Annotated in this window: 58 protein-coding genes and 2 tRNA genes (2 of these 60 running past the window's edge); 38 read left to right on the top strand and 22 right to left on the bottom strand. The window is 49.0% G+C overall.

Features of this window, described 5'->3' with window-relative positions; genetic code table 11:
• Positions 1-202 carry the 3' end of a MarR family winged helix-turn-helix transcriptional regulator gene (locus ACSHWX_RS04995; protein WP_435667088.1) on the top strand. The gene continues 254 nt to the left of window position 1, outside the view, so the window shows 202 of its 456 coding nt (coding positions 255-456); the start codon falls outside the window, past its left edge; the stop codon is at positions 200-202.
• The gene (locus tag ACSHWX_RS04990; RefSeq protein WP_435667087.1) at positions 199-714 is read left to right on the top strand and encodes a flagellar protein FlaR; all 516 of its coding nucleotides are present in this window, start codon (positions 199-201) and stop codon (positions 712-714) included. The genes ACSHWX_RS04995 and ACSHWX_RS04990 overlap by 4 nt, the downstream gene beginning before the upstream one ends.
• A gap of 45 nt (positions 715-759) precedes the next feature.
• Here ACSHWX_RS04990 and ACSHWX_RS04985 read toward each other — a convergent pair whose 3' ends face one another.
• Entirely contained in the window at positions 760-1,947 is a 1,188-nt protein-coding gene (locus ACSHWX_RS04985; protein WP_435667086.1) for an aromatic amino acid transaminase, read from the bottom strand.
• Between the two features lie 148 nt (positions 1,948-2,095).
• Here ACSHWX_RS04985 and ACSHWX_RS04980 point away from each other — a divergent pair, with 148 nt between their 5' ends.
• Both ACSHWX_RS04980 and ACSHWX_RS04975 read left to right on the top strand, forming a co-directional pair.
• Positions 2,096-2,929: an FG-GAP repeat domain-containing protein gene (locus ACSHWX_RS04980; RefSeq protein ID WP_435667085.1), complete on the top strand. Its 834-nt coding sequence runs from the start codon at positions 2,096-2,098 to the stop codon at positions 2,927-2,929.
• Positions 2,930-3,054: 125 nt separating this feature from the next.
• Positions 3,055-4,224 (top strand): M20 aminoacylase family protein, encoded by a 1,170-nt coding sequence (locus ACSHWX_RS04975; RefSeq protein WP_435667084.1) that lies wholly within the window; start codon positions 3,055-3,057, stop codon positions 4,222-4,224.
• Between the two features lie 75 nt (positions 4,225-4,299).
• On the opposite strand, the gene ACSHWX_RS04970 is transcribed toward ACSHWX_RS04975, so the two are convergent.
• From ACSHWX_RS04970 to ACSHWX_RS04940, 7 genes are all read right to left on the bottom strand, one after another.
• A complete protein-coding gene (locus ACSHWX_RS04970; RefSeq protein ID WP_435667083.1) occupies positions 4,300-5,229 on the bottom strand; it encodes a 2-hydroxyacid dehydrogenase in 930 nt (309 codons plus the stop codon).
• Positions 5,226-6,158 carry an AEC family transporter gene (locus ACSHWX_RS04965; RefSeq protein WP_435667082.1) on the bottom strand — a complete coding sequence of 311 codons (933 nt, stop codon included), beginning with the start codon at positions 6,156-6,158 and terminating at the stop codon, positions 5,226-5,228. Before ACSHWX_RS04965 ends, ACSHWX_RS04970 begins: the two co-directional genes overlap by 4 nt.
• A 101-nt stretch (positions 6,159-6,259) precedes the next feature.
• Complete coding sequence (locus ACSHWX_RS04960; protein ID WP_435667081.1) at positions 6,260-7,708, bottom strand: M81 family metallopeptidase; 1,449 nt, start codon at positions 7,706-7,708, stop codon at positions 6,260-6,262.
• A gap of 11 nt (positions 7,709-7,719) precedes the next feature.
• The gene (locus tag ACSHWX_RS04955) at positions 7,720-9,636 is read right to left on the bottom strand and encodes a beta-N-acetylhexosaminidase (RefSeq protein WP_435667080.1); all 1,917 of its coding nucleotides are present in this window, start codon (positions 9,634-9,636) and stop codon (positions 7,720-7,722) included.
• Positions 9,637-9,695: 59 nt separating this feature from the next.
• Positions 9,696-10,475, bottom strand: a complete 780-nt coding sequence (locus ACSHWX_RS04950) for an SDR family oxidoreductase (protein WP_435667079.1) — start codon at positions 10,473-10,475, stop codon at positions 9,696-9,698.
• A 23-nt stretch (positions 10,476-10,498) separates the two neighbouring features.
• Entirely contained in the window at positions 10,499-11,365 is an 867-nt protein-coding gene (locus tag ACSHWX_RS04945; protein ID WP_435667078.1) for a MurR/RpiR family transcriptional regulator, read from the bottom strand.
• A gap of 10 nt (positions 11,366-11,375) precedes the next feature.
• Positions 11,376-11,774 carry a RidA family protein gene (locus ACSHWX_RS04940; protein ID WP_435667077.1) on the bottom strand — a complete coding sequence of 133 codons (399 nt, stop codon included), beginning with the start codon at positions 11,772-11,774 and terminating at the stop codon, positions 11,376-11,378.
• A gap of 109 nt (positions 11,775-11,883) precedes the next feature.
• On the opposite strand from ACSHWX_RS04940, the gene ACSHWX_RS04935 reads away from it, so the two are divergent.
• The 5 genes from ACSHWX_RS04935 to ACSHWX_RS04915 all read left to right on the top strand — a co-directional run bounded on the left by ACSHWX_RS04935 (position 11,884) and on the right by ACSHWX_RS04915 (position 16,053).
• Positions 11,884-12,369: a hypothetical protein gene (locus ACSHWX_RS04935; protein WP_435667076.1), complete on the top strand. Its 486-nt coding sequence runs from the start codon at positions 11,884-11,886 to the stop codon at positions 12,367-12,369.
• 12 nt (positions 12,370-12,381) lie between these two features.
• Positions 12,382-13,869, top strand: coding sequence for a M81 family metallopeptidase (locus ACSHWX_RS04930; protein ID WP_435667075.1), 1,488 nt, complete (start codon positions 12,382-12,384; stop codon positions 13,867-13,869).
• Between the two features lie 46 nt (positions 13,870-13,915).
• The gene (locus ACSHWX_RS04925; protein ID WP_435667074.1) at positions 13,916-14,983 is read left to right on the top strand and encodes a D-TA family PLP-dependent enzyme; all 1,068 of its coding nucleotides are present in this window, start codon (positions 13,916-13,918) and stop codon (positions 14,981-14,983) included.
• 144 nt (positions 14,984-15,127) lie between these two features.
• Complete coding sequence (locus tag ACSHWX_RS04920; protein ID WP_435667073.1) at positions 15,128-15,514, top strand: nuclear transport factor 2 family protein; 387 nt, start codon at positions 15,128-15,130, stop codon at positions 15,512-15,514.
• A 113-nt stretch (positions 15,515-15,627) separates the two neighbouring features.
• Positions 15,628-16,053, top strand: coding sequence for a hypothetical protein (locus tag ACSHWX_RS04915; protein ID WP_435667072.1), 426 nt, complete (start codon positions 15,628-15,630; stop codon positions 16,051-16,053).
• A gap of 125 nt (positions 16,054-16,178) precedes the next feature.
• Here ACSHWX_RS04915 and ACSHWX_RS04910 read toward each other — a convergent pair whose 3' ends face one another.
• The 10 genes from ACSHWX_RS04910 to ACSHWX_RS04865 form a co-directional block, all read right to left on the bottom strand.
• The gene (locus tag ACSHWX_RS04910) at positions 16,179-17,303 is read right to left on the bottom strand and encodes an ABC transporter ATP-binding protein (RefSeq protein WP_435667071.1); all 1,125 of its coding nucleotides are present in this window, start codon (positions 17,301-17,303) and stop codon (positions 16,179-16,181) included.
• A gap of 74 nt (positions 17,304-17,377) precedes the next feature.
• Positions 17,378-18,586, bottom strand: a complete 1,209-nt coding sequence (locus ACSHWX_RS04905) for an ABC transporter substrate-binding protein (protein ID WP_435667070.1) — start codon at positions 18,584-18,586, stop codon at positions 17,378-17,380.
• Positions 18,587-18,626: 40 nt separating this feature from the next.
• Positions 18,627-19,469, bottom strand: coding sequence for a carbohydrate ABC transporter permease (locus tag ACSHWX_RS04900; protein WP_435667069.1), 843 nt, complete (start codon positions 19,467-19,469; stop codon positions 18,627-18,629).
• A complete protein-coding gene (locus ACSHWX_RS04895; RefSeq protein WP_435667068.1) occupies positions 19,459-20,355 on the bottom strand; it encodes a carbohydrate ABC transporter permease in 897 nt (298 codons plus the stop codon). The genes ACSHWX_RS04900 and ACSHWX_RS04895 overlap by 11 nt, the downstream gene beginning before the upstream one ends.
• The gene (locus ACSHWX_RS04890; protein ID WP_435667131.1) at positions 20,356-21,552 is read right to left on the bottom strand and encodes a Gfo/Idh/MocA family protein; all 1,197 of its coding nucleotides are present in this window, start codon (positions 21,550-21,552) and stop codon (positions 20,356-20,358) included.
• 177 nt (positions 21,553-21,729) lie between these two features.
• Positions 21,730-22,479 carry a copper homeostasis protein CutC gene (locus ACSHWX_RS04885; protein ID WP_435667067.1) on the bottom strand — a complete coding sequence of 250 codons (750 nt, stop codon included), beginning with the start codon at positions 22,477-22,479 and terminating at the stop codon, positions 21,730-21,732.
• On the bottom strand, positions 22,479-23,399 hold the full coding sequence (locus ACSHWX_RS04880; RefSeq protein WP_435667066.1) for an ROK family protein: 921 nt from the start codon (positions 23,397-23,399) through the stop codon (positions 22,479-22,481). The genes ACSHWX_RS04885 and ACSHWX_RS04880 overlap by 1 nt, the downstream gene beginning before the upstream one ends.
• A complete protein-coding gene (gene nagA, locus ACSHWX_RS04875; protein ID WP_435667065.1) occupies positions 23,399-24,595 on the bottom strand; it encodes an N-acetylglucosamine-6-phosphate deacetylase in 1,197 nt (398 codons plus the stop codon). The genes ACSHWX_RS04880 and nagA overlap by 1 nt, the downstream gene beginning before the upstream one ends.
• Positions 24,595-25,386, bottom strand: coding sequence for a GntR family transcriptional regulator (locus tag ACSHWX_RS04870; protein ID WP_435667064.1), 792 nt, complete (start codon positions 25,384-25,386; stop codon positions 24,595-24,597). The genes nagA and ACSHWX_RS04870 overlap by 1 nt, the downstream gene beginning before the upstream one ends.
• Before the next feature lie 261 nt (positions 25,387-25,647).
• Positions 25,648-26,559 (bottom strand): carbohydrate kinase family protein, encoded by a 912-nt coding sequence (locus ACSHWX_RS04865; protein WP_435667063.1) that lies wholly within the window; start codon positions 26,557-26,559, stop codon positions 25,648-25,650.
• 206 nt (positions 26,560-26,765) lie between these two features.
• On the opposite strand from ACSHWX_RS04865, the gene ACSHWX_RS04860 reads away from it, so the two are divergent.
• The 10 genes from ACSHWX_RS04860 to ACSHWX_RS04815 all read left to right on the top strand — a co-directional run bounded on the left by ACSHWX_RS04860 (position 26,766) and on the right by ACSHWX_RS04815 (position 36,611).
• Positions 26,766-29,195 (top strand): tetratricopeptide repeat protein, encoded by a 2,430-nt coding sequence (locus tag ACSHWX_RS04860; protein ID WP_435667062.1) that lies wholly within the window; start codon positions 26,766-26,768, stop codon positions 29,193-29,195.
• Positions 29,192-29,965 (top strand): glucose-1-phosphate cytidylyltransferase, encoded by a 774-nt coding sequence (rfbF, locus tag ACSHWX_RS04855; RefSeq protein ID WP_435667061.1) that lies wholly within the window; start codon positions 29,192-29,194, stop codon positions 29,963-29,965. The genes ACSHWX_RS04860 and rfbF overlap by 4 nt, the downstream gene beginning before the upstream one ends.
• 2 nt (positions 29,966-29,967) lie before the next feature.
• Positions 29,968-31,035 carry a CDP-glucose 4,6-dehydratase gene (gene rfbG, locus ACSHWX_RS04850; RefSeq protein ID WP_435667060.1) on the top strand — a complete coding sequence of 356 codons (1,068 nt, stop codon included), beginning with the start codon at positions 29,968-29,970 and terminating at the stop codon, positions 31,033-31,035.
• Positions 31,032-31,589 (top strand): dTDP-4-dehydrorhamnose 3,5-epimerase, encoded by a 558-nt coding sequence (gene rfbC / locus ACSHWX_RS04845; RefSeq protein ID WP_435667059.1) that lies wholly within the window; start codon positions 31,032-31,034, stop codon positions 31,587-31,589. The genes rfbG and rfbC overlap by 4 nt, the downstream gene beginning before the upstream one ends.
• Positions 31,586-32,806, top strand: a complete 1,221-nt coding sequence (locus tag ACSHWX_RS04840) for a methyltransferase domain-containing protein (RefSeq protein WP_435667058.1) — start codon at positions 31,586-31,588, stop codon at positions 32,804-32,806. The genes rfbC and ACSHWX_RS04840 overlap by 4 nt, the downstream gene beginning before the upstream one ends.
• A 60-nt stretch (positions 32,807-32,866) precedes the next feature.
• Entirely contained in the window at positions 32,867-34,000 is a 1,134-nt protein-coding gene (locus tag ACSHWX_RS04835; RefSeq protein WP_435667057.1) for a DegT/DnrJ/EryC1/StrS family aminotransferase, read from the top strand.
• A 3-nt stretch (positions 34,001-34,003) separates the two neighbouring features.
• On the top strand, positions 34,004-34,645 hold the full coding sequence (locus ACSHWX_RS04830; protein ID WP_435667056.1) for a GNAT family N-acetyltransferase: 642 nt from the start codon (positions 34,004-34,006) through the stop codon (positions 34,643-34,645).
• A complete protein-coding gene (locus ACSHWX_RS04825) occupies positions 34,642-35,286 on the top strand; it encodes a hypothetical protein (protein ID WP_435667055.1) in 645 nt (214 codons plus the stop codon). The genes ACSHWX_RS04830 and ACSHWX_RS04825 overlap by 4 nt, the downstream gene beginning before the upstream one ends.
• Before the next feature lie 246 nt (positions 35,287-35,532).
• Positions 35,533-36,264 carry a L,D-transpeptidase gene (locus ACSHWX_RS04820; protein WP_435667054.1) on the top strand — a complete coding sequence of 244 codons (732 nt, stop codon included), beginning with the start codon at positions 35,533-35,535 and terminating at the stop codon, positions 36,262-36,264.
• Positions 36,264-36,611, top strand: a complete 348-nt coding sequence (locus ACSHWX_RS04815; protein ID WP_435667053.1) for a hypothetical protein — start codon at positions 36,264-36,266, stop codon at positions 36,609-36,611. The genes ACSHWX_RS04820 and ACSHWX_RS04815 overlap by 1 nt, the downstream gene beginning before the upstream one ends.
• Positions 36,612-36,872: 261 nt before the next feature.
• Here ACSHWX_RS04815 and ACSHWX_RS04810 read toward each other — a convergent pair.
• Positions 36,873-36,947: transfer RNA gene (locus ACSHWX_RS04810), tRNA-Thr, on the bottom strand.
• A 144-nt stretch (positions 36,948-37,091) separates the two neighbouring features.
• Between ACSHWX_RS04810 and ACSHWX_RS04805 the strand changes: the two genes are divergently transcribed.
• The 9 genes from ACSHWX_RS04805 to ACSHWX_RS04765 all read left to right on the top strand — a co-directional run bounded on the left by ACSHWX_RS04805 (position 37,092) and on the right by ACSHWX_RS04765 (position 42,943).
• On the top strand, positions 37,092-37,241 hold the full coding sequence (locus tag ACSHWX_RS04805; protein WP_435667052.1) for a hypothetical protein: 150 nt from the start codon (positions 37,092-37,094) through the stop codon (positions 37,239-37,241).
• A gap of 150 nt (positions 37,242-37,391) precedes the next feature.
• A complete protein-coding gene (gene murA / locus ACSHWX_RS04800; protein WP_435667051.1) occupies positions 37,392-38,684 on the top strand; it encodes a UDP-N-acetylglucosamine 1-carboxyvinyltransferase in 1,293 nt (430 codons plus the stop codon).
• Between the two features lie 109 nt (positions 38,685-38,793).
• On the top strand, positions 38,794-39,228 hold the full coding sequence (locus ACSHWX_RS04795) for a DUF2948 family protein (RefSeq protein WP_435667050.1): 435 nt from the start codon (positions 38,794-38,796) through the stop codon (positions 39,226-39,228).
• A 15-nt stretch (positions 39,229-39,243) separates the two neighbouring features.
• The gene (hisD, locus tag ACSHWX_RS04790) at positions 39,244-40,536 is read left to right on the top strand and encodes a histidinol dehydrogenase (protein ID WP_435667049.1); all 1,293 of its coding nucleotides are present in this window, start codon (positions 39,244-39,246) and stop codon (positions 40,534-40,536) included.
• A 31-nt stretch (positions 40,537-40,567) separates the two neighbouring features.
• Complete coding sequence (locus tag ACSHWX_RS04785; RefSeq protein ID WP_435667048.1) at positions 40,568-41,527, top strand: UPF0262 family protein; 960 nt, start codon at positions 40,568-40,570, stop codon at positions 41,525-41,527.
• Positions 41,528-41,588: 61 nt separating this feature from the next.
• Entirely contained in the window at positions 41,589-41,807 is a 219-nt protein-coding gene (gene infA / locus ACSHWX_RS04780; RefSeq protein WP_269392687.1) for a translation initiation factor IF-1, read from the top strand.
• Between the two features lie 33 nt (positions 41,808-41,840).
• Positions 41,841-42,473 carry a Maf family nucleotide pyrophosphatase gene (locus ACSHWX_RS04775; protein WP_435667047.1) on the top strand — a complete coding sequence of 211 codons (633 nt, stop codon included), beginning with the start codon at positions 41,841-41,843 and terminating at the stop codon, positions 42,471-42,473.
• A 2-nt stretch (positions 42,474-42,475) separates the two neighbouring features.
• Positions 42,476-42,682 (top strand): DNA gyrase inhibitor YacG, encoded by a 207-nt coding sequence (gene yacG / locus ACSHWX_RS04770; protein ID WP_435667046.1) that lies wholly within the window; start codon positions 42,476-42,478, stop codon positions 42,680-42,682.
• Positions 42,683-42,868: 186 nt separating this feature from the next.
• A tRNA-Phe gene (locus tag ACSHWX_RS04765) sits at positions 42,869-42,943 on the top strand.
• A 98-nt stretch (positions 42,944-43,041) separates the two neighbouring features.
• On the opposite strand, the gene ACSHWX_RS04760 is transcribed toward ACSHWX_RS04765, so the two are convergent.
• Complete coding sequence (locus ACSHWX_RS04760) at positions 43,042-44,070, bottom strand: LacI family DNA-binding transcriptional regulator (protein ID WP_435667045.1); 1,029 nt, start codon at positions 44,068-44,070, stop codon at positions 43,042-43,044.
• Between the two features lie 201 nt (positions 44,071-44,271).
• Between ACSHWX_RS04760 and ACSHWX_RS04755 the strand changes: the two genes are divergently transcribed.
• The 10 genes from ACSHWX_RS04755 to ACSHWX_RS04710 all read left to right on the top strand — a co-directional run bounded on the left by ACSHWX_RS04755 (position 44,272) and on the right by ACSHWX_RS04710 (position 55,524).
• The gene (locus tag ACSHWX_RS04755; protein ID WP_435667044.1) at positions 44,272-45,507 is read left to right on the top strand and encodes an ABC transporter substrate-binding protein; all 1,236 of its coding nucleotides are present in this window, start codon (positions 44,272-44,274) and stop codon (positions 45,505-45,507) included.
• A gap of 129 nt (positions 45,508-45,636) precedes the next feature.
• Positions 45,637-46,551: a carbohydrate ABC transporter permease gene (locus tag ACSHWX_RS04750; protein WP_435667043.1), complete on the top strand. Its 915-nt coding sequence runs from the start codon at positions 45,637-45,639 to the stop codon at positions 46,549-46,551.
• Entirely contained in the window at positions 46,544-47,443 is a 900-nt protein-coding gene (locus ACSHWX_RS04745; protein WP_435667042.1) for a carbohydrate ABC transporter permease, read from the top strand. Before ACSHWX_RS04750 ends, ACSHWX_RS04745 begins: the two co-directional genes overlap by 8 nt.
• A gap of 2 nt (positions 47,444-47,445) precedes the next feature.
• Complete coding sequence (locus ACSHWX_RS04740; RefSeq protein ID WP_435667041.1) at positions 47,446-48,522, top strand: ABC transporter ATP-binding protein; 1,077 nt, start codon at positions 47,446-47,448, stop codon at positions 48,520-48,522.
• A 22-nt stretch (positions 48,523-48,544) separates the two neighbouring features.
• On the top strand, positions 48,545-49,291 hold the full coding sequence (locus ACSHWX_RS04735) for a sugar phosphate isomerase/epimerase family protein (protein WP_435667040.1): 747 nt from the start codon (positions 48,545-48,547) through the stop codon (positions 49,289-49,291).
• A gap of 10 nt (positions 49,292-49,301) precedes the next feature.
• On the top strand, positions 49,302-50,423 hold the full coding sequence (locus ACSHWX_RS04730; RefSeq protein ID WP_435667039.1) for a Gfo/Idh/MocA family protein: 1,122 nt from the start codon (positions 49,302-49,304) through the stop codon (positions 50,421-50,423).
• Between the two features lie 35 nt (positions 50,424-50,458).
• Positions 50,459-51,517 carry a sugar phosphate isomerase/epimerase family protein gene (locus ACSHWX_RS04725; RefSeq protein ID WP_435667038.1) on the top strand — a complete coding sequence of 353 codons (1,059 nt, stop codon included), beginning with the start codon at positions 50,459-50,461 and terminating at the stop codon, positions 51,515-51,517.
• 33 nt (positions 51,518-51,550) lie between these two features.
• Positions 51,551-52,660 carry a Gfo/Idh/MocA family protein gene (locus ACSHWX_RS04720; RefSeq protein ID WP_435667130.1) on the top strand — a complete coding sequence of 370 codons (1,110 nt, stop codon included), beginning with the start codon at positions 51,551-51,553 and terminating at the stop codon, positions 52,658-52,660.
• A gap of 70 nt (positions 52,661-52,730) precedes the next feature.
• Complete coding sequence (locus ACSHWX_RS04715; RefSeq protein WP_435667037.1) at positions 52,731-54,005, top strand: NAD(P)/FAD-dependent oxidoreductase; 1,275 nt, start codon at positions 52,731-52,733, stop codon at positions 54,003-54,005.
• A 130-nt stretch (positions 54,006-54,135) separates the two neighbouring features.
• Entirely contained in the window at positions 54,136-55,524 is a 1,389-nt protein-coding gene (locus ACSHWX_RS04710; protein WP_435667036.1) for a serine hydrolase domain-containing protein, read from the top strand.
• Here the strand turns inward: ACSHWX_RS04710 and pcp are convergent, their stop codons facing one another.
• A complete protein-coding gene (gene pcp / locus ACSHWX_RS04705; RefSeq protein ID WP_435667035.1) occupies positions 55,525-56,175 on the bottom strand; it encodes a pyroglutamyl-peptidase I in 651 nt (216 codons plus the stop codon).
• On the bottom strand, positions 56,172-56,940 hold the 3' portion of the coding sequence (locus ACSHWX_RS04700) for a mechanosensitive ion channel family protein (RefSeq protein ID WP_435667034.1). 590 nt of this gene lie beyond the right edge of the window; 769 of the gene's 1,359 nt are visible here — the last part of the coding sequence; its start codon lies beyond the right edge, outside the window; it ends in the stop codon at positions 56,172-56,174. Before ACSHWX_RS04700 ends, pcp begins: the two co-directional genes overlap by 4 nt.

Raw genomic sequence — 56,940 nt, 5'->3', positions numbered from 1 at the left:
CCGGCAAGACTGTGCTGAAGATGGACGAGGACAGATTGTGAGCATCACCCAGAAAGGGCTCGATTTGCGCAAAAAGATGTGGAGCGTTTATGGTCCTGCCATTGAAAATGCGATGGGTGCAAAATTGTCGGATGAAGAAACCAAGCAATTGGCAACTCTACTGGGAAAGCTAACAAGCTCGGGCACCGGACGTGAAAAATGACAAAAGTTAGCGTAATCGGCAATGCAGGTGGCGGCAAATCGACAATCTGCCAAGCGATCGCAAAAGCACATCACCTGCCCTTTTATTCCGTCGATAAATTACAATGGCAACCGGGATGGGTGCCAACACCAGCCCAAGAGTTTAATGCCCAGCATCAAGAGATTATAAGTTCTGAGCGGTGGTTGCTTGACGGCTATGGGCCATGGGCAACAGTAGTCGAGCGTTTAGATGCAGCAGATACAATTGTGTTAATCGACCATCCGATTTGGGTGCATTATTGGTGGGCAACTAAACGGCAGATCAAGTCGATATTTGTTGGTCGAGCCGACGGGCCAGATGGCTGCCCCATGTTGCCGGTAACGTTTAAATTGTTTGCCATGATGTGGGAACTACATAAAGAAATGCGACCCAAGCTCATCAGCGAAATTCAAAAACACGCCTCGACTAAGCGGATTATTCATATCCGCTCGCCACGCGAGCTAAATGCGTTTGCGCAAAGTCTTGCAAACTAAAACGGGGCCCGAAGGCCCCGCAAATTTCGTGTAATTTAGTTTCGCTTAGTCGCGAGCAAGTTCTGCCAAAGCGTCGGCGAAGATGTCGATTTTATCAACACCCAAACCAGCAATATTCATGCGTGAATTGCCAACCATATAAACACCATGGTCTTTTTTCAGTTTGGCAACTTGTTCAGGTGAAATACCAATAAGCGAGAACATACCGCGGTGCTGAGCGATGAAATCATAATCAGCACTGTTTGAACGTTTACGCATGGCTTCCGCCAGGTTTTCGCGAATGGTCACCATGTGGTTGCGCACGTCGGTTAGTTCAGCTTCCCATTCTGCGCGTAAGGATTTGTCGTTCAAAATGATGCGAACGATTTCAGCGCCATGATCTGGTGGCATGGAGTAGTTTGCACGGGCCGCGCCCAACAGTTGGGAAAATGTAATTTTTGCTGTTTGTTCATCGCGTCCGATGATCATCGCACAACCAACGCGTTCGCGATAAAGGCCAAAGTTCTTCGAGCAAGAAGCCGCGACTGCCATTTCAGGTAATATCGCTGTTAGTTTGCGCAAGCCATATGCGTCTTCTTCAAGCCCGTCGCCAAACCCGAGATAAGCGATATCGACAAGCACAAAAACGCCAGCCTTTTGGATGATATCCGTCAAGATATCCCACTGATCGTTGGTTAGGTTTGCGCCTGTTGGATTATGGCAACAGCCATGGAGCAACAGGATGTCGTCGCTGGTCATGTTTTTGACCGCAGCGCACATATCGTCAAAACGAACATTGCGCTTTTCAGCATCAAAATAGGGGTAGCTTGCTGTTTTAAGACCAGCCGCTTCCATTAAAGGAATATGGTTTGGCCAAGTTGGGTCTGAAATGTAAACGGTTGCGCCGGGTTTAGCGATGTTGAGCAAGTCAGCGATTAGACGCAACGCGCCGGTGCCACCGGGCGCTTGAGCCGCACGTACGCGGTCCCGTGAAATACTGTCACCTAACAGCAAATCAACCATCGCTTCGTTAAAACCAACATTGCCGGCCATGCCAACATAGGTCTTGGTCGTTTGGTCTTTCACCCGTTTGGCTTCCGCCTTTTGCACTGCTGTCATGATCGGCGTGTTGCCGGTTGCGTCTTTATAAACGCCGACGCCAAGATCGATCTTATTGTCGCGCTCGTCTGCTGCAAATTCTGCGATCAGCGCGATGATTTTATCTTCAGGTGCGGGTGATAGTTTTTCAAACATGACCTAATTCCGAGTTTTAAGAAGTTGTGCCAAGATTAGCACAACATTGGTGTTAACCAGCGCATCTGTAACAAGCAAGTGATTTGCATGCGATTTTAGTTCAATAAAGACTGGAAATGTTCGACCAATTGATCAGGAAATCCACCACATGTTTCATCTAAAGCTCATCGCGATTTTGTTTTTAGCGGTTTTTCACGTCAGCGCGTCCCTCGCCCAGTCTCCCGCGCCGTTGCAAAATAGTTTTGTGGCAAAGGGTGAAAAACAAATTGCCAAAGCATGGCTCGCCAACCCCACCACCCGCTACCAACATTTTGTTTTGGGTAACCGGTTTGAAGCATCAAGCATTGTTGTTGAATTGAAGGGCGGACAAAAACATCAATACGATTTACCGACGGATCTGGTGTTTGAGGACAGGCATCTTCGGTTGGCGGATCTTGATCAAGATGGGACCGATGAAATTGTTGTGGTGATGAGCTCCAGCAGAAAAGGGGCGGCTCTTGCGGTTTTTAGCGCAGACGCAAATGGTGTTAAACTAAAAGCCCAAACGCCACATATAGGACTTGCCTTTCGTTGGTTGAACCCTGCGGGAATTGCAGACTTTGATGGCGACGGGCAGTTGGAAATTGCCTTGGTGCAAAAACCTCACTTGACGAAACGGCTAGAGTTTTGGCGGTTGACTTCAAACGGCTTGAAGCAAGTTGCTGCCATGCCGGGTTTTTCCAACCACCGAAACGGTTCGCGCAATCAATTGATGAGCGCAATATATGACGTCAACAAGGATGGTGTTGATGATTTGATTATCCCAAGCGGCGACCGACGTTCAATTGTTGCCCTCACTTTGTCACCTAAATCAACTGTGCTCAAAAGCTGGGAAGCTGGCGGTCCGGTTGATGGGGATTTTGATTTACGCGTTTCCGGTCCTACCCCACAACTGATTGTAACACTGGCAAATGGGGTGAAGCGGACAATTGAGCTAGACTAAGTCGTCTATTGTCAGACATTTTCTCTTTCCAAGAGAATTTAGATGGTGCACAATAATGGTCCAACCATTTTTGATGACCGAGCCAAACCGATCACAAACCATAATAATAATTCAGGGAGAATATTGTGCCAATTATCAACCGTATTGCCGAATTTCATGACGAGATTACAGCGTGGCGGCGCGATCTGCACGAGAACCCAGAAATTCTTTATGAAGTTCACCGCACAGCGGGCAAAGTTGAAGAACTTTTGAAAAGCTTTGGTTGTGACGAAGTTGTTCCCGGCATCGGCCAAACTGGTGTGGTCGGCATTATCAAAGGCAACAATACCGGTTCTGGACGTGTTATTGGGCTACGCGCCGATATGGATGCATTGCCGATTTTGGAAAAAACCGACCTGCCCCACGCTTCAAAGACTGCAGGCGCAATGCATGCTTGTGGCCACGACGGCCACACAGCCATGTTGTTGGGCGCGGCAAAGTATTTGGCTGAAACGCGCAATTTTGATGGCACCGTGGCTGTTATCTTCCAGCCAGCCGAAGAAGGCGGCGCAGGCGGCAAAGCCATGGTTGACGATGGGATGATGGAACGTTTCGGCATTGAAGAAGTGTTCGGTATGCACAATTTCCCCGGCATTCCCGTTGGCCAGTTTGCTATTCGTGAAGGCGGCATTATGGCGGCGGCAGACCAATGGACAGTGACGGTAACGGGCGTTGATTCACACGCAGCGATGCCTCATCTTTCAGTTGACCCAATTGTAATTTCTGCCCATATCATCACCGCGTTCCAAACCATTGTTGCGCGAAATGTTGACCCGATCCAATCGGCGGTGCTTTCAACCACTAAGATCAATGGCGGCTCAGCGTTCAATATTATTCCGATGAATGTTGAAATTTGCGGTACGGTGCGCGCGCTTGATCCTGATGTTCGCCAACTTGTGAAGTCACGTTTGATTTCAACGGCGGAAAGCATTGCGGCAAGTTTTGGTGGATCGGCGAAAGTTAATTATCACGATGGCTATCCGGTGACCATGAATGCGCCAAAACAAACAGCCTTTGCTGCAGGCATTGCGCAAAACTTGGTTGGTGAAGATCGTGTTGAAACAAATGTTGCGCCAACAATGGGCGGCGAAGACTTTTCGTTCATGGCAAACGCGCGCCCGGGTGCTTTCATTATGATTGGCAATGGTGACACCGCCGGATTGCATCAAGACACTTATGACTTTAACGACGATGTTATTCCATACGGCTCGTCATATTGGGCACAATTGGTCGAAACGGCCATGCCTGCGAGCTAATCTAAGAATCGAATTTCCTGACCTATATACGGTCACTTGCCCCGCCTTTGTGCGGGGCCTTTTTTTTGCGATATTTTATTGCACCGGGTCGAGCAGTTCGCCGCGTTCAAAAAACGCTTCAAGATTTTCTACAACTTGCGAACTCATTTGTGCGCGGGTTTTGCGGGTGGCACTACCATTGTGAGGCGACAAGATTACATTGTCCAAATCGCGCAAAGCTTGAGGCACTTCTGGTTCACCGTCAAACACATCAAGGGCCGCGCCACGCAGCCCGTTGTTGGCAAGTAGTTCGATGAGCGCTTGCTGGTCGACCATGTTCCCACGAGCGATATTGACCAGACAACCTTTGGCGCCCAAAGCTTCCAACACGTCTCGCGTGATGATCTTATTGGTTTCGTTTCCGCCGGGCGCGATAATGACCAACCAATCGACATTTTTGGCCATCTCGATCAGGCTGTCGAAATAGCGGTAGGGCTGATCTGTCTGATGCGTACGACCATGATAGGAAACGTCCATATCAAATGCGACACAACGTTTGGCAATTTCCTTGCCGATCCGCCCCAACCCCAAAATGCCAACCGAAGCTTCTGCCAATTGGGCGGTTAGAGGCACGCTGCCCTCTTGCGCCCAACGGCCCGCTTTCACATAATTATGGTAGGCAGGAATATTGCGGGCAAGTGAGATCATCAACCCTAACGTCAATTCGGCAACGGCAGGGCTAAGCCGATTTGGTGTGTTGGTGACGTGGATGTTTTTCGCATGGGCTGCTTTCACATCCACATTGTCATAGCCGACGCCATAATTGGCGATGATCTTCAGGTTTGGCAGATTTTCAATCAGGTTGGCATCAACTTTGCCTCCCGTCATACCCACAATTTTTTGCCCGTGTTCGGCTAAGAAGGCAGCCCTGTCATCGGCCTCATATAGCCTGAAAAGCTGAAACCTTTCTTCCAGCAGTTTAAGACAATCGTTGGGTACTTTGCCGTTGAGCAAGATATTTTTCATGATAAAAACCAAAGCCAGAATGAAATTGAAAAGATAGAAATGAGCGTCGACAGCAGCACGGTGCTGGTGGCCACATCCAACGCACGATTGTAATAGGTGGCAAATATATAGGCGTTGATGCCCGAAGGCATGGCCGCCAACAATATGACAGCGCGTGAAATCTCATGTGGCACCTTAAGGATTGGCACCAAGATCACCCACGCAAGAAATGGATGCATAAGCGTTTTAATAGCGGACATTGCGGCAGCCGGCAGCACGGCCTTTTTGAGGCTATATTGGGTCAAAGCGGCGCCAAGACCAAACAACGCGGTGGGCAAAACCGCCGCAACCATCATGTTTGTCGCGTCATCCAGCACTTTAGGCAAGGCAAGGCCGCTTAGATTTAAGGTTACGCCGCAAGCGATGCCGATCAGCAATGGGTTCGAAACGATGCGCTTAAACGCATCCCAAATCGCGGTGGTCAACGGGCGACCGTCGCGGCGCGACAATTCCATTGTGAGCATGCCGATGGTCATCATGGTTGGGGCGTGAAAGCCAATTATCAGGAATATCGTGGGCAAAGCCTCCACACCATATGCACGCTGAATGATCGGAATGCCCAACAGAACAGTGTTGGTGAAAAGAGCGGAAAAGCCCACAGCCACCGATTGGCCGGGTTGGTATTTGAAAACCACACGCGCCAAGAAAATGCCGAGCACAAATCCTGATATACCAGCGATATAGAACGGCGCGATGATTTTGGGATCAAGTGCAGTTGCAAAGTCTAAAGTGAGCATCGCCCGAAAAAGCAACATCGGGGCAGCGAAATTGTTGGTGAAGGCGATCAGAGCGCTGATGCCGCCGCTCGGGAAGATATTCAACTTTACCGCCATGTAACCGATCAACACAATCACAAAAACCGGGGCGATAACGTCAATCACGAAATACATAGAGGAATTAGCTTTCTCGTACCCTGCCGCAAGGATACGACGCAATAGGCGGGAATGTTGAAAGCATATTCTCCCCCATCGTTGGGGTCAATTAGCTCGTTCTATTTTGGCGCACGCGCAGAAAAATGGCTCACTGGCGTGTAGTCAAAACTTTCCTCGAACGGATAACTTGGCTTTGGCCTATTTTGATTTTGCAGCCTTGGGATATCCTGATTTACCGCACCGTCGGTCAATGCCATGAGATTTGGATTTGCGATTTTGGTCATCGCTGGAGAAATATAACCGCACTTGATCACCACCAATTTCTCATTGGCTAAATCTATGCCGAGGGGCTCCACATTTTCTGGTTCGTGAAAAGTATAGCGCTGATCTGAAATGACGATCCGCAACCCGTTGCAATTCAGCAAAGCAATTTGATTGCCGCGCTTATTGTCGGTCGCCAGTTTTTCAATTCTGACATGGCCGTGCCAAGGTTTTGAACGTGTAGGATCAAGCGTTGCGCCAATCCAAATGTCAGTGAATTGGCCCTCACCCAACCCAATACATTGGCGCACCGCTGGTGCGTCGGCAATCCCGATGATCAGCGCGTCTTTGATGTTGTTGTGCGCACAATGTGCAAGTACACATGCCCGATCCCCAACACCGCCACCACCGGGATTGTCGCCAGAATCTGTTAAAATGACGGGTGATGTGCCACACGTTTTTGCAATTTCAAGCATCTCATCCAAGGGACCGGTAATAGGGCCAAACTTAAAATCCTGCCGCGCATCGAAATAGCTACGCGCAATGTTTTCAACCTGTTGCGCAACGGCCTTCCGGTCAGTGCCGGTGACAACTGCAGCAGCGTTGGCGCGTTCAACATCTGCCCAAACATACCCCACCATTAGTGACGCATCCAAAATGCCATCAACCTTGTCGATGTCCCACAATTGGCCATAGAGCGACTTCGCAGGTTCATCAACGGTGCTGGTGCGTTCGCCGGGCAACAAAACTGGAATGGGTGCCCAACCGGTGAAATACTTCTCTCCCGTATCAATCGCATTGATCAGGTGATTGAGTGCCCGTTCCATCGTTTCTTGCGTGTCAATGTGAGGCGCATGGCGAAAGGCGGTGAATATATCGATTTGGTCAATGATTTTTTGACTGAGATTGCCATGTAGATCAAATGAAACTGAAATCGGGCAATGTGGTCCGACCAGCTTACGCGCAGCTTCGATCCAGTCTCCTTCGGCATCAACCATGCCTTCAACATGCACGGCCCCGTGCATCGCGAGATACAAACCGTCAATTGGCGCTTCTGAAATCGCCAATTCTAGCTTCATCAAAAACTCAGTTTTAAACTGGACGTATGTGGCGCGCGAAACGGCTCCGCCAGGCGTTGACCGTGCATGAATGAGCGGCACAATCGTTGCTTCCGATTGAGGCAAAAAATTGAAGAAATCGGAGATGAAAAGGTCCCGCCCGCGCAGGACCTTAAAATCATTAACGCTTTGCAGCACACTTGTGTATGTGCTGCATTCGGTATGTAAACCACCTACTGCAATTCGCATGATTAGACCACTTACAGGCGTGGTAGGTAGCGAGATTGTGCTGCAAAACGCAGCCAATCTTTGTTCTCAGGCAAAGTCCAACCTGCTTCGGCGATCGCACTCAGCCGAGGGAAAACCATGTGGTTGAACAGTTCTTTTGAAATCAGGTGCTCTGACCAAATACAAGCCTGAACGCCTTTCAAACGGTCTTTTAACTCCTCAGGGAAATCGCCCGCTGCTTCATATTCATAGGTCGTTTGAGGGGACGCGGTCCCAGCCCAACTCGCACCAGGCTCCTGCCATTCTTCTGACTGCGCCATATCAAGATAATAGGCTTGCCCTGGCGTCATCACGACGTCATAGCCTTGCTCGGCCAATGTGATGCCAACTTCGGGTTTTTGCCAAGCAAAGAGCAATGTTCCGCCCTCTTTCTCGATGCCGCCGCCGTGGGAAACTTCATCCCAACCGCCAACAATCTTGCCTTTTTTCTTGATCATTTTTTGAACTTTGCCCAAGAAATGCGCCTGAACCTGCATCGTGCCGTTTAGACGCTCTTCGTTCATCAGCTTTTCAGCGGCCGGTGACTGCATCCAAGAATTTTCATCCACTTCGTCGCCGCCAACATGGATGTATTTTGATGGGAACAAATCAGCCACTTCTTCAATTACGGTTTCAACGAACTTGTACGTTGCTGGAATTCCGGGATTAATTGCATTGTTTGGATAACCTTGGACAGAGCGATAGTTCTCTTCGGGTTCGTCCGGGTCAATCAAATCGGGCAAAGCTGTCAAAACGCATGTGCTATGGCCGGGAATGTCCAGTTCTGGCATAATCTCGACATTGATAGACTGACCGTGAGCAATTAGCTCTTTGATTTGCTCTTGAGTGTAAAACCCACCATAGGTTTCAAATCCTGAACCAAGCTGTGCGGGCATTTTTTCATTTGCGCCGCGCTTTGCGCCAGCATCGGTTAGTTCTGGGTAGGCTTTGATTTCGACACGCCAACCTTCGTCATCACTTAGGTGCCAATGCAGTATGTTGAGCTTGTTCCAAGCAAGAATGTCGATGAAACGCTTGACGCTCTCATAGGGGTAGAATTGGCGAGACACATCCAAATGCGAACCGCGCCAACCAAATCTCGGCGCATCGTTGATTTTGCCGATTTCTGGGAACTTAAATTTCGATTCGTCGGCTTTTGGTCCATTTATGATTTGAGCCAAAGACACCAAACCGTTGATCAGAGCTTTATTGGAGCTGTAACGTAGGCTGACCTGATCAGCGGCAAATTCGACACGATATTCTTCTTCAGCTAGTGCGAGGTCTTTGAACAGGTGAAGTGCCCGTCCGCCTGCAACTTCTATTAGCGAAAACGGATTTGGGAGATCGGTGAACAAGCGATCACTTAGCGCGTTCACGGTTGTGGCGGCTGCCTTCTCGGCGCGCCTCGCATCGGTCAAAACCAACGCGACAGGCGGCGTTGAAAATTGATCAATCGACACATTATTTGGCCAAGGGCTTAGTGCAAGCGGCAATTCCAATTTACCCTCTGGCACCAAAATGCCAGCGGTTTTGCTTTCGCGTCCTTCAAGGGCCATATCACCTGTCAAAACAGTGTGATGTGTGCCGTCTTTAAGAGTTATGTAGGCGCTTTTTGGGCCATCATTTCTGTGCTTTGGAATATGGGTGAGTTTTTCAAGTTCAAAGGTCCAGCTTTCGCCAGCTTTTAAGGTGAAGCCGTCTTCGGGATCAAACTCATGAAAATTGGCGAACCGACGAATGAATTTTGCGCCGTGGGTGACAAGCTTATCTGACACACGCAAGAGGGACGTATAGGCCAAGCGAAAGTCACTGATGGGCTGATCAGAAAGGTTGGTTAGTGTTAGGATCATAGACCCGTTTTCGGGGTCAGTTTCACGCCAAATGGCGTCCAGACGGAATTGTGATGTCATCTTAGATAAACTCCTCAAACGGGGTTTTTGATTGTGAACGTTGTTTTTTTACTCTGAACTTAAAAGTCAGATGATTGGGAAAAGGTACCAGCTAATTCGGCTTGGCCTGCTGTCAGGCCACAATCGACAGGCAAACAAACGCCGGTAATTGCACTTGCACTATCACTGTTCAGAAAGCTCACCGCATTGGCGATGTCTTGTGGGTCAGCCACACGCTGTAAAGGATACCAACGTTTGGCTTCTTCAAACACTTGTGGGTTTTGTTCAGCGCGTTCGTTCCACGCTTTTGTGCGCACAGTACCTGGTGCGACGGCATTTATGCGCATACCAAACTTGCCATATTCAACCGCACTAAAGCGGGTAAAATGCACAAGGGCTGCCTTCATCGCGCTGTAACCGGGGTGTCCATAAACGCCAAAACCGTTTACGGACGAAATGTTGGTGACAACACCGCCAACGCTTTTAAACTCTGCCTCTAGTGTTTTAAAACACGCAACCGCGCCTTTTAAATTGATATCAAAATCGCGCTGCCAGTTTTCGATGGTGCTTTCTTGAATAGAAGCGGCGGTTATCGCGCCTACATTATTGACCAAAGCCGTGGGTTGACCCATTTCCAATGCGAGTGCCCGCATGTTTTGCAGATCAGTTTCATCCAAAATATTGCAGGTCAACGCCTTCGCGACATGCCCTGCTTGGACTATTTTTTCAACGGTCTGAATATTGTTTGCTTCGTCGATATCCAAACACAGAACCGCAAAACCATCCTTGGCCAATTGTGCCGAAATAGATCGGCCAATGTCTCCACCAGCTCCGGTGATAATTGCAACTTTATTTGTCATTATCATTTCCTACTAAAGATTGGCTAATCGCCCAAAGGTTGACTGTCATCGCCATCGCGAAAGGTTACCAATTGACGTTTGATCCGTCGCAACGGCTCAATCGCTAAGTCTTTTCTTTTGATGGCGACAAGATGCGCAAGAATGTCAACGGCAGCCATATAGGCAAAGCGCACAGACGACGGGCGCAACACATCAACGCCTTCTTGCAAATCGATCGCTATATTGGTGTCAGATATTTCTTCGACCAAACTATTGGCTTTTGAAATCGTGATGATTGTCGCGCCATAGCCTTTTGCGGTTTCCAGCGCTCTTGCCAGCTCTCGGTTTCTGCCGGAAAGAGACAAGCCGACCACCACATCTTCTTGTGACATGGTGGACGCGGTCATCAACTGGATCAGATGATCGTTGGTTGATGAAATACGCAATCCCAACCGGAACAAACGGTTTTGAACTTCCCCAGCGAAAAATGAAGAATTGCCGCCCGATCCGAACGCATAGGTCATCTTAGCATTTACAATCGCGTTCGCAGCCGCCTCGATGGCGACCAAATCTAAACTGTCGTTTAAGCCATGCAACGCAGACTGGGCACGAGTCAAAATTGTTTCGACGACCTCTTTGGCATTTGTGGCATTTGAATGCGGCTCTTCATAGCGTTGCCCGATGAACGCGCTTTGCGCCAACCGAACTTTAAACTCAGAAAAGCTTTGGCAGCCAAGACGGCGGCAAAACCGCGTAACGGTTGGCGGCGAAACTTCGGCACGCGCAGCGAGTTCAATGATGGAGCCATTCACCGCAAACTGACGATCATCAAAAACGATGTTCGCAATCCGCTGTTCTGAACGAGAGAGCCCATCCATTTCACGCTGCAATGTGCCTAAAATATCAACCATCGGGTATGCGCTAACCCCGTGATTTTCTGGTTGCATCGAAAGCAACGCAGTCGACCTCAACTTTACAATCCACCATTAAGGCAGATTGTACACAGGCGCGCGCGGGCGGATGCTCACCAAAATAGTCTTTATACACGCCATTGAAAGACCAGAAATCGCGCGGGTCATCCAGCCAAACACCAATACGCACAATGTGCTCAGTTCCGTAACCAGCTTCGTCAAGAATGGCGAGCAGATTTTTAATTGCAACGTGGGTTTGTTCAACAATGTTGCCGCCGACAACTTCACCGTCTATCATAGCAACTTGGCCCGAAACATGCAGCCAACCGTCAGCTTCTACTGCCCGAGCGAAAGGTAGATTTTGGCCTCCTGCGCCGCTTTTTTCTGCGCCGTAACGGATAAGTGACATTGATGTTCTCCAAAGAATTTATGTAAATTATTTTCTTGTTGATTGACATATCAACAGAATTAGGCGAGTTTTTCCATAGAAAAATTGTCAAAAATGAAAATAATTTGCCATGTCATCACAATTTACAAATCCATTCCCTAAATCTGATCCCGACCGTCATGCGATTTGGGAAATGTTGGTCGACCGCGACATAACAGCATTTCTTGGCGCTGATTGGTTAATGGTTGAAAACGACTTCGCCAAAGACCGTTTTATGGGTGTTCACGGGCACAACACTGCCAATCCTGACCATTGGCGATTAGCGTTTCCGTCGCTTGATGAATATCGAGATGAGTGGTTACGCCAAGCACAAGATTTCCAAAAACAGAGCTTTAGCGACGATCCGCGCACAGCCATTTTTTCCGCGACTGTGTTGCGTGATATTGAAATCAATGGAGATCGTGCCATCGTCCATAAAAAGTTTGATGGCTTCATCACCAAAACGGACGGCACAAAGGACATTATGAACTGGCAAACAGTTTATTATTGCCACCGGGTCGATGGGTCTTGGAAGATCGCTGGCTTTAACGGCTATTTGCCCAATCCAATGGGTTAGGCCAGAACGATTATGTCCAAACGATTTTTCACCGCAGTATTGGCCACCGAATCCAACACCTTCTCGCCCATTGCGATAGATCGGCGAGGGTTTGAGGCTTCCCTATATGCGAAACCTGGTGAACATCCCGAAACCCCCACTCTTTGTTCAGCACCGCTGACCGAAGGGCGCAGTTGGGCAAAGGATCGTGGTTGGGAATGGATTGAGGGCACTGCAGCCTGGGCGGACCCGGCTGGATTGATCAACAAACAAGCGTATGAAAGCCTTCGGGACGAAATTTTGGACCAATTGCGAAACGCCATGCCAGTTGACGGCGTGGTGTTGGGATTGCACGGCGCGATGGTCGCCAATGGCTATGATGATCCAGAAGGCGATCTTTTAACTCAAGTTCGCGAAATTGTTGGGCCAGATATAATCGTTTGTTGCACGTTTGACCCGCACAGCCAGCTGACCACCAAGCGCGTTGATGCCTTAGACTTTTTTGTTGCCTTTAAAGAATTCCCGCACACCGACTTTGTTGAGCGCGCGCAAGATTTGCTGCGCATTCTTGACGAGACAATCGCGGGTAAAGTGAAGCCTTCAGTGTCAGTATTTGATTGCAAAATGATCGATGTTTTCCCGACATCATTTGAGCCTATGCGCTCATTTATTGATGACATCGTGCAAATTGAAAATACTGACACTGAAGTGCTCTCGATTTCGGTCATTCATGGATTTATGGCATCTGATGTGCCTGAAATGGGCAGTAAGCTTGTTGTTGTTACAGATAATAACTCAACGAAGGGCGACAGGCTTGCGCGGGAATTGGGACTGCAACTGTTCGCCATGCGCGGAAAAGTGATGCCAGCCCAACTGGACAAGCATGAAGCTGTTCGCTCCGCTCTTGATTTGGCGCACGACGCAGACAAGCCAGTTGTTATTACGGACGTGTGGGATAATCCGGGTGGTGGCACTGCCGGTGACGCCACGGTTATTCTGCAAAAGCTGATTGATGAGCGCGCGACCAATGTTGCTGTTGGCACCATTTGGGACCCAATTGCGGTGCAAATTTGTTTTGCTGCGGGTGAAGGGGCAACCATTCCCTTGCGGTTCGGTGCCAAATCGGCGCCTTTTACGGGCGATCCAATTGATAAAACCGTCACCATTAAAAAGCTTGTTGCAAATGCTGAACAAAAATTTGGCGATAGCTATGTGCCCATGGGCAACATCGCCACCATCGAATTTGACGGCATGGAAGTCGTGCTAAATTCAACGCGCGCGCAAAGTTTTGACAAGAGCCTATTTGTGGTTGCCGGCATTGATTATGCCGCTAAGGACATTTTGCTGATCAAATCGACAAATCATTTTTATGATTCATTTGCGCCAATCGCTGCAAAAATATTATATTGCTCCGCAGGACAGCCCTATCCAAATAATCCAGCGACCAACGATTATAAGAAAGCGCCAAAAGATATTTGGCCGATGGTTGAAGATCCGCATGGACTTTCAAACGCAAGTTAGATTATTTGCAAGGTAATTGGTTTCGCAAAAACGCTGGGTAAGCTTTATGGCACAAGATGCATCTATTTATTCACTCACCACCCCTGCGGTTTTAATCGACGAGAATATCGTCGATAAGAATATCGCACGGGTGCAAAAATACATGGATCAAGCGGGCTTAAAGGCGCGTCCACATATTAAGACGCACAAAATTCCAGAGTTTGCCAAGAAACAACTTGATGCGGGCGCAATTGGCATCACATGCCAAAAAATCTCTGAAGCGGAGATATTCGCTGACGCTGGCATCGACGACATTTTGTTGACCTTCAACATTTTGGGCGACGAGAAACTTGCGGCTCTGAAAAAACTGCACGCACGTATCAAGCTTGGTGTCGTCGCCGACAGTCAGACAACAATTGACGGTTTAGCCAAAACATTCGATTCCTCTCGACCTCTTCGCGTGCTTGTTGAGTGCGACACAGGTGGCCAACGTTGTGGTGTGCAAACACCGCAAGAGGCTGCCAAGCTAGCGAAATATATCGATGGCCAAGACGGAGTGCATTTTGGCGGGTTAATGACTTATCCGTTGCCCAATACAGAAGATGATGTCGAGACATTTTTCGCTCAAACTGCAGGTTTACTGAAAGCCGACAATATTGAATGCGAAACGTTTTCAACGGGCGGTTCACCAAGCCTGTTTGCAGCAGAGCGCTCCACCATTGCCAATGAATACCGCGCAGGAACTTACATCTACAATGACCGGTCATTGGTGCGTGCGGGGCATTGCGGCTTCGACGATTGCGCCATGCATATTTTGACAACAGTGGTTTCTCGTCCGACTGATGACCGTGCGGTACTGGACGCGGGCTCAAAGGCCCTCACCTCCGATTTGCTTGGGTTTACTGACTTTGGATATGTCGTTGATTATCCCGAAGCGGTAATCACTGGATTGTCGGAGGAACATGCGGTTGTTGATTTATCCGCTTGCACAGACAAGCCAAAGATCGGCGAGAAAATTCGGATTATTCCCAATCACACCTGTGTTGTTTCCAACCTGATGGACAATATCTACGTCCATATGGACGGTGAATTTGATCGCAAGATCGAGGTCGCAGCACGCGGTCGAGTTTGGTAGTACCGATTTGGGAATACCCTATTGGGTGCCACCGGATGAGCAGCATTGATAAACATTGGCGGATTGTTGACGAACATTGGCATTCCTGCCACTGGCGTGTTTTCATGAATTCATTGAAGTTGGCTCCAACATAGGAGCCAACACATGATCAACCATCAAGACTTGCTCGACGCTATTTCCACTTATTTAGACGCGATTTATTATTGTGACGTTGAGAAACTGGACGCGGTGTTTCACCCTGCTTCCAGTCTATTTGATGCTGACAATGGCGAAATATTCGTCGACCCAATTGCAAGCTTTCGGGCAGACGTGGCGAGTCGTCCCTCACCTGCCAGTGTGAAGCAAAAACGCAGCGATGAGATCATCACAATTGACTGGCTTTCTGAAATGAGCGCCACCGTAAAACTCCGTCTTCACGCCCATGAGAATATTTTCGCGGACCACCTTTCATTCATCCTGGGTAAAGACGGGTGGCAGATCGTTGCCAAAGTCTGGCATTTGGAAGGCACCGCAGAAATCCGAACTGAATAGGGTTAAGGCTAGGGTTGGCCCCAAGCTAATCTGGTCACCTTAGAAAAAAAGCATTGAGAAGCGCAGTTGTATGTTCTATATTTGTTCTAATTGAACAGATAGGAAATCAAAACATGACCGCCAAATCATTTGCTGCTGGTGTGAACGCACAGATCAAATTGCTTAACGCTGGCGAACCACTTGAGGCATTGGATCAATTCTTCGCATCTGACGGGGTCATGTATGCAAACGATCAGCTTTTTGCCAAAGATGGACCTGAAGCACGGTCAAAGCAGGAACGGTATATTCTTGCGGCCAAATCTATAGACGGAGCTATCGAAGATCTCGCGATTGACGAAGGCAAAGAAATTTGTGTTTTTCGCAATCTTACCTCGTTTGTCAGCGGTGATGGAGAACGGCACACAATTAATGGACTATGTTGGCAGCAATGGGCGGACGGTAAAATTGTCGAGGAGCGCTATTTTGACGGGGAGACGATGGCATCGATGATCGCAAAAGGAATATTGCAATCGCCTGATATTTTGTCTCCGCTAAGCTAACGCCCCGGCAAGGACTCGCATGTGGCGTTACAAATTTGATCGTTGTTAAAACAATAAAAGCCCCGTTCTAGAACGGGGCTTTTGGGTCGTGGGGATTTAAGTTTGAGCGTTGCTCAACACTGCCATTAGGCGGCGTCTGGCAGACCCAAGTTTGAAAGATCGATTGTGCGTTCAAACGCCTGTCCGTCCGTATCGAACAGATGGCAATCAACTGCATTTACACCGATGCTAAATTCCGCGTTTGCTTTGATTGGTGCTGTGCCTTCCTGAACGGTACAGAACACTTCTGTGTCGCCGGGTAGGTTCGCGTATGTCACGGTGTGGATGCCCAACCGCTCAACAACGTTTGCGTGAAGTTGAAGCTCAATGTCCGACTTTTTCAAGCGCGTATGCTCCGGACGGATGCCCAATGTCAGCATTTTGCCTTTAAGGTCGCCACGCGGAATAACAGGCACCGTAACTTCGCCAGCATCACCAACTTTAACGGTCACGCCGTCTTTGGTTGTTCCTGTACACTCAGCTTGAATGAAGTTCATTTTCGGGTTGCCGATAAAGCCCGCGACAAAGAGATTGTCAGGCTTGTGATAAAGCTCGAGCGGCGTGCCGACTTGAGCAATCATGCCCGCGTCTAACACCACAATCCGGTCGGCCATGGTCATAGCTTCGATCTGATCGTGGGTCACATAAATCATCGTTGCATCAAGATCATGATGCAGTTTTGTCAGTTCAACACGCATGGTCGCCCGAAGCGCCGCGTCAAGGTTAGACAATGGTTCATCGAACAAGAACACGCTTGGTTCGCGCACAATCGCCCGGCCAATGGCCACACGTTGGCGCTGACCACCAGACAACTCGCCTGGCTTATGCTGCAAGCGCGGTCCTAGCTCCAAAATATTCGCAGCGATCATTACTTTTTTGTCGACTTCTTCATTTGAGAGTTTGTCGACGCGCAATGGGAACGCGATATTTTCATAAACTGTCATGTGCGGGTAAAGCGCATAGGATTGAAACACCATGGCAATCCCGCGTTTGGCAGGTGCCAATGCATTAACGATCCGGTCGTCAATATGCACATCACCTTCGGAGATTTCTTCAAGGCCGGCGATCATGCGCAGCAAGGTCGACTTACCGCAGCCTGACGGCCCAACAAATACGATGAACTCACCATGTTTGACGTCTAATGAAACGCCTTTGATGACTTCGGCCGTACCGAAACTTTTCTTTACATTGTCGAGCTTGAGTTGACCCACGGCCGTTCTCCCCGTTCACTTAAATTTCAAGGGTGAGACCCGACCCGGATGGGCCGGATCTCACTAGGTTTTGCTTATTTGTATTCTTCAAGTGCTTCAGCAGCTTCAGCAACAGCATCAGCAGCAGTAGCTTCACCCAAGATAACGGCTTGGATTGCTTCGTTGATAACGTCCTGAAGACCAATGTAATCAGTTACGAAAGGCTCTGGACCACCTGTTGGGATTGTGTCAAGGAACGCAGACCAAGTTGGGTCTTCCGCTACCATGTCAGCAACACCAGCAACATTACGTAGTGGTGTAAGGCCAGCAGCTTGTTCGAACGCAAACTGGTTTTCTGGGTTCGTTAGGAACTTAGCCAAATCAACAGCTTGAGCTTCAACACCAGAATTTGCAAACACTGCCAATGAGTCAGTGATCAACAATGTACCAGCACCACCTTTTGGACCAGCTGGAACGCCTGTCACACCAAAGTTGATGTCAGCTAGACGAGCACGTGCCCAAGGACCATCGATATACATGCCGATGCGGCCTTCAACCATCAATGGTGTAAGTTTCGCACGGTCATAAGCAACTGGACCAGGTTGAGCAACCGTTGCCATTTTGCCGTAGAACTCAAGTGCTTCAACGTTGTTTGGTGAGTTAAATACGATCTCACCGTCTGAGTTGATCACTTCACCACCATTTGTGTACACGTAGTTCATGAACTGGTGCATGGTGTTGTCAAATGACGCAGCAGCAATACCGAAGCCATCAGCGTCAGTTTTTTCTTTAATCGCTGCGGCAGCGTTATACATTTCGTCCCAAGTCTTTGGACCAGCTTCTGGATCTAGGCCAGCAGCTTTGAACAAATCTTTGTTCCAATAAAGAGCTTTTGTTGAGAACGCACGTGGTGCACCCCAAATTTTGCCGTCTGCTGTAACTGTTCCAAGAACAGGCGCAGCGTACGTTGCTTTTTCTTCATCGGTGTAGTCAAGAGAAACGATCAAGCCGTTTGATGACAATTGCTTAAGCGTACGTGAACCCATGTAAGCAAGTGCTGGTGGGTTACCCGCAGAAGCCAAAGTCGTGGCTTTATCTTGACACTGTCCCCAAGGAACATACTCAAGATTGATTTTGTAACCTGGGTTAGCAGTTTCCCACTCAGCCATGTGAGCTTCTGCGAAATCGCCACCCCAAGTATTGTCGCCACACTGGATCATGTGCAGCATTTTGTCTTCAGCATATGCTCCAGACACAGCAGTAAGTAGTACCGCACCGCCAAGCATTAATTTTGCAAGTTTCATTGTGAACTCCCTTTTGATTGCCAAGATAGTAACATCCCTCCTACTCCTTCACCGCGCCTGCAGTTAGGCCAGCGATGATATAGCGCTGGAGGAAGATGTAGATGATCAACACTGGCAAGATGCCGACCAAACTCGCAGCCATCAACTCGTTCCAAAGAACTGTTTGACGACCAAAGAACTGATAAATACCCACAGGTAGTGGATTAAGATCGCTCGATGAATTGAACGTTAGAGCGAACAAGAACTGTTGTGCATAAGCGCCAATAAAGGTCGCAATCGCCACCACCACAATGCCGGGCATTGCGATAGGAATAATCACGCGACGCAAGATATAGAGGCGTGATGCGCCATCGACCCAAGCCGCTTCTTCCAGCTCGCGTGGAATTTTCATCAAGTAAGAACGCAGCAACCAGATACCGGTTGGGATCAAAAATGCAGCCCCTGGAATGATCATTGCCCAATAAGTGTTCAACAAGCCCAACGCGAGCATGAGTTTGAACAATGGGATAATCAGCACCGCGCCGCCAACCATGTTGATGGCAAGGAAACCGCCAAGGAACGCATCGCGTCCTTTAAACTCAAATCGCGCAAACGCCCAAGCAGCAGGAATGACCGCAAACAATGCGATGAAGGTAACCGCTGTCGCCACAAAGAAACTGTTGAACATATAGAGCCAAAGCTTAGGCACACTGTTCCACATTGTAATATAGGCGTTAAAGCTCATGCCTTCTGTGATGACTTTGTAGGGCACAGAGTTGATCTTGTTCAACGGGCGCAAGGATACGAGAAATGCTTCCACAAAAGGCGCAAGCGTGAAACTTAGGAAAATCACGATGCCGGCATAAATGCCAACTTTTTCCCACCATTTATACTTATTTATCATTGCCAATGCTCCGTTTTGCAAAGCGCGAGATCATGTAGAAATAGAACCCGGCGAATGAGGATAAGAAGATCACAATCATCACAGCACGTGCTGCGCCTTCACCATATTTGAAGCGAGAGATCGCTGTTTTGTAGGTGTCGATGATCATTGTCGTTGTTGCGTTACGTGGTCCGCCCTCGGTCAAAATCCAAATGATATCGAAAGAGTTGAATGTCCAAATTGCTGACAGTAGACCCATGGTGGCAACCGCAGGCATGATCAAAGGTAACGTGATGCGGCGGAACCGGTACATCCGGCTCGCCCCATCAACCCATGCAGCCTCATGAAGATCGGAGGAAATAGACTGCATGGCAGCAAGCAAGTAAATTGTGACCATTGGGGTGCCTACCCAAACATCGGTGACGATGGTTGAATAAAAGGCAGCGTCTCGGGTGGCCAAGAACTCAAACGGTCCCGACAAAATACCTAGATGTTGTGCAACACCAGAAATCATGCCGAATTGGCCATTATACATCCAGCGCCACATGAACACGCCAATCGCAATCGGCACAATCCAGGGTGGCATAACCAACAGGCGGAAAAATCCACGGCCCGTAATGGCAGAGTTGAGCAACATTGCCCCGGCAACGCCGACGACCATTTTGAATGTTACAGAAAGCCCCATCCAATAAAAGGTCCGCGCGATAACTTCAGGGAAGTTCTTCGCAAAGATCTTCTCGTAGTTCTCAAACCCAATATAGTTCGTTACCGGCTTCAATGATGCATCTGTGAAGGACAGCCGAACTGTTTCCGCCAAAGGCCATGCGACGATGAACAGCGTGATAATCAGCGCTGGCAGCAGAAGCAGGTATGGAAATATGTTTGGGCGTCCCCCAAGTGATTGCATTTATGCAACCTCCCCATTACGCAGGTTAAAATTGTCAAACCTTGCCCACATCGCCGTAAGGTCCAAGACCTGGCGCGAATGACGGGCTTCATCAAGTTTAATCGCTGTTAGGCCTGCTGCGAGTCCATCCAAAATGGACACAGGCAATGCAACACCATCTCTAATGTGTGCAAAAATGTCAGCGATCATTTGTTCGTCAGCTCCGTAATGGGCCGACAGATCGGATACGGCATAACTCTTATCTTCAAGCGTTTCACGCGACTTAGCGTCCGTTAGCTTAAAGAAATTTCGAATAAAGTCACCCTCTGCCATGCCTTTTGAGCCAATGACAGCAAACCGACGGAATTCATCTGGCACGTTCATGTTGGTGTGAAAACATAAGTTCTCGCCACCTTCATATTCGATAATGGCCGTTTGATAGTCGATGATATCTCCATCGCCACTGAACACTTTATCCGAACCCATCCAGCCAGACGGTTTGGATTGGTAGACAGCCACATCATTTTCAGTTTCGCGCGCCGGCACAAAGCTCTTGCGACCACCAAAACTTGCAACGCGGATCGGGCGACTTCCAACAAGACCGTTATAAAGATCGATATCGTGACAGCATTTTTCCAACATAAAGCCACCCGAATATTTCGAGTGACGACGCCAGTCACGCATGAAAAATCCACCATGATATGGCGCGATATGTTCAGCTGCCTCGATAGAAGCAATATCACCCAAAACACCTTCGTCACGCGCCTTGATCAAGTCGCGGTAAAGAGGTGCGTAGCGTAGGACAAGACCAATCATCAACTGATCTGTATTTCCGCCGTGTTTGGCCAACAAATCGAGCAACTCAAATGTGTCTGCTTCGGTCGTTACGACCGGTTTTTCGGTGAAGGTTTTCACACCAGCTTCAATAGCAATGCGGATGTGCTCGAGGTGCATGTGGTTTGGGGAACCGATCATCAATAGATCAAGATTTCCCTCTTCAATCATTTGCTCAAGACTGTCAAATTGACGGCCCGGATTGAACGACTGCAACACCGATTTATCGATGCTCAGACCTTCAACACCCTCGCCAGTAACCAATGGCAAACCAGCGGGTGATGGGTCGACATAGCCGACAAATTCCACGTCTTTTTGAGTCTGCCCAATGACCTGAGCCAAATAGCCCAGACGGTAGCCGAGCCCGACTATACCAATTCTCATCATGTGGCTGACCTCCCAAGACACAACATGTAATTTATTTTCTCATATTGTGCCATATTTTTCCCATGGTCAACGAATTTGACGTCTAAAGAAGTGAATTTATGAAATTTATTTTCATTTTCGCGGAATTTCGCAGACAGGCCCGCAAAAACCTGTCCAATTCGGATTGCAGGGGCGCTAAACATAAGCTGCCTCCCGTACAAAAGAATCAACAGTTTTACGCAACGTTTTTACCGTGTCGACGCTTGTTTCGCGTGCGCCATTTTCATGCGCAAAACCCATCGCAATCGCTTGCTCAGAAGCTGTTGTGCTCCACTTAGAACAAGACGCGTGCAGCGCATTCGCGTTGGTGATATTCAAAATAGAAACAGCATTTTGTGAACTGATGCCAGAGCCAGGCATAATTTGAATACGTCCAGCGGAAATGTCGTTCATTTCGGCAATGGTTTTCGCGCCATCTGTGGCCGTTTTTTTGCCACCAGACGTCAATATCCGGGTGAAGCCAATTTCAATGACTTGCTCCACAGCAGCAACGGGATTTGGCGTGAGATCAATGGCGCGATGAAGGGTGCATTCCATCTGCCCAGCCGCTAACCGCAACTGCTCCAAAGCAACAAGGTCTAGTTGGTCATTTTCAAGTGATGCGCCTACTACAACGCCATCAAGCCCAACCTGTGTGGCATACTCTATATCTTGGAGCATGAGTTGCAATTCTTGCGCTGAATAGCAAAAATCGCCGCCGCGCGGCCGGATCATTGCGTGTGTTGAAATGCCGAGTTCTTTTGCTGCGCGCATAAAGCCCGCGCTTGGGGTTAAACCACCCTCGCTTAGGGCAGCGCAAAGTTCGATGCGGTCGGCGCCACCATCCTTGGCCGCTTTGAGCGACGCAAGGCTATCCACACAGACTTCAAGAGTGATTTTGCTCATTATGCCACCCCTTGAATTTGTGGGGCAACAAGGTGAGCAGCACCAACCAAGCCAGCATTCTTTGAGAATTGTGCGGGGACAATAAGGGCGTGTTCTTGCGGGAACAGTGTCCGGTTGCGCACTTTTTGATCCAACAATGCAATAAGCGCGCCAGCATTGGCCAACCCGCCGCCAACTGGGATGATTTCTGGGCCTAAAAAGTTGACCAGCATCGCTATCGGTCCGGCCAAAATCTCAGACCAAACATCTACAGTTTTGCTTGCCGCGTCATCGCCAGAAAGCCACGCTTTAACAATCTCTTCGCTTGAGGAAACTTCCCCAGTAAGTTTCGTGTGGATTTTTTCAAGACCGCGTGCGCCGCCGACAGTATCAAGACAACCGATTTGACCACATCCGCATTTGAAATGCCCGATGCTTTGAATTGTTCCCGCAGCCGTTGGGTCAACAACAGGGCCATGCCCGAACTCGCCTGCGGCCCCATTGCTGCCGGAAACAATTTGTCCGTCTATAACAATGCCACCGCCAACACCTGTTCCTAGAACGATCGCAAACAAATTGCGCGCGTTTTTCGCAATGCCAACCTTAGCTTCCGCCAATGCCAAACAATCAGCATCGTTAGCAACAATGGCTGGCAGCCCGGTTTTCTTGGTCAGTTCAAAGGCAATATCCGTACCATCAATCGCAGGAATATTGGCAACCCGCACTTTATGGGTTTCAGGGTGAACAACGCCAGTCAAAGAAATCGCAATCGATTGATGACGTCCGTTGCCATGCGTTTCAATCAATTTCGCCACCGCATCAACGAAGGCAGCAAGTGAATTTGTCGGCGTGGCCACCGATGCAATGACCGGCACATTACCATCGCGTTCCGGCATGCCGAAACGAATGTTAGTGCCACCTATGTCAAAGCAATAAGGCATTAGCTGTCTGCTCCCTCACCTTTGATCCAAGTGCGAACGACTTTGTCGCTCGCGCTGTCGATCAGGGCAAAATCAGCGTCATATCCTTGTGCAATACGACCAATTTGGTTTTCTAGACCCATAAAGGTTGCTGGATAAAGTGAAGCCATACGCAACGCTTCACCAAATTCCACACCCAACTCATCACGGGTTAGGCGCACAGCATCCATCATGTTCAAATCTGAGCCAGCAAGACGGCCTTCTGCAGTAGCAAGACGACCATTTTCGGCAAAAATCTCTGTGCCATAAAGGTTGAAACTCTTTTTGTCTGAGCCAACAGTCGCCATAGCGTCCGTCACCAACATAATGTGCGATGTCGATTTGCAACGCGTTACTGTTCTGGCGGTCGCATGGTGCAAATGATGACCATCAACGATCAATCCACAATAAATCTCTTCGCGATCATAGGCCGCGCCAACAATGCCGGGTTCCCGATTTTCCATCGGCGCCATGGCATTGTAAAGATGGGTCACACCAGAAATGCCCGCGTCAAAACCTGCGCTCGCTTGATCATACGTGGCGCTAGAATGACCCACGCATACCCGAACGCCAGCGTCGTTTAATGCAGTAATAAATTCGTTAGGGACTTCTTCGGGGGCCAACGTGACGATGACAGCGCCAAGTCCGTCCTGTGTGAACAGATCAAAAGCCCCCTCGTCCAAAGATCGAATGTACTGCTGGGCATGAACACCCCGCCGCGCCATGGAAAAATATGGTCCTTCGAAATGCGCACCGCGCACGCCCGGCAAATCAGCACTCACAGCTTCTTTGATCGTTTGAGCTGCAGCTTGCATGCGCTCAAAACTATCAGTGATAAAGGTAGGAAACAAAGTGGTAGAGCCGTATTTTCTGTGCCCTGAAACTATTGTGTTCAATGCGTTGAGCGATTGCTCATCATTAAACATGATGCCGCCGCCGCCATTGACTTGAACATCAACAAAGCCGGGCACCAGAAGTTGCCCTTTCAAATCCTCGACCAGCAGCGCGCCGTGGGATTGGCCATTGTCGGGTGCGATTGACACAACCTTGCCATTTTCGACCAGAACCGAGTGATCGCGAACAAATGTTTCGCCGTCAAAAATCGTGGCATTACGCAACAGCGTCGCAACACTAGTTGTGGCATGGTCAAGCACTGCAGGCTCTCTAATGTCCGCCATTAGGCACCCACCTCAATATCAACAATAAAGTCATATGCATCACCCCGATAATGGGTTTGCACATATTCAATAGGAGCACCCGATTGCAGAAAACTTTGCTGTTCAACAAACAGACATGCCGAACCGGGCGACACGCCCAAATGCTGTGCGGCAGATTTTGGCATAAGTTCAGCACGAACCCGCTGAACACCGCGGCTTGGCTTTAAGCCGCGTGCATCCAAATAGCTGTAAAGCGACCCTGAAAATTCCGTGATGTTTTCAAGCACGTCAGCCGGTAGGCAAGCCAGTTCAACACAAACAGCCTTACCCGACTTGAACCGCACGCGATGAACGCGCGACACCAATTCACCAGGTGCTAATTCCAACATATCGATTTCGTTTGCTGTTGGTTCGCCGACGGCGCACCCCAACAAGTCGAAATGTGTTTCATGACCGTTTTGGGCATTGTCCTTTGTAAATCCGCCAGATTTGGACAATGGCGCCGCCAACCGGCCATTAACGCATAAAGTATCATCAGATTGTTTGGCGATTAGCCCTTCGCCAGACAACATCTTAAGCGCGCGGCGAACGGAATTTGTAGGCATGTCAAATGCACTGGAAAGTTGTTTTTCAGAAGGCAACTCATCGCCGTCACTAAGCACACCATGATCGATGGCGTTCTTCAAAGCGCTGTGCAACTTCTTATAGATCGGGGTCAACTTCGTCGCACCACTATCTGCCAATGGCAAAATTGCGGACATCAGATCAAACCGATCCCAATTACTTTCACCGCTTAGCGCATTCTGCTGCATAAGACAGGCCTCCCTCAGCTATAAATAGAACCAATAAGATACCATTTTGCAACCAAAAAGTTACCTACGACCCGTTTGATATTCACAAAACTGCGATAAATTCATGTCAATCGATTGAAAACAATGGATAAAAGACCGGTAATTTGAATCTGCATTTCGCAAGATTATGGCCTTGTTCTGCCGAAAATAGGGGGTAGATTGCAGAATCTGCGTATGTGGATGGAGTGTTTTTTCGGGTTTTGCCAAACAACATGCCGGTCGTTAATCGACGAAAACACCATAGAGTCGCGGCGACGTTTCCACCGCAATTGTTGCAACAGTGAGGCCGGATTCAATGGCGGTTTGCAACCCTTCACCCATCATAAATGAATTGAGGAAACCGGCATTGAATATATCGCCAAAACCGATTGTATCGTCAGACACAACTTCTTCGCAGGTCGCCGTGGCTTTTTTGTTGCGGTAAAAGGCATTCACACGTGTCAGGCCGTGCAAAACAACGAGAATTTGGTGATCTTCTAACGTGCTTACCAGTGCTTTTTCTGCCGCATCGACATCATCCATTTGCATCACAGAACATAGATCTGCGCCATAAAGGATAATGATGCCGGCTGTACGGGCCCAGGATCGATAGACCGAAATTGTATCTTCGTTCCACCCTTCGGGCGGACGACCATGGTCAAATACCGTAGTCCACCCCATGGCTGTAAGCATAGTCAATAGCTGCCCCATGCCCGCAGTCACCCCTGGCATTAGATTTGTGCCGGTAACCAATGCGAACGAGGACCTCGAGGTGGCTGGTGGGATTGCATCCAGCATAGAATCAACGGGAACGGACGATAAATGCCCCTTGGTTGTCAGGAAAACTCGGCCCTTTTCATGAGCAATGGTAATTGATATCGACGTTTTTTCAGGCGTGGCCGTCCAACTTGACGTGCCGGGCTGAAACTCATTTTTGAGCCAGCGTCCCAATTGGTCGTCACCCACCGAAGCAATCAGACGGTGTTCTACGCCCAACCCCGACATGGCCAAAGCGGTATTGCCCGCTGCCCCGCCAGCCCGCAAGTTTGACAGCGTCATCATCGTTTCGCTTTCAAACTCAGGCCACTCGGCCAGCGTACCGATAATTAGCTCCGGGTTTACATTGCCCAATATCAGCAGCGGTGGTGTCGCCATGTTATTTTTGTTCTCTTGATTCGATTTTCAAAGGCTAGTGCTTCATTGATTTTTGTCAAAGGCTATTTGGTGATTTATGGCAAGTCATACGTCATCTGCACACAAGCCATGTGTGTGCAAGTCATGGCCCAACTCATAATATTTGGCGCGGTTAGTCTTGCCGTGCCACTATTGATAATGATTCTTTTTTACATTTGGAAATGAGCATGAACAGAGCGCTCAGGCGACAGCAAAAAAAGATGGCCAAAAAGGGCGGCGGTTCTGCCGGTGGCGATGTTACTCAACTGCTACAATCCGGCATTCAGCTTCATCAAACCGGCGATTTACAAGGAGCTGAAGGTCAATATCGGAAGATCTTGGAACTTCAACCAAATCATCCTGAGGCAAATCATCTTCTCGGCACATTAGCGCATCAATTGGGACGTAATGAACAAGCGCTCCCATTTCTTCTAAAAGCTGTAAATGCAAACCCAACCAGCCCCAATTTCCATAATGTGGTGGGACTTGCCTATAAGGGAGTTGGCGATTTTGATGCGGCGATAAAGTCCCATAAAGCTGCTATTGAAATAGATCCAAATTTTGCGGTGGCATATAATAGTCTTAGCATTTTGCACAAAGAAGTGAAAGACTATGACGCAGCGGTGTCTGCCGCGCGCAGGGCTCTTGAAATCGATCCAAAGATGGCGGAGGCCCACAACAATCTGGGTAATATTTATGAAGCTGCTGGACGACATGAAGACGCCGTAGTCGCCTATGAAAAAGGTCTTACTGTTCAACCCAATTTTTTGATGTTGCACTACAACTTGGCTCGCGCATTGCAACGTGCGTGCAAGTTTGATCAAGCAATCACGATTTACGAAAAGGTAATTGAAGCAAAACCAGATTTTGCAGAAGCCTATTCAAATTACGGCCAGGCCCTGCGTGATGCTGGTCGCGCCGGCGACTCGATTGCCTTCTTTCAAAAAGCAGCAGAGCTCAATCCAAACTCAGCCGTCGCCTACTACAATTTAGGTCTTTCATTTGCAGCGGTTGGTCAATCTGACGATGCAATGGCCTGCTATGAAGGCGCATTCACCATAAAGCCTGACTTTGCATACGCTTATAATGATCACGGTGTTGCGTTGCTGGCTAAGGGCCAGGCGGGTTCAGCAATCCCCAGCTTACTCAAAGCGGTAGAAATTGCGCCGAACTCTGCACTTATGCATAGTAATTTGGGCAACGCTTACATGCGTTTTGGTGAATTGGAATTGGCGCGTGCTTCCTATTTAAATGCAATTGATCTTAAAAATGACTTGTATCAAGCTTACAATAGCCTTGGCATTTTGCACCAAGAATTTGGTGAGTTCGACGACGCCCAGAATATGTATGAAAAAGCATTGGATATTAATCCCAATTATACAGATGCCATTTCAAATATGCTGTTCACAGCGAACTATGACCCCGCCAAAAGTGGCGAAGAAATATTTAGAAAATACAGGTGGTTTAATGAAACTTTTTGCGAACCGTTGTTGGAGAGCCATGTTCCCCACAAAAATGTTCCAGACCCTGAAAAACGTATTCGTGTTGGGTATGTAGCTCCAACATTTTATCGCCATGCTGTTGGTTATCATCTCATGCCCTTGTTCGACAATGCTACGCATGAGAATTTCGAAGTGTTCGCCTATGCCGGCATCGCCAAAACAGATGAATATACGGAACGGTACAAGGCCAACAGTGATCACTTTATCTTCACAAAAGGCATGACTGACGAGCAATTGGTGGATCGAATAAGAGAAGACAAAATCGACATTCTTGTTGATATTGCCGGGCACACTAAGGAAAATAGACTGCGGATTTTTGCACCCAAACCAGCGCCGGTGTCACTCCATTGGCTGGATTTTGGATACACAACTGGAATGCCGGCGATTGACTATTATATGGGCGATGACAATGCGACACCCAAGGAACAGGACCATTTGTTTGGCGAACGCGAAGTTTGGCGGCTGGATGGACTTTCTGTGGTATATCGGCCCGCTGATAACATGGGGGAGGTCTCTCCCCTACCAGCTCTCGCGAACGGATACGTCACCTTTTGCACCCTTTCACGTTCCGTACGGCTGAACGATCCAACCATTCGCGTTTGGGCAGAAATCTTGAAAGCCGTGCCAAATTCTAAATTGCGGGTCGATAGCCGAAATTTTGGCAATCAAACCATGTGCAACAAACTAATTGAAAAGTTTGAAAAGTACGGTGTTGACGCGGATCTGCTTATTCTCGGCTTCAACAGCCCGCCTTGGGACGTTCTGCGCGAAATTGATATCGCACTGGATTGTTTCCCGCATAATTCGGGCACGACCTTATTTGAGCACCTTTATATGGGCAACCCCTATGTGACCCTGTACAACCGGGCCAGTGTTGGCACACTTGGCGGTGCGATTTTGCGCGGCGGCGGGTTTGGCGAATGGGTTGCGCACACGGAACAAGAATATATCGACATTGCCGTGAAACTTGCCAGCGACATCCCAGCGCTTGCTGAAACACGCGCCAACATGCGGGCCAAGATGGAACAAAGTGCATTGATGGACGAGAAGGGATTTGTTGGCCGGGTTGAAGACGCTTATCGCGCCATGTGGCGAAAATGGTGTGCAACACAATGAAGGCCGTGATCCTTGCCGGCGGGTTGGGCACACGCATTTCTGAAGAAACGCATTTGCGCCCTAAGCCGATGATCGAAATCGGCGGCATGCCGCTTTTGTGGCATATCATGAAGATTTATTCCGCTCATGGCATAAATGATTTTATCGTGTGCTGCGGTTACAAGGGCTATTTAATTAAAGAATATTTCGCCAACTACTTTCTGCACAAATCTGACGTGACCTTTGATATTGCTAACAACAAAATGCATGTTCACGAACAACATGCAGAACCGTGGCGCGTAACATTAGTGGATACGGGTGTTGATACACTGACTGGTGGACGTTTGAAACGCGTTTGCGATTATGTCAAAAACGAGGATGCGTTTTGCTTCACCTATGGTGACGGAGTGGCGGATGTGGATATCACCGCGCTAATTGATTTTCATCGTACCCACGGCAAAAAGGCAACTATTACTGCAGTATCACCACCCGGACGCTACGGCGCACTGGTGCTGGAAGACAAAAATGTGGTTGGCTTTAACGAAAAGCCGCGTGGCGATGGTGGTCTAATCAATGGCGGGTTTTTTGTGCTGTCGCCTAAATGTCTTGATTTGATTGGCGGGGACCAAACCTCTTGGGAGGAATATCCGTTGAGCAAACTGGCGGATGCTGGAGAACTTTGTTCGTACCACCATAAGGGGTTTTGGCAACCAATGGATACGCTGCGGGAAAAAACCCAGCTTGAAAAATTGTGGCGAGAAGAGCGTGCGCCTTGGAAAATTTGGGACTAATCATGCGCGCACAAAATCCAAACCGCGCCTTTTGGTCTGGTAAACGGGTGTTAATCACCGGACACACCGGGTTTAAGGGGGCATGGCTTTCCTTATGGTTAGACAAGCTTGGGGCCAAAGTGGGCGGGCTAAGTCTAAACCCTTCCACCCAGCCCAATTTGTTTGAGGCCGCAAACGTTAAAGGAGACGTAGCGCATACGATTTGTGATATTCGCGATGCCGAAAAAACCGCAATATGTGTTGCAAATTTCAAACCTGAGATCGTCTTTCATCTCGCGGCGCAGGCTTTGGTCCGGCCCAGCTATAACGATCCGTTGGATACCTTTTCAACAAATGTGATGGGCACCGCCCACGTGCTCGACGCGATACGTCGAACCAGCAGCGTGTCGACATGTGTGGTGGCAACGACGGACAAGGTTTATCGCAACCACGAACGAGGACGCGCGTTTTTGGAGAGCGACCCCTTGGGTGGACATGACCCCTATAGCGCGAGCAAAGCGGCCAGTGAAATGGTGATCCAAGCCTATCAAAAATCATATTTATCTGAAAGCGGAGTTGGTCTCGCGGCGGCGCGAGCAGGCAACGCGATTGGCGGTGGTGATTGGTCTGAGGAACGGCTTTTACCTGACGCGATAAAAGCATGGCAGGGCGAAGAAACCCTGCACATTCGTCGCCCTAACGCCGTGCGGCCATGGCAACATGTTGTGGAGCCGCTGTTCGGCTACATCAAATTGGCGGAAAGTATTTTTAACGATCCAAAGCGCACCACGCCTTATAATCTTGGCCCCGACGCAGACGACAATCATACAGTTCGATCCGTGGTGGGACGAGCCCGTGCGGCATTTGGCAAAGGTGAAGTTTCGTTTGCAAACGAATATGAAGGACCGCATGAAGCTGGTTTGTTGTCTCTAGACAATTCCAAAGCAAAACAGGAATTGGGCATCTATCCACGTTGGTCAATCGACGATGCGGTTGATAAATCGATGAATTGGTATCGTGCATTTTACAACGGCGGCGACGCGCGCGCGCTTTGTTATGCCGATATTGAGGCGTTTGAGGCTGACGGATGAAGTTCGAATTAATCGATCAACCAATGGTGGGCCTTAAACTGCTCAAACGAACACAGGTTTCAGACGAGCGCGGCGGTTTTTCGCGATTATTTTGCGCAGACCAATTGGCTGCATTTGGGTGGTCAAACCCGATCGCCCAGAGCAATATTTCGGTCACCAAAATACCGGGTACTATGCGCGGATTACACTACCAAAACCCACCTCATGCAGAGGACAAATTGGTTACCTGCGTCACTGGTGCAGTATTTGATGTAGCGGTCGACCTAAGAACCGGCTCCAGCACATTTGGCAAATGGTTTGGGACTGAGTTGAGCAATGATAACCAGCTTAGCTTATTGATCCCCAAAGGGTTCGCCCATGGATTTCAAGCGATAAAACCAAATACTGCAATGATCTATTTTCATTCCGAAGCCTATGCTCCAACAGCAGAAAACGGCATCAGATGGGACGACCGCCACCTCGCCATTGACTGGCCCCTGCCGGTTAAAAACATGTCTGAACGAGATATTGCACTGCCCCCCTTTGCTGCCTTAGCCGGAGGTATCTCCATATGAAATGCCGACATTGCGCCGCAGATGTAAGTCTGACTTTTGTTGATTTGGGATATGCACCACCAAGTAACGCCTATTTAACGGCAGCACAGCTTGAAGAGCCTGAACTTACATTTCCGCTAAAAGTGCTGGTATGCGAACAATGCTGGCTGGTACAAACCAAAGACTTCGCTCGGGCGGATGAGTTGTTTGACGCCGACTATGCCTATTTCTCATCAACATCGAAAAGCTGGCTTGTTCATGCACGCCAATTTGTTGAGATGGCAATTAAACGCTTCAAGCTTGACCAATCCAGCCACGTGATTGAGATCGCGTCGAACGATGGATATTTACTGAGGAATTTTGTAAACGCGCAAATCCCGTGCCTTGGTATTGAACCCACGGCCAGTACCTCCGATGCGGCAGAACAACTTGGAATTGAACAATGCCGTGCGTTTTTCGGGGAAGAACTGGCCACAAAACTGAAAGCGAACGGAAAATCGGCAGATTTAGTTATTTGCAATAATGTGCTGGCGCATGTGCCGGACATCAATGATTTTTGCGCCGGGATCAAAACAGTTTTGAATCCCAACGGTGTGGTAAGTTTTGAGTTCCCACACCTACTGAATCTGATCGAACAAAAACAATTTGATACGATCTATCATGAACATTTCAGCTATTTGTCGCTAGGCGTTGTTGAACGCATTTTGCGAAAAGTAGGTTTTGAGATTTTCGATGCCGAACAACTTTCAACCCATGGTGGTAGCTTGCGCGTCTTTGCCGGTCACCAAGGCGTACATCCAATCGCCCAGAATGTTGATGACGTACTGGCACGTGAGACTGAATTTGGCCTTTTTGATCGAAATACCTATTTGGGTTTTCAAACAGAAGTTGAAAAAATCAAGGATGCGTTCTTGAGATTTCTGCTCGATGCAAAAGCGCAAGGCAAGGCTGTGGCTGCCTATGGCGCTGCGGCCAAAGGCAACACGCTTTTAAACTTTGCTGGCGTGCGGTGCGATCTGATATCATTTGTTTGCGATGGTGCTATTTCAAAGCAAGGCAAATATTTGCCCGGCAGCCACATCCCTATTTTGGCGCCAGATGAATTGGCAACTCAATCGCCGGACATCGTGGTGATTTTCCCTTGGAATATTGCCAGCGAAATTGTACAGCAAAACGAACAATTGAAAATCAACGGCACTCATTTCGTCATCGCCATTCCTGAAATCCAATTGGTGTAACGGGCAATCTGGCGATACACTGAAGGACGAATCAACGCCTTTTTGGAAGGTTTTTGTCCCATGGCAGATATTCCCGTTTTCAAACCTCTTATCGGACCCGATGAAATTGCGGCCGCCACGCAATCCCTTGAAATGGGTTGGCTAGGTATGGGCTCCTATGTGGCGGAATTTGAAGACCGAATGGCCAAGGTAATCGACGCGCCAGACCGACATGTCGCTGCGGTTAGCACCGGAACGGCAGCCTTACACATTGCGCTCTTAGTTGCCGGGGTTGGCCCAGGCGACGAAGTTATCGTCTCAGCTTTCAACTGTTCTGCTGACTACCAAGCCATCAGCTGGGTTGGGGCTGACATCGTTTTTTGTGACTGCGACGATGACACATTGGAGCTGGATATCGCGAAGGCCGAAGCGCTTGTTTCGGAGCGCACGAAGGCGATGATCATCATGGATTATGATTGTATCATCTCGGACTATGACAAGGTCGAAACGTTTGCCAGCAAACACAAGTTGCGGGTGATCCATGATGCTTGTCATTCATTCGGCTCGTCATGGAAAGGCAAAATGGTGGGCTCTTATTCCGACATATGTGTGTTCAGTTTTGACCCGGTAAAAACTATCACCTGCTTGGATGGCGGTGGCATTGTTGTACGCACAGAAGATGAACTGAAATATGTGCGCGAGCTGCGCTTGCTCGGCATGCAGCAACCCTCCGAAGTTATGTATCAAAACAAACGTGCATGGACTTTTGATGTTGAGCGGGTTGGTTTCCGATACCATTTGCTAAACTTGCACGCAGCGATTGGTGTCGCCCAAATTGATAAAATTGACGCCATTCGCACAAGCAGACAAAATGCTTCAAAACATTATTCGAAACGCTTGGACGACGTTTCAAATGTTCGCACGCCCAATTCTGGCTTTGAGGAAGTTAATCCGTTTCTTTATTACATCCGCGTCCAAAAAGATGACCGTGACCAGTTACGCGACTATCTAAAAGAGCGCGGTATTGATACCGGCATTCATTGGCAGCCCGGCCATTGGTTCAGCCTTTGGAAAGACTGCCGAAAAGGCGACCTTAGCGTAACTGATCAAGTGGGTGATGAAGTGCTCTCTTTGCCGCTCCACTCGATGATGGAAATGGAAACGGTGGACCAAGTTTGTGACGCGATCTGCGATTTTTTTACGAACGAAAGGTGAGACATGGACTCGTCAAACAAATCGCTCGAACTTAGAACACTCAAGAGGAATTCAAACTTTACCCTGCCGATACCTGAGTTCCCTGATGCCATTCTTCGTCCTGTTTGCTGCTCCGCCGAACATCTGGATGCAAGCGACGTCGCAAAACTGACGAGTTGGCGGAATATGCATGTTAAGTCATTTTTGACCGAGTTCGATGCAACGGACCAGCAAACAGCCGATTGGCTTATCAACCGTGTGTCGGGAGACGATGGTAAGATACTGTTTATGGTTGATTATGACAAAAAAACAGTCGGCCATGTGGGATTAGGGGTTGGTAACTGGGAAAGATCATATGTTGAAGCCGATGCGATTGTACGCGGCGAACCGGCTCCATCTGGATTGATGAAACGCTCACTCCTCACCCTCCTTCATTGGGCAAACAATAGGCTTGGCCTATCTGACCAATGGGTGCGCGTGCGTTCTGACAATCCAGCCTGTGAATTTTATCGGAAAGTTGGATTTGTAGAGCAAAAACGCGTATCGCTGAACAAACGGCAAGAAGCAAATATGTTGGTCTGGTTTGAAGACCCCGAATTCCGAAATGCAGAAGCCGCTTTAGTCTATATGAAACTTGATCCAAATGTCTTGGACCAAATCAAATGACCAACGAACAATTGGCAAAATATCTTGCGACCCAGCTAAATAATTTACTGCCAGACACAGATGTTGCCGATACAGAAAATGCCATAACTGAGCAGTTACCAGCAACTCTTGAACGACTGCACCACATTATTTCAAAAGTAAAAATGTGGACCCCAGGGCAATTCGACCATTTGCACTCAACTCAATACTGCACATTTCTCTACCTGCTCTCCAATCAGATCTGGCGGCAAACGGGTGAACGCACACTACCGACACGCCTGTTTTTGCTCAATAAGGCGATGAATGGCATCGACCTATTCTATGAAATCGACATGCCGCCGGTGTTTTTCATCGGGCATTCTGTGGGTATTGTGTTGGCGAAAGCCACCTACGGTAATTATCTCGTGCTCTATCAAAACTCCACTGTTGGTAAAAACCATGGGATTGCACCAACTATTGGAGACGGTGTTATTATGTATCCCAACACAGCTATAGTTGGGCGAAGCAATGTTGGCGAAAATACCGTTTTAAGCCAGGGCACTGGACTTGTGAATTGCGACAGCCCGGGCAATGTGAATGCATTTCAGGGCCCCGCTGGACGCCCGATATTTAAGGCGCACGAACAAGAAGAAAAACCAGCTGCTGAATATTTCCGCCTCTAGCCAAAACGAAGTGCCAGAACTTTGTTTAAGCTGGCAAGTGCTCTAACGAGCTAACGCATTTAAAGCCTGCACTGCTTAACCAATGCCGCCAAATAATCGGCTTTTCTTCGCAATTGTAAAGAGCTCGAAAATTTAAATTGAAACTTTATGTGGTCTCGCGCGTTACTTTCTAGTGGGTCGAATTATGGCATGGGTTTGCCGCATACGAAAAACCTCAACAAACGGCTCACGGTGGGGATTTGTACGATGGATATCAAGATGCATCCGGTTTCAGGAAACCCAACAGTCAAAAGTGGCACAAATCGTCGGGCCTTTTTGACAGGGGTCTGCGCAGCGGCCTTAGCTACTGGGTTGCCGATTGGCGCGTTCGCATTAGAAATGAACACGCCCGAAACGTTGATTCTGGATCCGCAAACCCGCGAGTGGGTGCGTTATACGCCGCAGGTCGCGCAGCGTTTTTACCGCGTAAAGGGAAGTATTCCAGAGGAATTTCGCCGACAAATTGTTCCATTCCGCTCTTTAGAAGAACCAGGCACGGTGGTTGTGGATTCAGACAAACATTTCCTATACCTCGTGCAGCCTGACCAAATGGCTATCCGTTATGGCATTGGAGTTGGCCGCGAAGGTTTTGGCTGGGCAGGTATCGTTCAAGTCGGTCGCACGGCTGAATGGCCCACATGGACACCTCCCGCCGAGATGGTTGAACGTGATCCACTTGCCGCCAAGTGGAAAGACGGTATGCCTGGTGGGCCAACAAATCCGCTGGGTGCCAGAGCGCTTTATCTTTATGAAGATGGTCGCGATACGATCTATCGTATCCACGGGACAAGTGAGCCATGGTCGATTGGCCTAAATGTATCCTCAGGCTGTATCAGGCTACTGAACGACGACGTTACCGACCTTCACGCTCGTGTAGCAGTGGGGGCCAAAGTGGTGGTTCTGTTTGAGGATGCTACACAGTTTGAAGGTGTTTTATAATGAGCTATTCATTGAAGTCGCGCCCAGATGGTAAGCACTTGGCAGCAAAAATTGGTGCGGCGGGTTTGGCAATCGCCCTCCTTAGCGGTTGTGTTTCAGCGAGAACAGCACCTCCTGCGTCCGGCCCCATCATCAAACAAAGTGTAAAAACGGCACCCGCAGACCTTCAACTACTTTGCTCCACTGCAGCAGCGCGCAAATTTGGGTTTAGTCCGAGCGAGATACTGCCCGTCGATTCGGAGGCACTTTCGCAAGACGCTTTCCGGGTAAACATCCGCTCCAAATCAAGCACAATGCGTTGTGTAGTAACGAAGAGAGCTGAAATTTTAGAGCTTGTGCGAATTTAAGTCGGTTGGCAGCAGTAAAATTGAATAGAGTGCGTTTCGCCAAATGGTGAGACGCACTTAGTTTTTTTTATAAATTTTGGACATTGAGAGTCGTTAACCGATCTCACTATTTCAAGCACTTCTGCTCGAAATTGGCGTGCGGCAAGCGCTGTTCCACCTGTTTTCACTGGCCCAAAATATCGACGACATGAGGGGTTCTGAACGCCCAAAGACATCTTACAATTCAATATGTTAGTGAGTGATTCAATCAATTTGTTGAAATGGTGCTGCCGGAGAGACTCGAACTCTCGACCTCCTCATTACCAATGAGGTGCTCTACCGCTGAGCTACGGCAGCACAAGCTTGAGACAAACGCCATCAAAGCGCCGTGGTAGTGCCATATGCTTTTGGTCAACGCAAGAGTGTTCTGGACCAATCGTCAAAAAACGTGCAAAAAACATACTTACACAGCAGCACAAGCACAAAGTCTTATCCTACCTGATGAATGAAAAACGCGAAAATACCGTTGAAACAAAACGAAAAGCACGTGAAGAACGCCTTACCCAACAGTTGCGTTCAAATTTACGTCGGCGCAAGCAGCAGGTAAAAGCGCGTAGTTCTGCAGAGAAAAACGCCCCTAAGCCGGAATAATTCATCCCGACTTGCCTTCAAATTAACCTGATTTGGACGATTTTTGGTCTACAATTGGCCCAATTGACATCTGATGCTTTGCTGCACTGGTAATTTTTCGAACTACATTATAATAACACCAAGCTTGAAGCGCCCTGTAAGGAAGAACACATGGATCGAATTCGTATCGTTGGCGGCAATGAACTAAACGGCGAGCTGCCGATTTCTGGCGCAAAAAATGCTGCATTGCCCTTAATGATTGCCTGTCTTTTGACCAAAGAACCGCTAACGCTGAACAATGTGCCGCGTTTGGCAGATGTGAAACAGCTTGAGCGCATTTTGGAAAATCATGGTGTTGATTTATCTGTTCAAGGACGGCGTCGCGGTGAAGACGAAATGCGCGGCCAGCGGATTACATTTTCGGCTGCCGACATTGTGGATACATGTGCGCCGTACGAGCTTGTTGCAACGATGCGCGCGAGCTTTTGGGTCATTGGTGCGTTGTTGGCTCGAGAAGGCGAAGCACGGGTCTCTATGCCCGGGGGTTGCGCCATTGGCACACGACCTGTCGATTTTTACATTGATGGACTGCAGCAATTGGGCGCAGAAATTGAAATTGACGGTGGGTATGTCAATGCCAAAGCACCGGGCGGTCGCCTAAAAGGCGGATTGGTGAAATTGCCACGCATATCTGTGGGCACAACCCATGTGATTATGATGGCTGCTACTTTGGCTGAGGGTACGACAACGATCGAAAATGCAGCCATGGAGCCAGAAGTTGTCAACTTGGCTGAATGCCTTGTTGCAATGGGTGCTAAAATTTCCGGCATTGGTACACGCACCATCACAGTCGAGGGTGTTGAAGAACTACACGGCGCGGAAATTGACGTCATTCCAGATCGTATTGAAACAGGTACATATGCAATGGCTGTTGCAATGACCGGTGGCAACGTTCTGCTGAAAGGTGCAAATGCTGATCATTTGGAGGCGCCATTGAAGGTGCTGGAACAAACCGGCGTTAAAGTTAGCCGCGAAAAAGATGGTCTTCGCATTATAAAAAATGGCAATGCCATTCATGCGATTGATGCAGAGATTTCTGAATATCCTGATTTCCCGACCGATTTGCAGGCCCAATATATGGCGCTCATGACCCGTTCAAACGGTTCTGCCACGGTGCGTGAAACTATTTTTGAAAACCGTTTTATGCATGTCGCCGAACTCATGCGTTTTGGGGCTGACATCACCGTTGATGGGCAAGCTGCCCTTGTTAAAGGTGTCTCGGAGCTAAAAGGCGCGCAAGTTATGGCAACGGACCTTCGGGCGTCTGTCTCGCTTGTTATTGCTGGACTAGCCGCCAAGGGCGAAACGATTGTAAACCGCATTTATCACTTAGATCGCGGTTTTGAGCGGTTAGAAGACAAATTGAGCCGTTGTGGCGCTGAAATTGAACGGATTAGTGGCTAAAAGCTTTTGGGTGCAGCTTCTTTGGGCCCCCCTATTGAGATGAGGCCGTTGGCGCATTAGATATTGCAAAGTACAATATGCCAGTGGCAACGAAGGAATTAGCTGAATGATGACCGATCTAAAATTGCTTGCGCTTGATAATGACGACTTGGAAGTCATTTCCGCACATACCCAGGATGCAGTGGTACGTGTCGGGGATATGGGTTTTGCCGCCCAAGACCATCGCTTTGCTTTTTTGATGAACCGCTTTGCTTGGGAAACCGACCAGAAACGCGGCAAAGGCCAGCGCAAACGCGCCGCCATTCATTTTGATCGTGTGACCAATGTAAAAGTATCTGGTGTCGATTTGGAAGCAAAAGACGGCGTTCTTGAACTTCTAACCATGTCGTTCGCAATGATTGATGCACCTTCCGGCGAAGTGACTTTAACATTTGCTGGCGGTGGCACGGTCAAACTTGTCGTTGAATGTCTTGAAGCACGCATGCAAGATTTGGGTGCTGCATGGGGCGCAAAAGCAACCCCTGAGCACGACCTAACAACCTAATAGAATGGCTTAGTTATGCCGGTAAGATTGGATCAAAGTTCGTCTGACTTTGAGGAACAATTTGCGACCCTTTTGGGCGCGAAGCGCGAAATATCCGTTGAAGTTGGCGATGTGGTCGCCAAAATTATCGATGATGTAAAAACACGCGGCGACCAAGCACTTGTTGAGCTTACACAAAAGTTCGACCATCTCGATTTGGCGCAGACCGGCATAGCCTTCACCCAGAGCGAAATTGATGCGGCGTATGAAGAAACTTCTGATGAGTTGATCCAAGCGCTTAACCACGCCTATGGCCGTATTACAGCCTACCATAGCCGCCAATTGCCAAAGGACGAGCTGTACACCGATGATGTGGGTGTAACGCTGGGGTCTAAATGGAACGCTGTGGATGCCGTGGGCATTTACGTGCCGGGCGGATTGGCCAGCTACCCTTCGTCCGTATTGATGAATACTGCGCCTGCGCGCGTTGCGGGCGTCGAGCGGATCGCGATGGTTGTGCCCACACCTAATGGTGTTGTTAACCCGACGGTACTCGCAGCTGCGAAGATCGCAGGCGTTACCGAAATTTACCGCGTCGGTGGCGCACAGGCCATCGCAGCACTAGCGTTTGGCACAGATACGATAGAACCCGTCAATAAAATCGTTGGACCCGGTAACGCCTTCGTGGCGGCTGCCAAACGTCAAGTCTATGGCACAGTGGGCATTGATATGATTGCTGGGCCATCCGAAGTGCTGGTGATTGCGGACAATAGTGCAAACCCCGCTTGGATTGCGGCTGATCTTTTGGCGCAAGCCGAACATGATATGTCTGCCCAGTCAATTTTGATCACCCCAGATGTGGCACTTGCCGATGCGGTGGAAAAAGAAGTTGAACGGCAACTCGCCATATTGCCCAAAAAACATCTTGCGGGTCCATCTTGGCAAGACTTTGGCGCTGTGATTGTCGTCAAAGACATTGATGCGGCGATTGATCTGTCTAACCGGATGGCACCTGAACATTTAGAACTTGCAGTTGATGAGCCACAAAAACTGGTTGAAAAAATTCGGCACGCTGGTGCAATTTTTCTCGGTCATCACACGCCAGAAGCCATTGGCGACTATATTGGCGGCACTAACCATGTGTTGCCAACGGCCCGTTCTGCTCGATATGCGTCGGGTTTGAATGTGCATGATTTCATCAAACGCATTTCAATTTTGGGCTGCACGCCCTCTTCGCTTGCCCACCTTGCGCCAGACGCCGTTGCACTTGCAGAGGCAGAAGATTTACAAGCCCATGGACGTTCAGTATCAATTCGGCTTAATCTCTGAGATGCAATCAGAAATGGCGCATTGAGGCTTAATGGATATCGCAGATCAGTCCCCGGATAAGTTGGTCACGGTCACACTTGACCCCGAAACAATCATTTCGATCGACCCCGACGAAGTGCATGAGCGCCGAATCGCTGTTTTTGATCTGGTGGAAGAAAACCAGTTCGCGCCAATCACAACCATTGAAGAAGCGCACGGCCCGTACGCGTTGCACGTTTCCATTCGTGGAAATCACTTGGGCTTGGATGTGCGCAACCCAACAACGAACGAGCCAATTGCGGCGCATTTCTTGTCCCTCACGCCTTTTAGGCACCTAATCCGCGACTATTTTCGTGTTCGCGAAAGTTATTACGACGCGATAAAAAGCGCACAACCCTACCAAATCGAAACTGTGGATATGGCCCGACGGGGTCTGCACAATCAAGCAGCGGAACTATTGCGTCATCGGCTAGATGGCAAACTGAACATGGATGAGAATACCGCCAGACGGCTATTCACGTTGATTTGTGCGGTACAGCCAAATGCAGACCGACAGGACAACAACAAGCCCGACATGCCGACGATTTTGTTTGTATGTTCAATGAATTCAGTGCGTTCGCCTATGGCCGCAGCCCTTGCCCGAAGGGCCTTCCCCACCCGCATCATCGCTCGTTCTGCCGGGGTTCGCTCTGGCAAGGTTGACAATTTTGTTCATGAGATCATGGAAGAAATTGGCGTAGATATGTCGGTGCATACCCCACATACAATGGACGAGTTGGTCGCGAGTTCTTTTGATTTGATTGTGACCTTATCGGATGAAGCCCCTTCAGCCGTTGATGCCCGTAATTATGAGGAAGGTGCGCGGCTTCATTGGGACGTGAGCGACCCGACTTTGATTGACGGGAACAGAGCGCAAAAACTTGATGCATATCGAGCCTTGCGCGAACAGCTAAACAACCATATTAACACCGAGTTGCAATCGCTGGTAACAAGCGGTTCACAAATCGCTTGAATTTGTATAGGTTGCCGCCAATTCAAGCGCTTTTAGCGCTAAAATGCTTTCAGGAGATAGAATGGCAAAAGAAGAAATGCTCGAATTTCCGGGCGTCGTACAGGAATTGTTGCCAAATGCGACATTCCGCGTGAAGCTCGAAAATGAACATGAAATCATCGCCCACACGGCGGGTCGCATGCGTAAAAACCGTATTCGGGTTTTAGCAGGCGATAAGGTGCTTGTTGAAATGACACCTTATGACCTCACAAAAGGCCGGATCACCTACCGCTTTAAATAAGCGGTTTGGTCCCAAAAGAGAGCCGGATATTTTATGGCAACTCGTCCCGACCTTATCCTTGCATCAGCCTCGCCCCGGCGTCTCGCGCTGCTGAACCAAATCGGCGTGGAGCCGGATCATTTGATTCCAGCCGATGTGGATGAAACCCCGCTTAAGGGTGAAATTCCACGCAAGCTGGCGGCACGCTTGGCACATACAAAGGCTTTAACCGCTCAACACAAAGCCCGGCAAACCGGCATTGGTGACAATGCATTAGTGCTTGGCGGCGATACTGTTGTGGCTGTTGGTCGACGGATTTTGCCTAAGGCAGAAATGCTTGATGATGCTGCGGGATCCCTGCGCCTACTTAGCGGTCGGTCTCATCGGGTATTCACCTCAATTTGCTTGCTCAATGCGTCAGGCGCTGCAAAGCGCCGGGTTGTGGAAACACGCATTCGATTTAAAAGACTTTCCAACGCTGAGATTGATGCTTATTTGGCCAGCGGCGAATGGCAAGACAAAGCTGGCGCTTATGCCATCCAAGGCATCGCTGGCGCGTTTGTGATTAAGTTGCAAGGCTCCTTCCATGCAGTGATGGGATTGCCGCTTTACGAAACAGTACAATTGCTACGTGGCGAGAATTATCCGATTGAGTTCAATTGGTTGAACTCCACTTCGGGGATTTAGTCATGAACGAAAAAACAGCTCCGTCGAACAGCCCCGCCAAATCATCAAAACCCTGCGTGATGTGTGAAAAGCCGGCCGTGGAAAAATATCTTCCCTTTTGCTCCAAGCGTTGTGCCGACCTTGATTTGGGTAAATGGCTTAATGGATCGTACGCCATTCCTGTCATTGAGGAAGATGGCGGCCAGCTGGATGATTCTGACCCAGAATAGAGTGATTTTGTAGCTCATGTTCAGGGCTAACGTCATGAAACTTGTCGGGTTTTGGGTGATGAAAGCAAAAGATGTAAGATAAGTGGAAAATATTGTCATTGACCGCTAGACAATATTGATTTCACGACCTATAAACCCGCCAGCACGTATGAATAGTCGGCTTGGTTTGGTGACTGTTTATCTGATGCCCGGGTAGCTCAGGGGTAGAGCAGCGGATTGAAAATCCGCGTGTCGGTGGTTCAAATCCGCCCCCGGGCACCATTTTCCAAAACATCATTTTGAATGCCCTTGGTTGATGGCAACACGCCTTGAATGGGCTTGAAAAATTTGTGCCGTTAGAGGCGGTTGAAACCGTTTGTCTATTTCTCGGCCAATGCTGCGGTGCTATCGCGATTGATCAGCAGCACATCCACCAATTGCAAATTGTCGCTTGTTAGGTTGTCTCGCCCGGATAAATGACCCAACAAGGTGGTGGCTGCTAAAACACCCAATTGGGTTCTGTTTTGGCGCACTGTGGTGAGTGACGGGATAAAGCGATCGGCAATTTCAATATCGTCAAATCCAACCACAGACATATCGGCGGGCACCGAAACGCCACGCTTGTTCAATTCTGAGATAAAGCCCATTGCGATGAGATCCGAGCCACAGAAAACAGCCGTTGGCCGATTATCCATTTCAACAAACTGACGCGCTGCCTGCGCACCTGCGTCCAGAGAAAAGTCGCCGCCGTCGACAACCCAATCGGGCTCTATGTCAAGACCATGATCAAACATCGCGTTTTGAAAACCCAAGAGCCGTTCTTTGGTTAGAACATTGTTGCGCGGGCCCGCGACGTGGCCGATTTTTTGGTGTCCGAGTTCTACGAGATGGGAAACGGCTTGTAAGGCACCGCCCCGATTGTCGCTCCGTATAGAAGGTAGTTCAACGCCAGGTTTCCATTCGCAGGCAAACACGATGCGGTTGTCTGGCGCGGTCTCAGCCAATTCCTTGAGCACATCGCGTGGAATACCGCCATCCAATAAAATGATACCATCCGCCCGTGTGTCACGGAAATAGCTTGTGAGTTGATCTTGTTTGATACCACTTGTATCCGCGATCAAAACGCTCAAGTCTGACGTGGCGAGTACACTTTCAATGCCGGACAGAATTTGGGAAAAAAACGGGTTGCCTAAATTGGGCAGTAACACCAAAATCGCGCCCGCTTGGCGTTTTCGCAAGTTTTGCGCGGCCCTATTTATCCGGTATCCAGTCTGCTCAACAGCCTTTAATACAGCTGTCCGCGTTTTCTCAGAAACCAAATGTGGATTGGAAAGAGCTCGACTAATCGTGGCTGTGGATACATTTGCAGCAACTGCAACATCTTGAATTGTTGGACCTTTTGCGTTCATACCTGCTCTTTCTCCGCCATTCGCACTCTCATTTGTAAACAAATTCTTGACAGATGGAAACAGCTAGTGGTTTATTATGTAATCGATTACAGAGCGCGCTTTGCTTAAAAATGTAATCGATTACAGTATTTGAGTTGTTTGCAGTGAATTCAAGTTGCAAACAGCTTTTCGAGGCGAAAGCTTCACCCAAGGGAGGAATGAATGAACAATTTTAAGAAGTTTTTGGTCGCTACAACAGCGATCTGTGCAGCAACCTTTTCAGCGCAAGCTACTGATCTAGAGGTTACGCACTGGTGGACATCAGGTGGCGAAGCAGCTGCGGTTGCTGAAATGGCAAAAGCATTTAATGCTGGTGGCGATAATTGGGTAGACGGCGCGATTGCTGGCTCAAGCGGCACTGCCCGGCCGATCATTATTTCTCGCATCATTGGTGGCGAACCAATGGGTGCAACACAGTTGAACCACGGTCGTGAGGCAGAAGAGCTAATTGAAGCTGGTCTTTTGACTGATCTGACTGAATTGGCAGAAGCAGAAGGTTGGCGCGATTTCGTGAACCCAACAAAATTGCTTGATGCATGTACAAAAGACGGACGCATTTACTGCGTGCCTGTAAACATTCACTCTGGCCAGTGGATCTGGTTGAGCCATGCTGCGTTTGAAAAAGCAAATACCCCTGTGCCAACAAACTGGGACGAATTTGTAGCGGCAGGCCCAGCACTTCGTGAAGCTGGTATCGTGCCTTTGGCAATGGGCCAACAACCTTGGCAGACAAACCTAGCATTCGGCACATTGGCTGTTGCTCTTGTTAGCCCTGAAACATGGAACGCAGTTAACATCGATAGAGATGCAGACGTAGCTGCTGGCCCAGAATATGCAAAAGTATTTGATGCTTTCGCGGTTGCACGTGACCTTTCTGAAGGCTCAAACGTCCAAGACTGGAACCAAGCGACAAACATGGTGATTACGGGTACTGCTGGTGCTCAAATTCACGGTGACTGGGCGCAAGGTGAATTCCAAGTTGCGGGTCAAGTCGCAGGTAAAGACTATTCATGTCTTCCAGGCTTGGGCGTAAATGAAGTGCTTGATACTGGTGGTGATGCGTTTTACTTCCCTGTAAACGACGACCCAGAAATCCAGGCGGCTCAATTGCGTTTGGCTTCTCAACTGATTTCAAAAGAAGTTCAGGTCGCCTTTAACTTGAAAAAAGGTTCACTGCCAATCCGTGGTGATATCGATCTGTCGACTGCAAACGACTGCATGCAGAAGGGTCTTAAAATCCTTGCTGACGGCAAAGTGCTGCCAACGAACAACATTTTGTTCACACGCGACACGATCAACCAAATCGATGATTTGATGGTCGAATTTTGGAATGATACAAGCATTACAGCTGAAGAAGTTCAGGCTGGCTATGCGAAAATCATTGCATCAGCTGACTAACCTAAAATGAACGCAGACCGTCGCTCGATTGAGCGACGGTCGTTTGCATTAGTGCATGTCGCACAGTTCCTCTCCTCTTACTGCAAGGAACGACATGCTTCAGCTTTACCAAAATTCGGGGGTTTTCTCATGGCGCAAAATGAGCGTCTGGCGCAAAATAGGCGCCCTACCAAGATTTTTCGAAACCTAAGTGCAAAAATTGCTGCCATTCCAATGGTCCTCACGGCACTAGGTATCTTCGTTGGCTGCTCTATTTGGACAATCGTTCATTCGTTCACAGGTTCAAAGCTTCTCCCCAACACGAAATGGGTTGGTTTTGATCAGTATGAGCGCCTCTGGGCCACAAAACGGTGGTTAATCTCCATCGAAAACCTCTTTGTTTATGGCGTATGCTCGCTGGTTTTTTCACTGCTGATCGGATTTACACTTGCTGCCTTACTCGATCAAAAAATTCGATTTGAGAGCATATTCAGATCAATTTTCCTTTATCCGTTTGCTCTATCCTTCATCGTTACCGGCCTTGTGTGGCAATGGATATTAAACCCCGATTTTGGCGTTCAAAGTATTGTGCGCAGTATTGGGTTTGAAGGGTTTACTTTTGACCCACTCTACAACTCAGACATCGTGATTTTCGGCATTCTTTTTGCTGGCCTTTGGCAAGGCACCGGTTTTGTCATGGTGCTCATGCTCGCGGGACTACGTGGCATTGATGAAGAAGTTTGGAAGGCCGCGCGTGTTGACGGTATTCCCATTTGGAAAACCTACATTTTCATTGTGATCCCGATGATGCGCCCGGTGTTTATTACCACCTTGGTGATCATCGCTGCTGGCATTGTGAAGGTCTATGATTTGGTTGTCGCGCAGACATCTGGCGGCCCTGGCCTCGCGTCGGAAGTGCCCGCCAAATATGTGTTTGACTACATGTTTGCCGCCCAAAACCTGGGGCAAGGCTTCGCAGGTTCAACAATGATGCTCGTATCCGTTTTGGTGGTTCTGATCCCCTGGGCGTACCTAGAATTCGGAGGGAAGAAAAATCATGGCTAACTCAGCAACCCTTACCGGCCCTACCGGGAAGAAACCACGCAAAATGCTTTCACCGCGAAACATCATGCTTTACGGCACGCTTATTGTTGTTGCGATGTATTATGCGCTTCCTCTTTATGTGATGATTGTCACCTCGTTTAAAGGCATGCCAGAAATTCGGCTGGGCAACGTTTTCGCGCCCCCTGTCGAAATCACGTTTGAACCTTGGGTTAAGGCTTGGTCGCAAGCATGTACCGGGCTGAACTGTGATGGCCTTTCCAGAGGGTTCTGGAATTCGGTCCAAATCACAGTGCCATCCGTTATCATTTCCATCGCCATCGCGTCGATAAACGGATATGCGCTGGCAAACTGGAAGTTCAAAGGGTCTGAAATCTTCTTTACGATCCTGATATTTGGTGCATTCATTCCCTACCAAGTGATGATCTACCCGATTGTGATTATCTTGCGCGAATTGGGTCTTTACACAAAGCTGGGCGGATTGATCCTTGTACATACCATCTTTGGTATGCCGATCCTCACCTTACTGTTCCGCAATTATTTTACGTCAATTCCCGAGGAATTATTTAAGGCGGCGCGGGTGGATGGTGCTGGATTTTGGGGCATCTATCTAAAAGTTTTGGTCCCCATGTCGATACCCATATTTGTTGTCGCTGTGATCTTACAGGTTACGGGGATCTGGAACGACTTCCTATTTGGGGTCATTTACACAAAACCGGAAAATTACCCGATGACTGTTCAACTGAACAATATCGTGAATTCCGTGCAGGGTGTGAAAGAATACAACGTCAATATGGCGGCAACGCTTTTGACGGGTGTCGTTCCCCTATTCATCTATTTTATTTCTGGAAAACTGTTCGTCCGTGGCATTGCCGCCGGCGCGGTGAAAGGCTGATCATGACCAGTGTTTCAATTAAAGACCTCGACCTGAACTTCGGCAATGTCAAAGTTCTAAAACAACTTAATCTGGATATTGGTAAAGGCGAATTCCTCGTTTTGCTAGGTGCATCAGGTTGTGGCAAATCTACGTTGCTCAACTGTATCGCTGGGCTTTTGGACGTCAGTGATGGCCAAATCCATATCAATGGCAAAAACGTGACGTGGGAAGAGCCTAGTAAACGTGGCATTGGCATGGTGTTTCAATCTTACGCGCTCTATCCGCAAATGACGGTAAAAGGCAACCTTAGCTTTGGTTTGAAAAACGCTAAGGTTCCAAAAGACGAAATCGAAAAACGCGTTGCCCGTGCGGCTGAAATTTTGCAAATGGAAAATTTGCTCGACCGTAAACCGGCAGCCCTTTCCGGCGGACAACGCCAACGTGTGGCCATTGGTCGTGCGCTGGTGCGTGATGTGGAAGTATTTTTGTTTGATGAACCACTTTCAAACCTAGACGCGAAATTGCGTGCCGATCTTCGGGTTGAGATTAAACGTCTTCACCAAAAACTGCACAACACAATGATCTATGTGACCCATGATCAGGTTGAAGCCATGACCTTGGCTGACCGCATTGCGATCATGAAAGAGGGACTTATTCAACAACTTGATAGTCCAGCCGAGATTTACAATCGACCGGTCAACAAATATGTGGCTGACTTTATCGGCTCGCCAGCCATGAATTTCTTGGATGGCAAATTGGGTCAGAACGGTCAGTTCAAAGTTGGCGGATCAACCATTGATCTTAAGGGCTATGACTTTAGCGAAGGCCCGGTCGACGCGCCAGTTTGGTTTGGTTTTAGACCAGAGCACGCGATTGCTGGACCCGGCGCAGAACAACAGCCTTTTTCGACAAATGTAACCGCTGAGATTGTCGAGCCGATGGGATCTGACACATTGGTTTGGACGAAAATCGAGGACCAGCCGTTCCGTGTGCGCATGGATGGCCAGGCCCGCATTGCAACCGGAGATGAGTTTGTGCTTGGGTTTGATCCCGCACGGGCCTCCATTTTTGACAAAGAAACTGAGCTACGCGTTTAGCGCTTTTTTTAAGGACTGAGTTATGAATTTGAGTTTTCAATTGTACAGCTCACGGAATTTTCAGCCGTGGGATAAAATGCTCGAAGCGCTTGCAGACAACGGCTATACCCAAGTCGAAGGTTATGGCGATGTGTTTGATGACCCGGCTGCATTTTCCAAAAAGCTTGAAAGTTTAGGCTTAAAAATGCCGTCAGGACATTTTAGCATCGAAATGCTTGAAAATGATTTTGACGCTGCGTTGAGCATCGCCAAAACATTCGGCATGAGCCATCTTTATTGCCCTTACTTGGACGAACCAGATCGGCCAAAAGATGCGGCTGGCTGGCAAGAATTTGCCCACCGGCTATCGGCTATTGCCGATAAGCTGGAAGGTGAAGGCATTGGCTTTGGTTGGCACAATCATAATTTTGAGTTTGAAGCATTGGCGGACGGCCAATTTCCGATGACCATTATCTTGGAAAATGCGCCCAACATTAGCTGGGAAGCAGATGTTGCTTGGATCGTTGTTGGTGGGCAGGACCCATTTGCTTGGACCGAAAAATACGGCAACCGCATCTCAGCAATCCACATCAAAGACATCGCACCAGAGGGTGAAAATGTTGATCAAGATGGATGGTGCGACGTGGGTGCAGGCACGATGGATTGGGCGGAGCTTTTAAACACAGTGAAGTCCAAAACCAACGCACGTATTTTTGTACTTGAGCATGATAATCCGGCTGATGGCTTCGCATTTGCGAAGAACTCAATCCAAAACATCAATAAATTTTAGAGTACACATTATGACAAAGAAACTTGGCATTGGCATTATTGGCTGCGGCAACATTTCCGCCGCCTATATGCGGCTTGCACCTTCCTTTAAATCGATTGAAGTTTTGGCTTGTGCAGATATTAGCCGTGAAGCAAGCGCAGCGCGAGCGGCAGAATTTGGCATTCGAGACAATTCAATTGATGAGATGCTTGCCGCTGAAGACATTGACATTGTGGTCAACCTCACCATTCCGGACGCTCACTTTGGCGTCACCATGCAAATATTGGATGCAGGCAAGCACGCCTATTCGGAAAAACCGTTGGTTCTTTCACTTGCTGACGGCAAAGCGATGCGCGAAAAAGCTGCGCAAAAGGAGCTAAAAGTCGGTTGCGCACCAGACACATTTTTGGGTGGCTCGCACCAACAGGCACGCGCGCTCATCGATAATGGCGAAATCGGCGATATTGTTGCTGGCTCTTGCCACGTTATGAGTCACGGTATGGAAGACTGGCATCCAAACCCGGACTTTTTCTTCCAGCCCGGTGGTGGGCCAGTACTTGATTTGGCACCATATTACGTCACCAACCTGGTCAATATGATCGGCCCGGTTGCGCGCGTTGCAGCACTTGCTACTAAAGGGTCGCCCACCCGTACCATAGGCAATGGACCTAGAGAGGGCGAGAAAGTTCCAGTGGATACACCCACGAACATTCACGCATTGTTGCAATTTGAAAATGGCGCGACGATCACCATGTCCAATTCATGGGATGTCTGGGCGCACCGCCACAATCATATGGAAATTTACGGCAGCAAGGGCAGTCTTTTTGTGCCCGACCCTAACTTTTTTGGCGGAGAGCTGGAAATGGCGGGGACCGATGGCGACATCAAGCCGGTCGCGATGTGGGATCACCCATTTATGAAAGCCAATGATGGTGATCAGGCCAACTACAGAACCGCTGGCTTGGCGGACATGGCAGATGCGATTTTAAACGGTGGCGAATATCGCTGCAGTTTGGATGTTGCCCTGCATGTGGTTGACGTTATGACCGGCGTTCTTTCCTCTGGGGAAACAGGGCAATTTGTCGACATGACAACGAGCTGTGAACGCCCCGCAGCATTTGGTCCAATAGAAGCAACAGCGTTGCTGGTCTAATTGGTGACAACACCAAGAAACGATGAGGCAGGATTATGTCGAATAACATGAAGGGTCCGGGTATTTTTCTGGCCCAATTTTTAGGTGACGAAGCGCCTTTCAACTCCCTGCCCTCCATTACCAAATGGGCTGGCGATCTGGGTTACAAAGGTGTGCAACTCCCGGCGGGCGACGAACGGCTGTTTGACTTAGACAAAGCCGCGACGTCTAAAACATACTGCGACGAAATCGCTGGGATTTGCGCGGAAAACGGCGTGCAGATTACAGAACTTTCAACGCATATGCTGGGGCAAATGGTTGCTGTTCACCCTGCATATGACGCTCAGTTTGATGGTTTCGTGCCCCAAAACGTTCGCGGCAACCCAAAAGCCCGTCAAGAATGGGCAACAGACCAAATGATCAAGGCGGCAAAAGCGTCCCGCAATTTTGGGTTGGACGTTTCTGTGTCCTTCACCGGGTCGCTGGCCTTTCCTTACCTCTATCCATGGCCGCAGCGGCCTGATGGGTTGGTTGAGGAAGCATTTGGTGAACTGGCACGCCGCTGGAAGCCCATTTTGGATGTGTACGAAGATCATGGCGTTGATATTGCCTATGAAATTCACCCCGGCGAGGATGTTTTTGACGGTGCAACATTTGAAATGTTCCTTGAAGCGGTTGGGGACCACAAAAGATGCATGATCAATTATGACCCGTCGCATTTCTTGCTGCAACAAATGGACTATCTCGCCTTCATCGAAATTTATCATGGGCGCATATCTGCGTTCCATGTGAAGGATGCCGAGTTCAATCCGGATGGCCGCCAAGGTGTTTATTCGGGTTATCAGCCATGGCTAAACCGTGCGGGACGTTTCCGCTCGCTAGGTGATGGGCAGGTCGATTTTTCAGGGATTTTCTCTCGTCTTGCTACTCATGGATATGATGGTTGGGCCGTTTTGGAATGGGAATGCTGTCTGAAACACCCTGAAGACGGTGCTGCTGAGGGTGCGCCATTTATCGAACACCACATGATCCGACGCACAGAACGTGCGTTTGACGATTTTGCGGATAGTGGCACAGACCAAGCCGCTTTGCGCACCATGATGGGCATTAAATAGGAGACGGGTGTGGATAGACGAATTCGACTGGGCATGGTGGGTGGTGGACAAGGCGCGTTTATTGGCGCGGTACACCGCATCGCCGCAAGACTAGATGATCGGTTTGAATTGGTCGCAGGGGCGCTTTCTTCAAATGCGGAACGTGCCGCGATTTCTGCGGCACAAATCGGCGTTTCGCCCGACCGGTCTTACGCTTCATTTGAAGAAATGGCCAAGGTCGAAGCTGCGCGCGAAGACGGCATAGAGGCCGTCTCCGTCGTCACACCTAACTATATGCACTTCCCCGTCTCCAAAGCGTTTCTTGACGCCGGGATCAGCGTGATCTGCGACAAGCCTCTCACCGCAAATCTTGAGGAAGCAATTGAGCTGGGCAAAATCGCCGAAAGCTCCCGTGCCGAATTTATCCTCACCCACAATTATTCCGGATACCCAATGGTGCGCCAAGCACGAGAAATGGTGCGTTCAGGCAAAATTGGCAAGTTGCGCCGTGTGCAAGTCGAATATGTCCAAGACTGGTTGTCCGCGCCTATTGACTTGAGCCAGAACAAACAGGCCGAATGGCGGGCCGATCCCAAGCGGTCTGGTGCTGGCGGTGCAATTGCTGATGTGGGCACCCATGCCTTTCAACTCTCACAATTTATCTGTGGCACACCGGTTTCCGAGTTAGCCGCCGAACTGACCAGTTTTGTTGATGGTCGATTGGTGGATGATGACGCGCAAATATTGCTGCGTTTTAAAAATGGCGCGAAGGGCACGTTGTGGGCGACGCAAGTTGCACCGGGCAATGAAAATGCCCTGAGCATCCGCATTTTTGGTGAAACGGGCGGCCTTGAATGGCATCAAGAAAACCCGAACCAATTATGGGTAAGCATGTTTGGTGAGCCCAAATGTTTATTGACCCGCGGAGGACATGGGACCAGCGCGATTGCCAATGATATCACGCGTGTGCCGCCGGGCCATCCTGAGGGGTATCTGGAAGGTTTTGCGACCATCTATAGCGAAGCTGCAGACATTATTCGCAATGGTCGGACACCCAACTGTCTTAGCCCAACAATTGACGAAGGCATTGCGGGTATGCGGTTTATCGATGCAGCGATACGGTCGTCGAAAGCAAATGCACAATGGACACCACTCGTCGGCTAGATCAAGCTTTGCGCCATGGGCATGAATATGTAAGCATTCGGCCAGCACGTTCACCTGTTCTGGAATTCCTATGCCCCATATTGACAGCTACTATGCGAAAACCCTTGTTTCTTCGACGTCATTCCCCACACTGTCTAACAATATTGAAGCAGACGTTTGCGTTGTTGGTGGTGGATTGGCTGGCCTTACCACCGCGCGTGAACTGCTCAGGCATGGCAAATCTGTTGTGTTGCTCGAGGGGCAAAAAATTGGCTGGGGCGCTTCGGGCCGCAACGGTGGATTTGTTTCTGATGGGTATGCGCAAGGCATTTTGAACTTAGAGAAAAAGCTGGGGGTCGACCACGCCAAAGCCCTGTTTGATATTAGTCGCGAAGGCACAAAATATGTGCGCGATAATATCGAAGGTTTTGCGTCCAAGGGTCAGGACCCTCAATATCATTGGCTAAATGTTGTACGCCACGATGATGGCGAAAATCTCAAAGCCTCGATTGAAAAACTGGCGAACACTTATGGAGCGGATTACACTTTTTGGCCAACTGAGAAAGTGCGCGAACAACTCCGGTCGCAACGTTACTTCCAAGGTCTTGAGGACCGCTCGGCGTTTCACATTCATCCGCTCAATTATTGCGTTGCTTTGGCCGACAAAATCCATACCGAAGGCGGTCAGATTTTTGAGAACAGTGAAGCGCGGGCATTGCACAAACATCAAACACATTGGGAAGTTCAAACCGCAAATGGACATGTAAAAGCGGCGAAAATTGTGCTGTGCGGCAGTGCCTATCTAAGTGACTTGTCGCCCAAGCTGGAAAGCGCAGTGTTACCCGTTGCGACTTACGTGGTGGTCACCAAGAAGATGAAGTCTAAGCTGGCCGATGCCATCACCTTTAAGGGCTGCATTTCGGACAATCGGCGCGCAGGCGATTATTATCGGTTGATCGAAGACAGTGACCGATTGCTTTGGGGTGGTCGCATCACGACACAAAAATCTGAACCCAACGCGCTAGCTCAACTGCTCAAAGGCGATATCGAAGCGATTTACCCCCAATTAGCTGGCTTAGAAATTGAAAAATCATGGTCCGGCTTGATGGGCTATTGCGTTCATAAAATGCCGCTATTGCGAGAGATTGAGCCAGGATGTTGGACCGCGACGGCGACGGGGGGGCATGGTCTAAACACCACAGCAGCGATTGGCATCGTTGCCGCCGAAGCCGTTGCTGAGAAATCAGATCGGTACAAGCTTTTTGAGCCGTTCAAAGCGCAATGGGGTGGTGGCCCAATTGGCCGACTGGCTACCCAATTTGCCTATTGGGGTATGCAACTCCAAGACAAGTGGGATGAACGGTGACCCCCATCACTGAAGTCGACCTGCACCCACTGAAAACACAACGCTAGATTGACCAATAGATAATTAGCTTGCACCTTGCGTCAAATATGATTTGATACGTCCATATTCATTTCGTGAGGAGGCGGAACAAATGAAATGGGTAAGTATTTTAGCCAAGACCTTATTCGGTCTGTTGGCGATGTTGGTGTTGGGCATTTCATTGTATTTGTTCCTCGCGCCACCCGAACTGTTGCGTGTCGCCACCAACTATTCCGCCAAAATTGTGTGTTCAAACGTGTTTGTGGCCGGTCGCGACGCCATTGATGTGCAAAATGTCGATGTGCAGGCAGGCGGACACCCTATTCTTGGCTATATCAATGTCGACGTCGACGAGCCACAAGCGGTTGTAACCGCCAAATTTCTTGGTCTTTTTGCCACCGGAAAAGCTGTGTACCGCGAAGGATTAGGCTGCGCCAGTTTGCCCACCGGGTCGATTGAGGACGTGAAGAATATCGCCTTGCCGAGTGCCGAAATTGACGGCTATTTCGAACAAAGCGAATGGCCGATGGGCGATCACAACATCAAAATCGACGGTGTGCTTGCCGATGAGGAGCTTGTTGGTCCGAATATGCGTGCAGTTGTGGTCATAAAGGATGGCCGACTGATCAGCGAAACCTATGGGACGGGTTTTGACGCAAATGTTCCCCTACTTGGGTGGTCGATGGCCAAAACTGTAACCGGGCTTATTATTGGCACATTGCCGCCAGAAAAAAGGACGCCAGATCGCGATCAATTGCTCAGCCAATGGCAAATTGATGATCGCAAAAGCATTCAATTGCAAGAATTGATGAGCATGAGTTCTGGCCTGAGCTGGAACGAGGGCTATGGCAGTGTTTCAGACGTAACGCGAATGCTTTATCTTGAGCCAGATATGGCAAAATTTGCTTCCTCCTTGCCGCTTGAAGACAATTGGGACGCCCATCTATTTGAATATTCTTCTGGCACCACCGTGTTGTTATCTCGCATTTGGCAAAACGCAGTGGACGCAAAATCACTAATTTGGCCGCATAAGGAACTATTTGGTCCTTTGGGCATGAAAAGTGCGACGCTAGAAACCGACGCAGCAGGCACCTATATTGGCTCTTCCTACCTATATGCAACGGCTCGGGACTGGGCACGTATTGGGCAACTAATCTTGCAAAATGGCAGGTGGGCCAACATGCAAATAGTTCCCTCTGATTATGTGCGTTGGATGACCACTGGCGCCAATGCAAGTAAGGCTGATTGGGGAGTCGAAGAATATGGGCAGGGCCAAATTTGGTTACATGGGCCTAGAGGCGACGTTCCTAACGGAACTGACCCAGATGCTGAATTTGAATTCCCAAGGGACATACGCTGGATGTTGGGGCATGATGGACAATCCGTCGCCATTGTGCCGTCCAAGCGACTGGTTGTTGTACGTATGGGGCTAACCCCTTCAGACCTTGGCTATCGTCCGCAAAAGCTGGTGGCCGCGATTATTGACGCGCTGAAAGAATAATTACTGGATATTGCCAGCATTGACTTTTAGGTCTTGCGTTGCAGTCGCCCCAGCTATTAGGCCCGCTCGGATCGAATCTGTCATTCGGGACAATGCGAGTGTCGGGATTTCAACCTTGTCACCGGCCAGTTCTGTGGCTTGTGGGACATGAACAAATCCCGCTTTTATTGGCAAGTTCCGCTGCTCAATATGATCTAGCAAACCATACATCAAATGGTTGCAAACAAAAGTGCCCGCCGAAAACGAAACTGCAGCTTTGCTGCCCTGCTCTAACATGGTCTGGGTCATCATGTTCACCGGCAACGTAGAGAAATAGGCAGCGGGGCCGTCATTTCGAATGGGTTCCCCAACTGGCTGGTTGCCCCCATTGTCGGGAATGCGGAAGTCATCAAAATTAATCGCTACCTTTTCCGGTGTAATCGCATTTCGCCCAGCAGCCAGCCCCAGCGCGACCACCATGTCAGGTTTTACACGACCAATATGGTCTATCACTTGAGCTGTTGCAGCGAAGCGCTCAACGGGCAAAATAGCGCAAACTATTTTCACCTGGTCGTTTTCAAAACCATCAAGGGCTTTTGCAATTTCCATCGATGGATTGGAATTTTCGCCGCCAAATGGTTCAAACCCTGTTAGCAATATTGTCTTGGTCATGAGGTTTTGGTTTCACCATTGGCTTGAGGGTTTAGGGCAGCACTTGTAGCCGGATCAAGCAGCAGGTGACGGTGGGGGAACGGAATTTCGATGTCATTTTCTTTAAACGTATCCCAAAGCGCCAAGAAAACATCTCCACGAATATTGGTGGTGCCGTTGGTCGGGTCAGCGATCCAAAAGCGCAGCGTGAAATCAATCGAAGAGTCCCCGAACCCAACTATATGGCAAACCGTTTGATACTCGCCGGTAGCGCGAATGGTTCTGGCATGTTTAAGCGCAGCCTTAACCGCGATTTCTTTGACCAAATGTGGGTCTGAATTATAACTAACCCCGAAGTTTATTTCGATCCGAATATAGGTGTCATTGAATGACCAGTTTTCAACCTGTTGGGTGATTAAGTCTTCGTTCGGGATCAGATATTCTCGCCCATCGCGCGCAGTAACAGAGACATAGCGTGCATTAAGCGAAGTGATCCAGCCAAACGTATCCCCGACGGAAATGACATCCCCGGGTTTGATGGACTTGTCCAAAAGCAAAATCACGCCCGAAATCAGGTTTGAGACCACCTTTTGCAAACCAAAACCGATGCCCAGGCCAATCGCACCTGAAACAAGCGTGAGCGCTGAAAAGTCAATACCGATGATGGAAAGACCAATAATGCCAGCCATTGTGAGCAGGACAAACCGCGAAATTTTGCCCACCAATACCCGCATTGTCGGGGAGATGTCCTCAAACGTTTGGAATTGGCGTTCCAACATGCGGCTA

It is taken from the genome of Maritalea sp., from assembly GCF_051251695.1.
Taxonomy (GTDB): Bacteria; Pseudomonadota; Alphaproteobacteria; order Rhizobiales; family Devosiaceae; genus Maritalea.
Note: the sequence above shows the minus strand (reverse complement) of the source record. Positions and strands in the feature narration are given on the sequence as shown.

Bases quoted from the DNA above. Each gene is read 5' to 3' on its own strand.
- ACSHWX_RS04990 (WP_435667087.1), top strand. From the start codon at position 199: ATGACAAAAGTTAGCGTAATCGGCAATGCAGGTGGCGGCAAATCGACA.
- ACSHWX_RS04985 (WP_435667086.1), bottom strand. From the start codon at position 1,947: ATGTTTGAAAAACTATCACCCGCACCTGAAGATAAAATCATCGCGCTG.
- ACSHWX_RS04980 (WP_435667085.1), top strand. From the start codon at position 2,096: ATGTTTCATCTAAAGCTCATCGCGATTTTGTTTTTAGCGGTTTTTCAC.
- ACSHWX_RS04970 (WP_435667083.1), bottom strand. From the start codon at position 5,229: ATGAAAAATATCTTGCTCAACGGCAAAGTACCCAACGATTGTCTTAAA.
- ACSHWX_RS04965 (WP_435667082.1), bottom strand. From the start codon at position 6,158: ATGTATTTCGTGATTGACGTTATCGCCCCGGTTTTTGTGATTGTGTTG.
- ACSHWX_RS04960 (WP_435667081.1), bottom strand. From the start codon at position 7,708: ATGCGAATTGCAGTAGGTGGTTTACATACCGAATGCAGCACATACACA.
- ACSHWX_RS04955 (WP_435667080.1), bottom strand. From the start codon at position 9,636: ATGACATCACAATTCCGTCTGGACGCCATTTGGCGTGAAACTGACCCC.
- ACSHWX_RS04950 (WP_435667079.1), bottom strand. From the start codon at position 10,475: ATGACAAATAAAGTTGCAATTATCACCGGAGCTGGTGGAGACATTGGC.
- ACSHWX_RS04945 (WP_435667078.1), bottom strand. From the start codon at position 11,365: ATGGTTGATATTTTAGGCACATTGCAGCGTGAAATGGATGGGCTCTCT.
- ACSHWX_RS04940 (WP_435667077.1), bottom strand. From the start codon at position 11,774: ATGTCACTTATCCGTTACGGCGCAGAAAAAAGCGGCGCAGGAGGCCAA.
- ACSHWX_RS04935 (WP_435667076.1), top strand. From the start codon at position 11,884: ATGTCATCACAATTTACAAATCCATTCCCTAAATCTGATCCCGACCGT.
- ACSHWX_RS04930 (WP_435667075.1), top strand. From the start codon at position 12,382: ATGTCCAAACGATTTTTCACCGCAGTATTGGCCACCGAATCCAACACC.
- ACSHWX_RS04925 (WP_435667074.1), top strand. From the start codon at position 13,916: ATGGCACAAGATGCATCTATTTATTCACTCACCACCCCTGCGGTTTTA.
- ACSHWX_RS04920 (WP_435667073.1), top strand. From the start codon at position 15,128: ATGATCAACCATCAAGACTTGCTCGACGCTATTTCCACTTATTTAGAC.
- ACSHWX_RS04915 (WP_435667072.1), top strand. From the start codon at position 15,628: ATGACCGCCAAATCATTTGCTGCTGGTGTGAACGCACAGATCAAATTG.
- ACSHWX_RS04905 (WP_435667070.1), bottom strand. From the start codon at position 18,586: ATGAAACTTGCAAAATTAATGCTTGGCGGTGCGGTACTACTTACTGCT.
- ACSHWX_RS04900 (WP_435667069.1), bottom strand. From the start codon at position 19,469: ATGATAAATAAGTATAAATGGTGGGAAAAAGTTGGCATTTATGCCGGC.
- ACSHWX_RS04895 (WP_435667068.1), bottom strand. From the start codon at position 20,355: ATGCAATCACTTGGGGGACGCCCAAACATATTTCCATACCTGCTTCTG.
- ACSHWX_RS04890 (WP_435667131.1), bottom strand. From the start codon at position 21,552: ATGAGAATTGGTATAGTCGGGCTCGGCTACCGTCTGGGCTATTTGGCT.
- ACSHWX_RS04885 (WP_435667067.1), bottom strand. From the start codon at position 22,479: ATGAGCAAAATCACTCTTGAAGTCTGTGTGGATAGCCTTGCGTCGCTC.
- ACSHWX_RS04880 (WP_435667066.1), bottom strand. From the start codon at position 23,399: ATGCCTTATTGCTTTGACATAGGTGGCACTAACATTCGTTTCGGCATG.
- nagA (WP_435667065.1), bottom strand. From the start codon at position 24,595: ATGGCGGACATTAGAGAGCCTGCAGTGCTTGACCATGCCACAACTAGT.
- ACSHWX_RS04870 (WP_435667064.1), bottom strand. From the start codon at position 25,386: ATGCAGCAGAATGCGCTAAGCGGTGAAAGTAATTGGGATCGGTTTGAT.
- ACSHWX_RS04865 (WP_435667063.1), bottom strand. From the start codon at position 26,559: ATGGCGACACCACCGCTGCTGATATTGGGCAATGTAAACCCGGAGCTA.
- ACSHWX_RS04860 (WP_435667062.1), top strand. From the start codon at position 26,766: ATGAACAGAGCGCTCAGGCGACAGCAAAAAAAGATGGCCAAAAAGGGC.
- rfbF (WP_435667061.1), top strand. From the start codon at position 29,192: ATGAAGGCCGTGATCCTTGCCGGCGGGTTGGGCACACGCATTTCTGAA.
- rfbG (WP_435667060.1), top strand. From the start codon at position 29,968: ATGCGCGCACAAAATCCAAACCGCGCCTTTTGGTCTGGTAAACGGGTG.
- rfbC (WP_435667059.1), top strand. From the start codon at position 31,032: ATGAAGTTCGAATTAATCGATCAACCAATGGTGGGCCTTAAACTGCTC.
- ACSHWX_RS04840 (WP_435667058.1), top strand. From the start codon at position 31,586: ATGAAATGCCGACATTGCGCCGCAGATGTAAGTCTGACTTTTGTTGAT.
- ACSHWX_RS04835 (WP_435667057.1), top strand. From the start codon at position 32,867: ATGGCAGATATTCCCGTTTTCAAACCTCTTATCGGACCCGATGAAATT.
- ACSHWX_RS04830 (WP_435667056.1), top strand. From the start codon at position 34,004: ATGGACTCGTCAAACAAATCGCTCGAACTTAGAACACTCAAGAGGAAT.
- ACSHWX_RS04825 (WP_435667055.1), top strand. From the start codon at position 34,642: ATGACCAACGAACAATTGGCAAAATATCTTGCGACCCAGCTAAATAAT.
- ACSHWX_RS04820 (WP_435667054.1), top strand. From the start codon at position 35,533: ATGGATATCAAGATGCATCCGGTTTCAGGAAACCCAACAGTCAAAAGT.
- ACSHWX_RS04815 (WP_435667053.1), top strand. From the start codon at position 36,264: ATGAGCTATTCATTGAAGTCGCGCCCAGATGGTAAGCACTTGGCAGCA.
- ACSHWX_RS04805 (WP_435667052.1), top strand. From the start codon at position 37,092: ATGAATGAAAAACGCGAAAATACCGTTGAAACAAAACGAAAAGCACGT.
- murA (WP_435667051.1), top strand. From the start codon at position 37,392: ATGGATCGAATTCGTATCGTTGGCGGCAATGAACTAAACGGCGAGCTG.
- ACSHWX_RS04795 (WP_435667050.1), top strand. From the start codon at position 38,794: ATGACCGATCTAAAATTGCTTGCGCTTGATAATGACGACTTGGAAGTC.
- hisD (WP_435667049.1), top strand. From the start codon at position 39,244: ATGCCGGTAAGATTGGATCAAAGTTCGTCTGACTTTGAGGAACAATTT.
- ACSHWX_RS04785 (WP_435667048.1), top strand. From the start codon at position 40,568: ATGGATATCGCAGATCAGTCCCCGGATAAGTTGGTCACGGTCACACTT.
- infA (WP_269392687.1), top strand. From the start codon at position 41,589: ATGGCAAAAGAAGAAATGCTCGAATTTCCGGGCGTCGTACAGGAATTG.
- ACSHWX_RS04775 (WP_435667047.1), top strand. From the start codon at position 41,841: ATGGCAACTCGTCCCGACCTTATCCTTGCATCAGCCTCGCCCCGGCGT.
- yacG (WP_435667046.1), top strand. From the start codon at position 42,476: ATGAACGAAAAAACAGCTCCGTCGAACAGCCCCGCCAAATCATCAAAA.
- ACSHWX_RS04760 (WP_435667045.1), bottom strand. From the start codon at position 44,070: ATGAACGCAAAAGGTCCAACAATTCAAGATGTTGCAGTTGCTGCAAAT.
- ACSHWX_RS04755 (WP_435667044.1), top strand. From the start codon at position 44,272: ATGAACAATTTTAAGAAGTTTTTGGTCGCTACAACAGCGATCTGTGCA.
- ACSHWX_RS04750 (WP_435667043.1), top strand. From the start codon at position 45,637: ATGGCGCAAAATGAGCGTCTGGCGCAAAATAGGCGCCCTACCAAGATT.
- ACSHWX_RS04745 (WP_435667042.1), top strand. From the start codon at position 46,544: ATGGCTAACTCAGCAACCCTTACCGGCCCTACCGGGAAGAAACCACGC.
- ACSHWX_RS04740 (WP_435667041.1), top strand. From the start codon at position 47,446: ATGACCAGTGTTTCAATTAAAGACCTCGACCTGAACTTCGGCAATGTC.
- ACSHWX_RS04735 (WP_435667040.1), top strand. From the start codon at position 48,545: ATGAATTTGAGTTTTCAATTGTACAGCTCACGGAATTTTCAGCCGTGG.
- ACSHWX_RS04730 (WP_435667039.1), top strand. From the start codon at position 49,302: ATGACAAAGAAACTTGGCATTGGCATTATTGGCTGCGGCAACATTTCC.
- ACSHWX_RS04725 (WP_435667038.1), top strand. From the start codon at position 50,459: ATGTCGAATAACATGAAGGGTCCGGGTATTTTTCTGGCCCAATTTTTA.
- ACSHWX_RS04720 (WP_435667130.1), top strand. From the start codon at position 51,551: ATGGTGGGTGGTGGACAAGGCGCGTTTATTGGCGCGGTACACCGCATC.
- ACSHWX_RS04715 (WP_435667037.1), top strand. From the start codon at position 52,731: ATGCCCCATATTGACAGCTACTATGCGAAAACCCTTGTTTCTTCGACG.
- ACSHWX_RS04710 (WP_435667036.1), top strand. From the start codon at position 54,136: ATGAAATGGGTAAGTATTTTAGCCAAGACCTTATTCGGTCTGTTGGCG.
- pcp (WP_435667035.1), bottom strand. From the start codon at position 56,175: ATGACCAAGACAATATTGCTAACAGGGTTTGAACCATTTGGCGGCGAA.